The organism is Bradyrhizobium sp. UFLA05-112 (assembly GCF_053572325.1).
Genome location: NZ_JBANBK010000076.1, coordinates 1 through 42,730 on the forward strand (window position 1 = coordinate 1; position 42,730 = coordinate 42,730).

Genomic DNA, 42,730 nt, shown 5'->3' on the forward strand with positions numbered 1-42,730 from the left:
CAGCAGCAGTGGGCGTCGTCGCCGCCGCCGCAGCAGCAACTCCGAACTGTCAACTGCAGCCTGTTGTCGAACCGCACGTATCGCACTTCATGCAGGTGCCATTCCGCACCAGCGTGAAGTTGCCGCACTCGCTGCACATCTCACCTTCGTAACCCTTTGCCTTCGCTTCCGCGCGGCGTTCGGCCTTGGTGGGGACGACCGTCTGCGCGGTGCCGGCCTTGCTCCACTGGAGCTGCTCGAGCTTCTCTGTTGGAGAGAGGTCGTGGCTGGCTTCCTGCTTCAGGGCGACGGCGCCTTCGATCGTGTCGCCGGCGCGGGCGGATGCGCCGTGCAGCGCGGTGACGCGGTGGCCGCCGGCGGGGGCGCTGTCGTTGCCGGAGGAGACCGCGGCCGAGCCGCCGCGCATCACGACCAGGTTGTCGGTGCGCGAGCGGGTGAGGCCGCGCGAGACCAGCTTGGTCGCGTGGTGGCCGCCCTCGTCGTCCGGCTCCTTGCCTTCCTCGACGCCCTTGCCGAGCGCGTCAAAGCCCGTCTCGCTGGGATCGACGTGGGCGAGGTCGAAGCGGCTGAGGTAGCTCACCGCCAGCTCGCGGAAGACGTAGTCGAGGATCGAGGTCGCGTACTTGATGCTGTCGTTGCCCTGCACGGGGCCCGCCGGCTCGAAGCGGGTGAAGGTGAAGGCGTCGACATATTCGTCGAGCGGCACGCCGTATTGCAGGCCGAGCGACACGGCGATGGCGAAGTTGTTGATGAAGGAGCGGAGCGCCGCGCCTTCCTTGTGCATGTCGATGAAGATCTCGCCGAGACGGCCGTCGTCATACTCGCCGGTGCGCAAGTACACCTTGTGGCCGCCGACGACCGCCTTCTGGGTGTAGCCCTTGCGGCGATCCGGCATCTTCTCGCGCTCGCGCATCACGATGATGCGCTCGACGAGCTTTTCGACGATCTTCTCGGAGACCTGGGCGGCACGCGCCGCCATCGGCTTCTCGTAGATCTGCTCGACCGCATCATCCTCGTCCTCATCATCGCTGATGAGCTGCGAGTTGAGCGGCTGGGAGAGTTTTGAGCCGTCGCGATAGAGCGCGTTGGCTTTCAGGGCGAGTTTCCACGACAGCATGTAGGCGGACTTGCAGTCCTCCACCGTGGCGTCGTTCGGCATGTTGATGGTCTTGGAGATCGCACCCGAGATGAAGGGCTGGCTCGCGGCCATCATGCGGATGTGGCTCTCGACCGACAGATAGCGCTTGCCGATCTTGCCGCAGGGGTTGGCGCAGTCGAACACCGGATAGTGCTCGGCCTTCAGGTGCGGGGCACCTTCCACCGTCATCGCGCCGCAGATGTGGACGTTGGCCGCCTCGATCTCGCGCTTGGTGAAGCCGACGGCCTGGAGCAGATCGAAGCCGGGGGCTGCGATCGCCTCGGCACCGATGCCGAGCTGCTCGCGGATGAAGTCCTCGCCAAAAGTCCACTTGTTGAAGGCGAACTTGATGTCGAAGGCGGTCGGCAGGGCCTTTTCGACCTTGGCGATCGCCTCATCAGTGAAGCCTTTGGCCTTCAGCGTCGAGGCGTTGATGCCGGGGGCGTTGGAGAGCGAACCGTGGCCGACGGCATAGGCTTCGATCTCCGCGATCTCGCTCTCGCGATAGCCGAGCGCGCGCAGCGCTGCGGGGACCGCGCGGTTGATGATCTTGAAGTAGCCGCCGCCGGCGAGCTTCTTGAACTTCACCAGCGCGAAGTCGGGCTCGATGCCGGTGGTGTCGCAATCCATGACGAGGCCGATCGTGCCGGTCGGCGCGATCACCGTGGTCTGGGCGTTGCGATAGCCGTGCTGCTCGCCGAGCTCGAGCGCCGCATCCCAGGCTGCCTGCGCATGCGCGACCAGGTCGGCTTGCGGGCAGGAGGCGTGGTCGAGCGGCACCGGATTGACCGAGAGCGCCTCGTAGCCGGAGCTCTGGCCGTGCGCGGCGCGGCGGTGGTTGCGGATGACGCGCAGCATGTGCGCGGCATTCTTCTTGTAGCCGGGGAAGGTGCCGAGTTCGGCCGCCATCTCCGCCGACGTCTTGTAGGTGACGCCGGTCATGACGGCAGTCAGCGCGCCGCAGAGCGCGCGGCCTTCCTTGCTGTCATACGGCAGGCCCATGGTCATCAGCAGGCCGCCGATATTGGCGTAGCCGAGGCCGAGCGTGCGGAACTCGTAGGAGAGCTCGGCGATCGCGCGGGAGGGGAACTGCGCCATCATCACGGAGATTTCGAGCACGAGCGTCCAGAGCCGGCAGAGATGCTCGTAGCCATCGACGTCAAAGTGCTTGGTCGTCGTGTTGTAGAACGTCAGCAAATTGGCGGAGGCGAGGTTGCACGCCGTGTCGTCCAGGAACATGTATTCCGAGCACGGATTGGACGCGCGGATGTCGCCGGACGCCTTGCAGGTGTGCCAGTCGTTCATCGTGGTGTTGAAGTGCAGGCCCGGATCGGCCGACGCCCAGGCGGCGTAGCCGATCTTCTCCCAGAGGTCGCGGGCACGCAGCGTCTTCGTCACCTTCTTGTTGGTGCGGCCAATGAGGCTCCAGTCGCCGTCGGTCTCCACCGCGCGGAGGAAGTCGTCCTTCAGCGAGACCGAGTTGTTAGAGTTCTGGCCGGAAACCGTGAGGTAGGCTTCCGAATCCCAGTCGGTGTCGTAGGTGTCGAACTGGATGTCCTTGTAGCCCTGCTTGGCGAACTGGATCACCCGCTTGATGTAGTTGTCGGGCACGAGGCTCTTGCGCGCGAGCTTGATTTCGCGACGCAGGGCAGGGTTCTTCTCGGGATCGAAGCAATCATCGCCCGAGCCTTCGCAGTTGACGCAGGCCTTCAGCACCGCCTTGAGGTGCTTCTGGTTGATCTTGGATCCGGTGACGAGGGCGGCGACCTTCTGCTCCTCCTTCACCTTCCAGTCGATATAGGTCTCGATGTCGGGGTGATCGACGTCGACCACGACCATCTTGGCCGCGCGGCGCGTGGTGCCGCCGCTCTTGATCGCGCCCGCCGCGCGGTCGCCGATCTTGAGGAAGCTCATCAGGCCCGACGAGCGGCCGCCGCCGGACAGCTTTTCGCCTTCACCGCGCAGGCGCGAGAAGTTCGAGCCGGTGCCGGAGCCGTATTTGAACAGGCGCGCCTCGCGCACCCAGAGGTCCATGATGCCGCCCTCGTTGACGAGGTCGTCACCGACGCCCTGGATGAAGCAGGCGTGCGGCTGCGGATGCTCGTAGGCCGACTTCGACTTGGTCAGCTTGCCGGTGAAGGGGTCGACGTAATAGTGGCCCTGGCCGGGGCCGTCGATGCCATAGGCCCAGTGCAGGCCGGTGTTGAACCATTGCGGCGAGTTCGGCGCGACCATCTGCATGGCGAGCATGTAGCGGAGCTCGTCATAGAAGGCCTGGGCGTCGTCGTCGGAGGAGAAGTACTTGCCCTTCCAGCCCCAGTAGGTCCAGCAGCCGGCGAGGCGGTCGAACACCTGCTTGGCGCTGAGCTCGCTGACATAGCGCTCTTTCTCAGGCAGGAGGCTAAGCGCCTCGGTATCGGGCACGGAGCGCCATAGGAAGGAGGGGACGGATTCCTCCTCGACCTTCTTCAGGCGCGCGGCAACGCCGGCCTTGCGGAAATATTTCTGGGCCAGCACGTCGGAGGCGACCTGCGACCACTCGGTCGGCACTTCGACGTTATCAAGCTTGAACACGACCGAGCCGTCGGGATTGCGGATCTCCGACGTGGTCAGGCGGAATTCGATCCCGGCGTAAGGGGATTGTCCTGCAGTGGTGTGGCGCCGCTCAATTCTCATAGTTTGCCCCGTCCTTTTTTGACCGGATCCGCCTTCGTTCGGGCGTCCCGGGTAGTTGTTTTCACGCGACTCCTCCCGGCCGTTTCGGCTTTAAGGCTTCGCAAGCTCAGCCGGTGGATCCGGCCCAGTTTCTCCCGACGAAATCATCCGCCGGCATGTCCACCCGCACCCGCCCCCAAGGGGATGCGCGCGACATGCGTTCAACGCCACCACACTACGCTTGCTCCGGGCCTGTTTCGGCCCGTTCGAGCGCCCCTTGAGAGTCGACAAATCAAGGGCAGACAAGCCCTTCACCCGCTGCCCCCTTCGGCTGGCGGAGTGGTCATTTGCGAGGACCCTTTGGGGAGTGACCGGCGGGACGCAAACACACTCGCGCCGAACGGACCCAAAGCTAGGACTCTCCGTTGCGCACGTCAAGAACTAGTGCGAGTTCCTGAATCAAATACTAAATATGGTGGAAAGACGGGGATAACAGGGGTGGGAACCGCGCCTGTTGTGGAGGCAAGTATCAGTGAGTCCTGAGAGATTCCCAACCGAAAAAATTTGTGTTTGGGGATGCCTGAGGGGCTTCGTCCCGCTGTTCACAGGCTCGTTTATTTTTGCCCCCGGGGCATTGCGTCAGTAGGACTCACGTAGTGCTACGGAACGTACAGGCAGCCATGCTCGCTTGGGTGGTGGTGGAGGGGACCGATAGGCGACAAGGTGGGCCGTTTCTGCCGGGCTACCACATGCATGATTCGACACGACGGGGAATGCGGACGCGCATCGCCCCGGCCGGCCTGATGTTCCTTGCCATCACGTCGGTGGGCTGGGGCTTCAACTGGCCGGTGACCAAGTTTCTGCTCTCCGAACTGCCGCCGCTGACGCTTCGCGGCGTCACCGGTGTGCTCGGCGCGCTGCTGCTCGCAGCCCTTGCCGTGATCCGCCGCGACAGCCTGAGGATCGCGCCCGGAATATGGCCGCGGCTTCTGGTCGCGGCTCTCCTCAACGTCACCGGCTGGATGGTGCTGATGGGGCTGGCGCTGTTGTGGCTGCCGGCGAGCGAGGCGGCGCTGATCGCCTACACCATGCCGGTCTGGGCCTCGCTCTTTGCCTGGCCGGTGCTGGGGGAACGGCCGACGCTCCTGCGCACCATCGCGCTGGTGATGGCCTTTGCAGGTCTCGCCTCGATCATGGGCGGCAACGGCGTCTCCGCAAGCGCGGCGAAGTTGCCGGGCATCATCATGGCGCTCGGCGGCTCGATCGGTTTTGCGGTCGGCACGGTGGTCTCAAAGAAATACCCGATCCATCTGCCGCCTATCACGGCCGCCGCCTGGCAGATCGGTCTCGGCTGCCTGCCGGTCGCGATCGTGGGCGTTGTGCTGGAGACGACGCATCTATCGCGGGTGACGCCGGTCGGCTGGGGCTTGCTGGTCTATTCGGTCGTCGGCCAGTTCTGCATCGCCTATGTCAGCTGGTTCGCCGCCCTGTCGCGGCTGCCGGCCTCGGTTGCCGCGATCGGCACCATGGCCGTGCCCGTCATCGGCGTCGTGACCTCGGCGCTCGCGCTGCACGAGCCGCTGGGAGTGGGGCAGATCGCCGCGCTGGCCTTCACCCTCGCCGGCGTCGTGCTGGCGACGCGTTAGCTCACGTCCTCCTTCCCCAGTATGTAGGATGGGTAGAGCGAAGCGAAACCCATCAACTTTCTTCTCTCAAGTTCTTTCGCCGAATTGTGGACCGTCCTCGTCGCGGGAAACGCCTCCGGCCCAGTCTTCCGGGTAAATGCCGAGCTTGACGAAGCGATGGAACGACGACGGAGCCCAATCTGACACCCGACCGACCAACCCATGCTTCACGGGATTGATGTGAACATAGTCGATGTGTCTCGCCAGATCCGCCTCGTTCCGGATGGTGTGCTCCCAATAGCGGCGCTGCCACAGACCGCGCTCGCCCCTCCCGGCACGGCTTGCTGAAATCCGCTCGACCCGCGCGAGGTTGCGAGAGAAAGCTGACTTGATCAATCGCCATCGTGTCGCGAAATCCGCATCACCTTCGGGCATGCTCCAGACAGTAATGAAGATGGTCAGGCAGCACAACGATTGCATCGATCGTGAACGGGTACCTTTGACGCGTCTCTCGGAATGCCGCGCGCAGCAACTCGATATGGGTCGTCAACAACGAGAGCTTCCGTTCCACCAGATTGACGGTGAAGAAGAAGGTCCCGCCGGGGATGAAGTTGCGGCGATACGAGGTCATTCCCGAAGGATAGCACAACTGTTGGGCGACGGGTTTCGCTTCGCTCTACCCATCCTACAATGCTAGCCCACCGGCTCCTTGCCGAGCGCCAGGCGGATCATCTCGGCGAGCTGATTGCGGCGGTAAGGTTTGGTCAGCAGCAGCACGCCTTCGTCGAGCTTGCCCTGGTGGACGATCGCGTTGTCGGTATAGCCGGAGGTGTAGAGTACCTTGACACCCGGCCGGCGTTTGTCGACCTCCAGCGCAAGCACGCGTCCGCTCATGCCGCCGGGGATGACGACGTCGGTGAACAGGAGATCGAACGGCTCGCCGCGCTCGACGAGCGCGAGCGCAGTGCGGCTGTCGGGGGCGGCGATGGTCTTGTAGCCGAGGCTTTGTAGCTGTGCGGTGACGAAGTTGCGCACGAGATTGTCGTCCTCCACGACCAGGATGGTTTCGGCGCCGCCGGTCGCCGCCGGCGCCGCGGTGGTCGCCGTCTCGCTCGCGCCTTCGCCGGGCGGCAGATAGAGCTTGATCGTCGTGCCGTGGCCCGCCTCGCTGTAGATCTTGATGTGGCCGCCGGACTGCTTGACGAAGCCGTAGACCATCGACAGTCCGAGGCCTGAGCCCTTGCCGATCTCCTTGGTGGTGAAGAACGGCTCAAAGGCCTTTTCCTGCACATCCAGCGGCATGCCGCTGCCGGTGTCGCTGACCGCGAGCATCACATAGGCGCCGGGCGTGACGTCCGGGTTGGCCTGCGCGTAGGCCTCGTCCAGCGTCACCCGACGCGTCTCCAGCAACAGCTTGCCGCCGTCGGGCATGGCGTCGCGCGCGTTGATCGCCATGTTCAGGACCGCGTTGGTCAGCCGGGACGGATCGATGTGCGAGGTCATCGGCCCCTGTTCGAGCGCGGTCTCGATCTGGATCTGCTCGCCGAGGGCGGGACGCAGCAGCTTTGCGCTGTCTGATACCGCCGCGTTGACGTCGACGTTGCGTGGCTCCAGCGGCTGCTTGCGGGCAAAGGCGAGCAGGTGCTGGATCAGCTCGGCGCAACGCTGCGCGGCATCGTCGATCAGCCGCGCCACGCGCTGCAGCTCAGGTTGCTCCTTGAGGCTGCCGACCAGCGTCTCGGTATTGCCCGAGATCACCGTGAGCATGTTGTTGAAGTCGTGTGCGACGCCGCCGGTCAGCTTGCCGATGGCGTCTAGCTTCTGCGACTGATGCAGCTGCCGCTCGGTCTCGCGCGAGATGGTCGCATCGTGATAGACCAGCACCGCGCCGGAGATCACGCCTTGCGCAGTGCGCATCGGCCGCCCGCTGATGAGGAGATGGCGGACGGGATTGCCGCTGTGCGGGCGGACGATCATCTCCATCTCTTCGAACTCGTCGCCGCGCAGCACGCGCGCCGATGGCAGCTCCTCAGGGATGAGCGGCGTCACGCCGTCGCCTTGGAACACGTCCGACATCGTGCGCAGGCTGGTCAGGTTCATCCCGGCGCGATGCAGCAGCATGCGCTCTGCGGCGGGATTCGACAGAAGGACGTTGCTGTCCCTGTCGATGACGAGCACCGCTTCCGCCATGCTGTGGAAGGTGCTTTGCAGCACGTTCACGGAGATGCGGAGCTCGTCATGGGCGGTGACGAGGTGCTCGGTTCGCTCGGCGACCGCCGCCTCCAGCGCCTCGTTGGCAGCCCTGGTCTCATGCAGCGTGCTTTGCAGGGCGACACTGCTGCGCCGGGTCTCGCGCAACAGCAGCGCGACCAGCAGCAGGATCAGCACCGCGCCGGCGACGTCGATACCGAGCAGGACAATGCCGGTGCGGCGCGACTCCGCCGCGCGGGCGGCCAGCCGCCGCTCTTCCTCCGCGGTCAGCCGGTCGAGATTTGCGGTCACCGTCTCCATCAGGCCGCGGCCTTCCGCCTTGCCCTGGAGCGCGGTGATGCCGTCCCCGTCGTTCGCTGCGCGCAACCGCATCGCTTCGGCCGCGATGTCGAGCCGGCGCAGAACCAGCGCTTCGGTGCTCTCAAGCAGCGCGACCTGATCGGGATTGTCGCGCAGCGCGCGCTTGAGATCGGCGAGGGCAGGCGCGATCGCCCCGCGCGTCGCCTGGAATTCGTCGTTGAAGGCCTGGCTGCGATAGAGCTCATAGCCGCGCGCCGCGCTTTCGGCGCGACGGACGAGCAGGCGCAGCTCCGAGATCTTCTTGAGCGCCCCCACGGTGTGGTTGGCCCATGACGTGTCGAACCGCGACTTGACGTCGAGTCCGATCGAGGCCGCGGTGATGATCAGGAGGATCGCAAGTCCGGCACCGAGAATGACGCGCTGCGAAGCAATCAAGGGAATTTGTTGTCCTTCACCGGAGCGGCCTCGTCGAGGCATTCCTTGATTGCAGTCAGCAGCGTCTCCGGCGTGAACGGCTTGCGCAGGCAGCGCGTTGCGCCGAGCTCGAGCGCCATGCGGAGAAAATCGGGCGAGGGCGATGCGGACGAGGCAAACGCGTAGCCGGACATCGCGATCAGAGGGATCGTCGGGGCACGCTCATGGAAGATGCGAATCGACTCGAAGCCGCGCATATGCGGCATGAAAATGTCGACCAGCATCGCGTCGAAGGTCTGCTGCTCCAGCGCAGCCAGCCCGGTCTCACCGCCGTCAGTCAACGTGACGTCGAAGCCCTGGCGTTGGAGGAGGACCTCGATGGTCGCGCCGACCATCGGATCGTCATCAACCACGAGAATGCGCGGCATGACTCTGCCTAACCAATCGAAGTCCCCACAGTCTTTGCTGATATAGGCGAATCGTGGATCGGGTCAATTTTGGATTGGATCAGGACAGATATGCACGGTGAGGTGCATAAAACCCGCGATGTATGGCGTTCGTGTGAAAGCCTGCGCAGCGCGAGATGACACGTCAAAAAGGCGCCGCGCGATCACGGCGCCTTTTCGATCAGATTGGAGCGATGCAACTAACCGTCGCTAGGGGCAGGGATGTCGCAGACCGTCATAGCCGAGATAAGTCCCTGACGCGGGGTCATAGGACCTGTAGCGCTGGGCACAATAGGCTGCGGAATCGCCGCCGGTGTCGGGCACAACGGCAACGCTCGGGCCGGAGTCATAATAGTAATCGTCGCCGTAATAGTAGGGATCATTGTAGTACGGGCCGCCGGAGTAAGCGTACGACCCCAGGGTCCCGATCGCGGCGCCAGCAGCTACGCCGGGCCAGAAGCCGCCACCGCGATGGTGCCAGCCGCCACCACGCCAGTTGCCGCCGTTCCAGTTGCCGGACGGCGCGCCGGCTGCGACACGACCGCCTCCGCTGAAGGCCGGCGCGGAGACGCCAGGACGAACGGCCGTGGAGGCTGCGAAATTGCCGCCGCCACCGCGGAATGCGCCACCGCCGCTAAATCCGCCACCACCCATGCGGGCTCCGCCACCGCCGCCACCGCCTCCGATGGCGGCGTGCCCGCCACCGCCACCGCCGACAGCCTGAGCGCGGGATTGGGCAAGGCTGGCGGTCGGTGCGGCCAGCGGGAGAACCAGTGCCAGCGCCGCCGTGGCGGTCAAAACTCTGAGATTGTTCATATTCGGCTCCTTTTCCCCAAATCCAACCACTCAAGCAGGCAGTGGTTCCAGGGCGCCCGCGGAGGTTTGCGTGGGGAGCGCAGGATTCCAATCCGCGTCTGTACCCAGCATGAACGGATCGCGTCCTCGTTGCGGCGGATCAGCGCATTCCAGATGGTTCATCCGCGGAGCGGCAACTGGACAAGTTCGCTTCCGGATGGCATCAGGACCGCACGAAGCAGGGCCCTTGCCGCATGAAACAATTCTTCCTCAAGCTCTTCACCTGGTGGAACGGCCAGACCTTTGGCACACAGCTCTGGACCTGGCGGTTCGGCGAGCTGGTGGGCGAGGACGAGCAGGGCAATCGCTACTACCGGACCCGCGGCGGGGTGATCGATCCGACGCTCGGTTTCGAGCGGCGCTGGGTGATCTATAACGGCTATGCCGAAGCGAGCCGCGTGCCGCCGGCCTGGCATGGCTGGATGCATCACGTGGTCGATGTGCCGCCGACCGAGCTCGACTACAAGCCGCGCGAGTGGGAAAAGCCCCATCAGCCGAACCTGACCGGCACGCCCAAGGCCTATCGGCCCTCGGGTTCGACGCTTGCGAGCGGCAAGCGCCCCAAGGCGACGGGCGACTATCAGCCCTGGACGCCTGGCTAGACCGGCAAATTCCGCAAATCATCGGCGTTGGATGCATTCGCATCCGGCTATCGTCGCTGTGAACAACGGGAACAGCGGGGACGCAGCATGCGCGGCCGTTGCTCTACCGCGAGCGATGCGGCTCAATGAACCATCTTACGGAGATGGGAGACCATCGCGCACGGTTCGGGCAACAGTTCGCGACTGTCCCGAAATGCAGCGGCTGCCGAACAGGACTCGATCGGGAGATAGGCCCCCCGGTCTGGAAGCTCCGAAATCGCCCGTTTGAATGTGCAGCTGTCGTAAGACAGGAAAGGCCGCCCGGGAAACCAGGCGGCCTTTTTCTGTTTGTCGGTCGCGTGTCCTCACATCACCCTGGCCGCAGCCTGCTTGGCGGCTTCAATGCGGCGCGCCTGCGAGGGCGCGATGCGTTCCTTCATCAGTGCGAGCACTTCGGCGGGCGCGGTCTCCGGCGAACCCGCATTGAAGGGCGGTGCCGGATTGTATTCGAGGCGGAGCTGAATCGCTTCGGCCATGGTGCGGTCGACCAGGATCGAGACCAGTGTCAGCGCGAAATCGATTCCGGCGGTGACGCCGCCGCCGGTAATCCGGTTGCGGTCGATGCAGACGCGCGTCCGTGTCGGTGTCGCGCCGAACAGCGCCAGCACCTCCATCGCGCTCCAATGGGTGACGGCGCGATAGCCCTTCAAGAGGCCGGCTGCGCCGAGCACCAGCGATCCCGTGCACACCGAGGTGATGTATTTAGCGCCCTCGGCCTGGCTGCGCAGGAAATCGAGCACCTCCTCGTCATTGACGAGCGCATCGGTGCCGAAGCCGCCGGGTACGCAGATCACGTCGAGCTGCGGACAATCGGCGAAGGTCGTGGTCGGCGTCAGCGTCAGCACGGAATCGCTCGGAACAGGCTCGATCCGCTTCCAGATCAGGTGCACCTCGGCGCCGGGTACGGAGGAAAACACCTGCACGGGTCCGGTGAGGTCGAGCTGGGTGACGCGTGGAAAAACCAGACATCCGATTCTGAGCGGTGACGACATGAGAGCCTCCAGACAATCAGCTTGACGGGCCAACGATGCCATGATGCTCTCCTGTCAGAAATGGCATAATTCCCTCATTTTCGGACATAGCGCGGGGTTTGGCCCATGATCGGCGTCCTGATCTTTCCCGATTTCCAGTTGCTCGATGCAGCGGGCCCGATCTCGGTGTTCGAGATCGCTGCGCGCTATTCGAAGATGGTGCCTGTCATCCGGGTGCTAGCGCTGCACGCCGGGCCCGTGCGCAGCTCGTCCGGCGTCGAGATCATGGCGCGCGATTTCAAAACGGCGAATGCGGTCACGACATTGATCATCGCGGGCGGCGAGGGCGTGGCAGGCGCGGCGCGCTGTCCGGCAACGTTAGGCTTCGTGCAGCGGCTGGCCAAGCGCGGCGTGCGCGTCGCCAGCGTCTGCTCCGGTGCCTATGTGCTGGCGGAGGCGGGCCTGCTTGACGGCAAGCGCGCGACCACGCATTGGGGCCGCACCCGCGATTTCGTCGCGCGCTATCCCAAGGTGAAGCTCGAGCCCGACCAGATCTTCACCCGCGACGGCAATGTTTGGACCTCGGCCGGCATCTCAGCCGGCATCGATCTCGCGCTGGCGATGGTGACCGAGGATCACGGCGAGGCGGTCGCACAGGACACCGCGCGCCAGCTCGTGCTGTACCATCGCCGCAGCGGCGGACAGTCGCAATTCTCCTCGCTGCTCGAATTGAAGACGCCGAACGGCCGCTTCGGACCGCTGCTCGCCTGGGCGCGCGAGAACCTCGATACGCCCTTGACCGTCGAGGATCTCGCCGAGCACGCCAACATGAGCGCCCGGCACTTTGCGCGCGCCTTTGCCGCGGAGACCGGCGCGACGCCGTCAAAGGCGATCGAGCGCTTGCGCGTCGAGGTGGCGCGCGAGCGTGTCCAGTCGTCCAGCGAAGCGATCGAGCTCGTGGCGCAGTCGACCGGCTTCCGCGATCCTGAAAGGATGCGCCGCGCCTTCATCCGCGCCTTTGGCCAGCCGCCGCAATCGTTGCGGCGCGCGGCGCGGGCGAGTTAGCGTGTCGTTTCCGCGGTCGCGGTGCCCGCGGTTGCTTGTGACTGCGCCGTCAAACGTCGCGCGATCGGCGTCAGCATCTGTGGCGCGACGTAGTAGGGAAACTGGGTGAGCGCGAAATAGAGCCAGGTCGTGCCGGGCAGGGTTGCCGCCGTCGCCGCCAGCATCAGCCCAATATTGCGCTGCGATACCATCAGGCCAAGTGCGAGCGCCTGTTCGTAACCGATGCGGCGGAACAGCAGCGTCGTGACGATCAAGAGCGCAAAGAAGATGGCGAAGGCGAGCAGCGCAATGCCGATCGACAGCAGGGGATCGGCCAGGAAGTCGGCGATCACGTTGCCCATCACGGCCGCGACGAAGACCAGCAGGATGATGATGTTGACGCCGTCGATCGGCCGGCGCTGACGCTGGATCGCGTCCGCGCCGAACAGCCAGCGGATCACGGTCGCCGTCGTGAGCGATCCCGCAAGGATCGCGAGCAGTTTTGCACCGAGCGCGAGCGGCGAGATGCTGAGCGTTCCGCCAAGGAAGAGTGCGGCGAACAGTGACGCCGTGAACGGCACCAGCGCGGTGGAGGTCACGAGCGTGACCAGCAACAGCGTGGCATCGAGGCCCATCAGCGCCGCGATCGCGGGCGAGGCCATCATCGGCGAAGCGATGGCCTGGAGCATCAGGGCGAGGAACAGCTCGGGCGAGCGGGCATCGAATCCGGACAGATGCGCAGCGAGGCCAAAGATCAGGGGAACGCCGATCGTCGTCCAGGCGGTTGCCGCGACGATCAGACCCGGCCGGCGCAGATGGGCGCGCAGCGCAGCAAGGTCGACGCGCATGAAGGAGATGACGAGCAGGAGGAAGATCGCCTCGGTCACGTAAGGCCGCAGCACTGCCCCCAGTGGCGGGATTGCGATCCCGAACAGCACCAGCGCCGCCACGGCGCGGGTGCCCTGGTCGCCGAGCCATGCGAGCCATCGCACGGGAGCGGCCAAGGTGCGTTGCAGGCTGAGGGGCATTTTGACTTCCAGGGGAGTGTCACCTCGCGCGAAGAGGTTGAGGCGATCTGTGGAGCGCAACTCTTGAGGCACTGGCCTTGTTGTTCAAAGTAACAAGTGGTTGCGGTGTATTGCACGCGCTGTAGCCTGATGGAGCGTAGCGTCATCCGGGGACGGGACCAATGACGACAGCCCCGCATTTCGCTTCGCTCCATGCGGGCTACGACATCGTCTTCAGCCCAACTTCTTCAACCATGCGCCGATCTCCGCGGCTGCAACATCGGCCTGCGGCAACAGCTTGCCCATGGTGAAGAAGCCATGGAATTGGCCGGGGAAGTGGCGACAGGCGACGGGCACGCCGGCCTGCCTCAAGCGCTCTGCATAGTCGTGGCCTTCATCGCGCAAGGGATCTGCGCCGGCGGTCAGCACATAGGCCGGCGGCAGGCCATTGAGCGCGGTGGCGCGGGCCGGCGAGGCGCGCCAGTCGTGCGCGTCGGCGGCGCCGTTCAGATAATGGCCTTTGAACCAGCGGACGACGGAATGGCTGAGGAGCAGGCTGGTCTCGGGCTCGCTGTGCGAGGCGTGGGTCATCGCGAAATCGACGGCGGGATAGATCAGCACCTGGCCTGCGAGACTCAAGCCGTTGCCATCGCGGGCAGCGATGGCGACCACGGCGGCGAGATTGCCGCCGGCGCTGTCGCCGCCGACGCAGAGGCGCGATGCATCGATGCCAAGCGTGCTGGCGTTCGCGGCGATCCAATGGGTCGCTTCGATGGCGTCGTCGACCGCGGCGGGAAACTTGTGCTCGGGCGCCAGGCGATAGTCGACCGAGATCACGATCAGCTCGCCCTCGACGGCGAGCTTGCGGGCTGCGACGTCATGGGTGTCGAGGTCGCCGATCACCCAGCCCCCGCCATGGAAGAACACCAGAGCCGGCGATAGACCGCCACGTCGGCGCAGCCTCATTGGCACGTAGAGGCGGGCAGGGATCGTGCCGTGCGGCGCCGGGATCGCAAGGGCTTCGACGCGTGCCAGCTCGGGCGGCTCGGGATTGGTTGCAAAGCCCGCTCGGGAATAATCCGCGCGAGCTTCCGACGCGGTCAGCGTTTCATAAGGTGGACGGGCGGCCTGAAGAAACGCCTGGTAGACGGCGGCGGCGTCGGAATCGAGGACGATTGGCATGGGAGACCTTGCGAGGAATTTGCTGATGTCGCTGCCGGGCTCGCCTGTTGGGGCCCCCGGAATGAGAGGGAAGCCGCCGTCTGTCGGGGCCCGCCGGAGATGGGCCGCCGCTGCAACTATCCCACCTGACGGGTGGTCTGGCCAGCCAAGGGACCGGGAAGGGACCGGGAAGGGGCCGGCGGGCGTGGGGGAAACCGCCCTTTCCCCGCCGTATTCGGCGTGTTAACCGGATGGTCTGCGAGCGGCCGTAACCCCTGTACAATGCTCGATAAACCCGATTCGCTGTTGAAGCCGCGCGAGATGTCTCGAAACCTGATCCTGACCGGCCTTGCGGCGCTCTTTGCCGCCACAGCGATGACCGTCTCGCCTCCGGCGCAGGCGCAGATCGGCACCATCTTCTCTGATCCGCCGCCGCTGCGGCCGCCCGGCAGCATTCCGCGCGGCAACCAGCCGCAGCAGCAGATGCCTGACGATGACGAGGAGGTGCCGGAGCTGCCGCCGCAGGGCCGCGTGCTGCCGACGCCGAACCGACCCGCCCCCCGCCAAGGAAATATCGCGCCCAATGCTCTGCCCGGTCCGGTGGAGACGCAGCCTTTGGCCCCGCCGCCGGGAAGTACCGTGCTGCCGCAGAACCAGCAGCCCTCCATCGCGGTTGCGCCGCCCAATCCTCAAAGCCCACCGCCGCAGCCGGGCGCCAATCCGACGCTGCCGGGCTTGCCGCCCGGGCAGCGACAGCCCAAGGGAACACCGCAAAACGGCGTTCCGCAGACGCCGGCCAGCCTTCAGCCGGGCGATGAGGTCGTTACCGAGCCGCCGGCGCAGAAGATCGTGAACAAGAAGGCGACCTTCTCGGGCCTCGACAAGATCACCGGCCGCATCATCAATTTCGACGAGGAGATCGGGGAGACCGTGCAGTTCGGCGCGCTGCGGGTCAAAACCGACGCCTGCTACACGCGGCCGGCAACCGAAGCCGCCAATACCGATGCCTTCGTCGAGGTCGACGAGATCACGCTGCAAGGCGAGGTGAAGCGGATTTTTTCGGGCTGGATGTTTGCGGCGAGCCCGGGCCTGCACGGCGTCGAGCACCCGATCTACGACATCTGGCTGACCGACTGCAAAGAGCCGCAGCAGACGATCGCGACCGCAGCGCCGGATCCGGCGAGCAAGCCGGCCACGCCACCGCCGCCGCCGGCACAGAAGAAGGCCGCGCCCAAGCAGGCCGTGCAGCAGCAGCGTCCCCCGCAGCCTCCGCCGGTGCAGCAGCCGCAGCCGGCACCGCCGCCTCCGCCGCCACAGCAGCCGAGCCTCTTCCCGTTCCCGGGCTTCGGCCGGAATTAGCTTCTCGTTGCGATGATCTCGAGCGCGCTCGCCCCCGGGATCGCGTCTCCAGGCAATTTCAGGAAGTCGGCGGACTCGCCTGCGAGCGCCTTGTCGAGCAGGGCGGTGTAACGGCGCCTGGAAATCTCGACCGCACCGAAGCTGCGCAGATGCTCGGTGACATATTGCGTGTCGAGCAGCTCGAAGCCGCCGTAGATGAGGCGCGCCACCAGATGCACCAGTGCGACCTTCGAGGCATCGCGCGCGGTGTGAAACATGCTTTCGCCGAAGAAGGCGCGCCCCAGGCTCACGCCATAGAGGCCACCGACGAGGTCGTCGCCCTGCCAGGCCTCGACGCTGTGGCAGTGGCCGAGCTCGTGCAGGCCGCCATAGAGGTCGCGGATGCGCTTGTTGATCCAGGTGTCCTCGCGGCCGGCCTGCGGCGCCGCGCAGCCGGCGATCGTCGCCTTGAAGGCAGTGTTGACGGTGACGCGAAACACATCCGAGCGCACGGTGCGCGCAAGGCGCGAGGCGACGCGAAATCCCTCGAGCGGGATCACGCCGCGCATCTCCGGCTCGACCCAGAACAGCGTCGGATCGTCCGCGCTCTCGGCCATCGGAAAGATGCCGCAGGCATAGGCACGCAGCAGCACGGCGGGGGTGATTTCAGACGAGGCGGAGTCGCGCGAAGTCATGCGCGGCACATTAGCAGGATCGTGGCAGCCTTGCGATGGGGTCCGATGCGGGGCCTCGCACGTCAGCTCGCGGCGGCGTTGTTCGTCGTCGTCGATGGCGCGGGCAGGCGGCGGAACTTGAGCAGGATCTTCGTCCCAGTGTGATCCGGATCGCGTTCGACGGAGGCGTCGAGCTTGGAAGCCATCGCCGCAACGATGCGCTGGCCCATCCCGGTCGAGCGCGGATCGGCCTTGGCGTTGTCACCAACGCCATCATCGGCGATCGACAGTACGAGATCCTCGCCCTGCGAGGTCAGCTCGACGTGAATGGGGCCGGCGCCGTCCGGATAGGCGTATTTCACCGCGTTCATGACCAGCTCGTTGACGATGATGCCGACCGCCACTGCGCGGTCCGGATCGATCTCGATCGGCTCCGCCTTCAGCGTCAGGCGCGACATCCGGTTGCCCTCGGCCGAGCGGCGGAGGTCCTCGAGCAGCGAGTCCAAATACTGGTTCAGGACGACGCTCTTCAGATCCTGCGAGGTGTAGAGGCGGCGGTGCACCTGCGCGACCGCGGCGACGCGGCCCATCGCATTGGTCAGGGCGGCCTTGACCTCCTCCTGCGCAGCCGAGCTTGCCTGCAGATGCAGCAGCGAAGCGATGATCTGGAGCGAGTTGCCGACGCGGTGATTGACCTCGCGCAGCAGCATTTCGCGTTCGGCGGCCAGCGCCGCGTAGCGGTCGCGCGAGGCGTGGATTTCGGCTTCCGCCTCCTCGCGCGCCTTCTGGAGCGCAGCTTGGCGCAGGGCGCCATCGGCAGCGACATGCAGCAGCGGGATGAAGTCGCCCGTGACGTCCTTGACGAGGTAGTCGGCTGCGCCCGCCTTCAGCGCTGTGACGGCGATGCTGGAATCCTGCGACGCCGTGACGAAGACGACCGGCGGGGCGTTCGGGATCGCCATGATCCGTTCGAGTGTCTCAAGACCGTCGAGGCCCGGCATGTACTGGTCGAGCGCCACGACGTCGATGCCGCCATCGACGTTTCCTTGCCGGATGCGCGCGAGGCCTTCCTCGCCGCTTGTGGCAAGGATCACCTTGTAGCCGCGGCGCGTCAGACCGCGCTCGACGAGGCGCGCCAGCGCGTCATCGTCGTCGATATAGAGCAGCGTCGGCGTTGTCCGGTTCATGTTGCTGCTGGGGGCACCTGGATGACGGAGAAGAATAGCCCGAGCTGCCGGATCGCGTTGGCAAAATTCTCGTAATTGACCGGTTTTGTGATGTAGACGTTACAGCCGAGCTCGTAGCAGCGCTTGATCTCCTGGGAGTCGTCGGTGGTGGTCAGCACCACTACGGGAGAGGCCTTCAGGTACTTGTTCTCCTTGATCCGCTTCAGGATCTCGATCCCGGTCGTGTCGGGCAGGTTGAGATCGAGCAGGATCAGCAGCGCATTGCCCTTCTGGACGAGGCCGGAGCCGTCAGCGCCGAACAGAAAGCGGATGGCGTCCGTGCCGTTGGCAAAAGGCACGATCGGGTTGTTCACCCCGGAGCGGCGGATATTGCGTTCGATGAGGCGGGCGTGCCCCTCGTCGTCCTCGATCATTATGATGGTGACGGGCTGTGTCATTGTTCTGCGTTCCGCTTGCTCGCGTTCCACTTGATCGGCAGCGTGATCGTAAATGTGCTGCCGACGTTGAGTTCGGAGGAGACCGACATCGTACCGCCGAGCCGGCGCACCAGCGCGCGGACGTGGGCAAGGCCGATGCCCTGGCCCGGCTTGTCCTGGAGGCCGGCGCGGCGGAACAGATCGAAGATGCGGTGGTGATCCTTCGGATCGATGCCGCGGCCATTGTCGGAGATATCGAAGATCGCATAGCCGAGCTTGGTGCGGCCGCGCAGCGCGATCTCGCCGGGCACGCCGCTCTTGAGATACTTGATGGCGTTGTCGATCAGGTTGGAGAAGATCTGCTCCAGCGCTAGCCGGTCGCTCACGATGTCGGGCAGCTCGCCGACGCGGATTTCGGCCTGCGCTTCGGCTGACTGATGTGCCACCGTCGCGACGATCGCCTCGATCAGCTCGCGCGTGTCGATCCTGACCGGCTCGAATTCGCGCCGGCCCTCGCGGGTGAGGTTGAGGATCGCCGAGATCAGGCGATCCATCTTGGCGATCGAGGATTTGATGAAGCCGAGCGCCTCGGAAAAATCCTGCGAGAGCTGTTTGTCCGACCCTTCCAGCGGGATTTCCGCGGCATCCTTCATCGCCAGCGGCGGCCCGTCCGCCGGGACGTGGGTGAGGCTGCCGATGCGCCGGAAGAGGTCGCTTCCCAACTCCTCGAGCTCGCTGGTGAAGCCCATGATGTTGACCAGCGGCGAGCGCAGGTCGTGGCTCACGATATAGGCGAAGCGCTGGATCTCGTTGTTGGCTTCGCGCAAGTCTGCCGTCCGTTCATCGACGGTGGCCTCAAGATTGACGTTGGAATCGCGCAGGCGCGTCTCGGCCTCGTCGCGGAGGGCTGCCGAGCGCCGCACCAGCCAGATCGAGATCAAGGCGAGCACGACGACGAGACCGGAGCCGATGCCGGTCAACGACGCTGCCAGCGTCTGGCTGTTGTTGGCATTGGCCGAGCGCAGTGCAAATAATCGCTGCTCCTCGCGGAGCATGGCGTCCGCAGCGTCGCGGATCGTGCTCGTCGTGTTGCCGGCAGCCGCTTCACGGACGAGCGCCGAGGCACGTGCGAAGTCGCTCTGCTGGATATAATTCATCTCGCGCGTGAACTGGTCGAGCCTGGTTTCGACCGCTGGCCGCAGCTTGCGGACGTTGTCGGCCTGCGCGGGATTGTCCTTGGTCAGCTCCGCGAGCCTCGTGAGATGCGGCAGGACCGCCGCCACCGCGGCCTGGTGGTCGGTCCAGAATTCCGGCCCCCGCGTGAGGAGAAATCCGCTCGCACTGCTCTCGGCGCGACGAACTTCCAGGAGCAGCGTGTGGATCTGGTTCTCGACCTCGATGGTGTGAATGACCGAGGCGTTGTCGTCGCGTGCCTTGTTGACGAGGTAGACCGAGCCGGCGCTGATCACCGTCAGCACCAAGAGTCCCGCCGCGAACAGCAGGATCTGCCAAAGTGCGCGCCGCCGTCTCAGGTCAGGCGCCACGCCAATTCCAGTTCCGACCTTAAGAATTTCCACTCCCCCGTGCAGAAAACCCGCCGATAACGCTGCAAGCGGCGTCCGGTTCCATGGCGAGGGAAGGATGGTCGCCGCTAGTTGCCGGACTGGCCGGCCAGGTACTGTTCCAACCAGTGGATATGATAGTCGCCGTCGATGATCGCGTCTTCGCGCACCAGCGCGCGGAACAGGGGCAGCGTCGTCTCGATGCCGTCAACCACCATCTCGTCCAGCGCCCGGCGCAGCCGCATCAGGCATTCGGTGCGGGTCTTGCCGTGCACGATCAGTTTGCCGACGAGGGAATCGTAATAGGGCGGGATCGTGTAGCCCTGATAGACCGCGGAATCGATCCGCACGCCCAGACCGCCAGGCGGATGGTACTGCAGGATCCGGCCGGGCGAGGGCCGAAAGGTCTGCGGGTTCTCCGCATTGATGCGGCACTCGATCGCGTGCCCGATGATCTGGATCTCTTCCTGCTTCGCCGGCAGGTCGCCGCCGGCGGCAATGCGGATCTGCTCCAGCACGAGGTCGATGTCGGTGATGCTTTCGGTGACGGGATGTTCGACCTGGATGCGGGTGTTCATCTCGATGAAGTAGAACTCGCCGTCCTCATAGAGGAACTCGATGGTGCCGACGCCGAGATATTTCATCTCGCGCATGGCCTTGGCACAGGTTTCACCGATCTTGGCGCGGGCGGCTGCGGAGAGAACGGGCGAGGGGCCTTCCTCCCAGACCTTCTGATGACGGCGTTGCAGCGAGCAGTCGCGTTCGCCAAGGTGGATCGCGCCACCGCGGCCGTCGCCAAGGATCTGGATTTCGATGTGGCGCGGCTTCTGCAGGTATTTTTCCAGATAGACTGACGCGTCGCCGAAGGCGGATTTCGCCTCGTTGGCGGCCGTCGATAGCGCCAGCGCAAGCTCTGCCTCGCTATGCGCGACCTTCATGCCGCGGCCGCCGCCGCCGGCGGCAGCCTTCACCAGCACGGGGAAGCCGATCTCCTTCGCGATCGCCGTCGCGTTGTCGTTGGGACCGACGGCACCGTCGGAGCCGGGCACCACGGGGATGCCGAGCCGCTTGGCGGTCTTCTTGGCCTCGATCTTGTCGCCCATCAGGCGGATGTGCTCCGCCTTCGGGCCGATGAAGTGCAGATTGTGCTCGGAGAGGATTTCCGCAAAGCGCGCATTCTCCGACAGGAAGCCGTAGCCCGGATGCACCGCATCGGCGCCGGTGATCTCGCAGGCCGCGAGCAGCGCGGGAACGTTGAGATAGCTGTCCTTCGACTGCGGCGGCCCGATGCATACGCTCTCGTCGGAGAGGCGGACGTGCATCGCGTCCGCATCGGCGGTGGAGTGCACGGCGACGGTCGCGATCCCGAGCTCCTTGCAAGCCCGCAGGATACGAAGGGCGATCTCGCCGCGATTGGCTATGAGGATCTTGTCGAACATGGTGTCCTGCCGCGAATAGCGAGTGGCGAATGGCGAATAGGGAAGGCCAATGCCATTCGCTATTCGCTACTCCCCGTTCGCCTACTCAATAATCACAAGCGGTTCGCCGAACTCGACCGGCTGGCTGTCCTCGACCAGAATCTGCGTCACGGTTCCGGCGCGCGGCGAGGGGATTTGGTTCATGGTCTTCATCGCTTCGATGATGAGGAGCGTCTGACCGACCGAAACCTTGGAGCCGACCTCGATGAAAGGCTTTGCGCCCGGCTCCGGCGCCCAATAGGCGGTGCCGACCATCGGCGAGGTGACGGCGCCGGGATGTTTCGAGAGATCTGCTGGCGCTGTGGCCGCAGTCGCCGCTCCAAGTGCCGCGACGGGAGCCGCGATGACCGATGTCGGCAGGGCCGCGGCGACGCTGACGTTGCGCGCGACGCGCAGACGAAGTCCTGCACGCTCGATCTCGATCTCGGTGAGGCTCGTCTCGTCGAGCAGGGTCGCGAGCTCGCGGATGAGCGCGGAGTCCTCGCTGGAAAACTTTGCAGCTGCTTTATCGTCTGGCTGGCGCGCCATGATCTTGATTCCGAACCTCTGTTTGAAAAGGGGCGTCAGGCTTTGGGCTGGATGCCGAGCTTGGCGGCAAGGCCCTGGATCGCGAGACGGTAGCCCTCGATGCCGAAGCCGCACAGCGAAGCGAAGGCGGCGCGGGCGGTGTAGGAATGGTGACGGAAACTCTCGCGGGCGTGGATGTTGGTGACGTGCACCTCGACCGTCGGGATCTGCACCGCGAGCAGCGCATCGTGCAGCGCGATCGAGGTGTGCGAATAGCCGCCGGCGTTGATGATGATACCCTTCATCTTGCGGGCGTGCGCCTCGTGGATGAAGTCGATCAATTCGCCTTCGCGGTTGGACTGCCGGCAGTCGGCCTTGAGACCGAACTTCGCTGCGGTCTCCCGGCAGAGCGTCTCGACGTCGGCCAGCGTCGCGTGCCCGTATTTCTCCGGTTCGCGCGTCCCCAGCATGTTGAGGTTCGGCCCGTTGAGGACGAGGATCGTGTCGGTCGCAGGTTCAGCCATTCAAATCCCGTCAGGTGCTTTGGCGGAGGTGGCGGGGGTTATAGGTAACAAAGGGGCCTGAGGGAAGCCTTCAACGACCTCCCGCACGGCTTCAGATAGCTCATCCAGCCTGCAAAAAGCTGTGTGGAAGCTACGGAAATTGCTTGTTAACCAGCCCAAATCATGGCTGCCGGCCGACCGCAAAAAGGGCGGGCATCGCTGCCCGCCCTCGGGGGTGCCGGTTTGTCGGCCGTCAGGCGTTGAGAACCGCGATGATCTCATAGGTGGCGGGATCGATGATCACGATCTCTTCGCGGACCACGATGTACCTGTAGCTCCGCCACTCCGGATAGATCGTCGCCACCCGTGACGGCAGCACGTGCAGCTCGATGCCCTCACGCGGGATCCGCGTGCCGACCGAAACCGAGAAGTTGACGTTGCTGACGGGAGCCACGTGCTCCTCGTGGATCACGGATGTGATCTGCGTGCGTTGCTCGGTCGAGAGCTTGGCGCCCGCGCCGGCCTGGCCGGTGGTCTGTGTCTGGGTCGACGTGCCCTGGCGGTTCTCGCCTGTGGCCGTGCCGGACTTGGTTTGGGTCTCCGAGCTCATGCCCTTCGACCTGTCCTGCTGACCCTGAGCGCGTTCATCTGTGCGCTGGCCCTTCGTTGCACCCGACTTCTCCTCAGCCGTCGGATTCTTGTGCATCGTGCCAGAGGACTTCTCGTCTCTCATCGTACCCGAGGACTTCTCCTCGGCGCCGGACTTCATGGATCCGCCGGCCTGTCCAACGGTGCCTTTTTCCTTGCCCGTGGAATCCCTGTGCATGGCACCGGACTTCTCGTCCTTCATCGCCCCCGAGGACCTTTCTTCAGCGCCGGACTTCATAGATCCGCCGGCCTGTCCCACGGTGCCCTTTTCCCTGCTCATGGCACCGCCATGTTCAGCCGCGCCGGTGGAAGGTTGCGCGTTCTGTTGCATCTGCTGGGAGCCGCCGGACTCCTTGGTCCCGGTTCCCTGCGCATTCGCGAGACCAGTACCCGCGACGAGTGCCAGCGCGGCAACCGAGATCATAAAGCGATTAGTCATTGAACCTCTCCTCACGTGTTTTGTGCGTCATTGCCCGCGCCGACAACGAAAGGAGAAATGAGATGTTCCGAAACTTCAGTGGTTCCGCGGCTTTTGTTTGTTGAATGCGAGATGAATGGTCGCGCCAAGATCCTGACAACAAAAAAGGCCGGCAAAAGCCGGCCCTTTGTGGTGTTCGGATAATCGAAACCGGGAACTAGCAGGTCGCCTTGCCGCAGCGAGCGACGCCGATCTTTTCCTTCAGGCCATCGAGGCCGATGGCGCCGACCACGATCTGCTTGCCGATCACGTAGCTCGGCGTGCCGTTCATGCCCATCGCTTCGGCGAGTTTGAAGTTCTCCTCGATCGTAGCGCGCACTTCCGGATTGGCCATGTCCTTCTCGATCTTCGCGACGTCGAGACCGGCTTCCTTGGCGGCGGCAAGCGCGTGCGCCTTGTCGGCCTGGCCGCGGCCGCCGAGCAGCTTCTGGTGGAAGTCGAGATACTTCTTGCCGGTGGGATCCTGCATGCGGACGGCAACCGCAACCTGCGCCGCCTCGACCGAGCCCTGGCTCAGCACCGGAAACTCCTTGAGCACGACCTTCAGCTTGGGATCGGCCTTCATGAGGTCGAGCATGTCGGTCATCGCGCGCTTGCAGTAGCCGCAATTGTAGTCGAAGAACTCGACGAAAGTGACGTCGCCGTCCTTGTTGCCGAGCACGACCTGGCGCGGCGAGTTGAAGATCGCATCCGCATTCTGCGCGATGCTGGCTTCGTGCTTCTGCGCTTCGGCGGCTGCCTGGCGCTTGCTCAGCTCGGCCATCGCATCCTCGAGCACCTCGGGATGGCTGACGAGATAGTTCTTGATGATCGCCTCGATGTCGGAGCGCTGGGCGTCGGTGAAGCTGTCGGCCGCGGCGGGCGCGGCTCCGCCGAGCACGGCGAGGGCAAACAGCGCGGGGACGATCAGGCGCAGCGAAGGCATTGGCATATCCTCTGGTCGAAAGCAGGTTTCGGAAGACATCCCGGCCGATCTAACCTGGCCGCGCCGTGACGTCGTGGTGTCGGTGTCGTTCTAATCGTTTAAAGCGCGATGAGATTGGGATGAATCGTCATCGCGCTTCAGGTTATTGTTTGAGCATGATCTTTTCGGAAAAACGCTCCACACTTTTCCGGATCATGCTCTAATTGTTGCGTGGCGGTTTTGACGCCACGATGTCATCGGCCTTGACCCAACCGGGCGTGCCGATGGCGAAACGGGTTTTTGCGCGCGTCGCAAGCTCGCGTGCGGTCTTGTTGTCGCCGCGCAGGTAAGCTGCCTGCGCCGATGCCAGATCGGCCTCCGCATAGTCCCCCTTGCGACCATAGGCCATGGCGAGCTGCGTGTAGCCGATCGGCGCCTCCGGCTCCCGCGCCACCGCGGCACGGAGAATCCGGATCGCTTCGTCCGTGTAGGAGTTATTATCAGTTCCGACCAGAGCCTGCCCAAGTAACATCTCGATGAGCGGGGCGTTGCCGGAGAGCTGCACCGCCTTGTGCAGGGCAGGGATCGCTTCCGCCGGCTTGCCACTCTCGAGCAGTGCCTGGCCGCGCACCTCGTAGAAATACGGGTTGGTCGGCTGCGCCTGGATCAGCGCGTCGATCTGGGCCAGCGCGCTGCGCAGGTCGCCGTGCAGATAGGTGCTGATGGCGCGGGCATAGCGTGCGGGCAGGCTGTCGTTGGACAGCGGATAGCGGCGATAGACGGTCTCGGGCCGCTCCATGAAGGCGGAGACCTTGGCGCGCACCATGTCATGGCGCGCCTGGAGCGCCGGGTCGTCCTTCTTGTCCCAATAGGGGCTGGCGCGGGCGAACTGGGCGAGCGCCTCGACGCGCTCGGCCGGCATCGGATGCGACTGCAAATAGGGATCGGCGCCGCGCGCGGCGAACAGGCTCTCGCTGGTGAAGCGCTTGAAGGTCTCGTACATGCCCTTTGGCGACTGCTGGGTCGCGGTCAGGAACTTCACGCCGGCGCGGTCGGCGTTCTCCTCCTGCTGGCGCTGATAGGACAACAGCGAGCGGCGGATCATCTCCTGCGGTCCGGCGACTGCGGCCGCACCGGCGTTGGCGAGACCATTGTTCGCGTTGCCGCTGCGGGCGCCCGCGACCATGGCGCCAGCGCCGAGCAGCATGGCGATGATCATCTGAGTCTGGGCGTTGGCGAGCTGCTCGCGCAGCTTGGCGAGATGTCCGCCGGCCAGATGCCCGGTCTCGTGCGCGAGCACGCCGATCAGCTGGTTCGGCGTTTCCGACTGCATGATCGCGCCATAATTGACGAAGATGCGGCGGCCATCAGCGACGAACGCGTTGAACGATGCGTCGTTGAGGATCACCATCTGGATGTTCTGCTTCTCCAGACCCGCGGCGCGCAGGATGGGTCTGGTATATTCGCGCAGCAATTGCTCGGTCTCGGTGTCGCGCAGCACCGGCGGGCCTCTGGGACTCTCCTGCGCCTTGATCGCCGGGAGCGGCGCCAGCGCCATGGCCGCGGCGGTCACGATGGCGGTGAGAGCGGAGGCTTTCTTGCGCAAAGCGAGCTGGGGCAACATCGATCGGTCTTGAAATGCAGTCTTGTGATTGGTCTTGGTGATTGGCGTCGGACCGGATACGGGATATGCCCTAATGAGCCGCACAATGCGGCCAGTCTGGGGCGCCGGCGCCCCGTTCCCGGCCCCCGGGGGTTCCGGACCGGAAGCGAAATAGCAGATATTGATGGCCGATGCGATATTGAGGAACCGGCTGGAGCCCTGGCTGAGACCATCCCGCCGCAGTGACGTTCCCCCCTTCATGGTGATGGACGTGATGGCCGCGGCCGCGCGTATAGAGGCGGCGGGCGGCCACGTCATCCACATGGAGGTCGGCCAGCCTGCCGCGCCGGCCCCGAAGACCGCGATCGCGGCCGCCCACAGGGCGCTGGATACTGCGCGAATCGATTATACCTCCGCGCTCGGCATCCCCTCGTTGCGCGAGCGCATCGCGCGCCATTATCGCGACGCCTATGGCTGTGCGGTGAGCCCCGAGCGGATCGTCGTCACCACTGGGTCCTCCGGCGGCTTCATCCTGGCCTTCCTTGCCCTGTTCGAGCCAGGTGACCGCGTCGCGGTGACGGTGCCCGGCTATCCGCCATACCGTCATATCCTGACCGCGCTCGGCTGCGAGCCGGTGCCGATCGAGACCACCAGCCAGACCCGTCACGCCCTGACAGGCGAGGCGCTGCTGGCCGCCCATCGCAAGGCGCCGCTCAAGGGCGTGCTGGTCGCAAGTCCTGCCAATCCCACCGGGACCATGATGTCCAGGGAGGCGCTGTCCAGCCTGATCACGGCCGCCGAGGGCGCCGGCATCCGCTTCATCTCGGACGAGATCTATCACGGCCTCGACTACGCATTCCCCGCCGTTACCGCGGCAGCGCTGTCGGACCATGCACTCATCATCAATTCGTTCTCGAAATATTTTTGTATGACCGGCTGGCGGGTCGGCTGGATGGTCGTGCCGGACGTCCTGGTGCGGCCGGTCGAGCGGCTCCAGCAGAACCTGTCGATCTCGGTGCCGTCGCTGTCGCAGATCGCGGCCGAAGCAGCCTTCGACGGCGCTGCCGAGATGGAGGAGATCAAGCACGGTTATCAGGAAAACCGCCGCATCCTGATCGAGGGTCTGCCCAAGGCCGGCCTGACCAAGTTCCTGCCCGCCGATGGCGCATTCTACCTCTACGCCGACGTGTCGGATTTCACCTCCGACAGCTTTGAGTTCGCCCAGCAGATGCTGGAGCAGGCCCATGTCGCGGCCACGCCCGGTATCGATTTCGATCCCGTGCACGGCCGCTCCTTCATCCGCTTTTCCTACGCGAGATCGGCGGAGGAGATGCGCCAAGCAGTTGACCGGATCGCTCACTGGCTTAAATAGCCCGCCAGTTTTTTACGAGCCTTCCGGAGTTCAACGTGTCTGACAGATCGCCTGCCGCCGCACCGCATTTTCCCCTCGCCGCCATCGTCTGGCCGGTCCAAAGCGGCGAGGCCGCGGGCGCGCTGCGCGCGATCGTGCTGGTTGCGCTTGGAACGGCTTTGATGGCGCTGTCAGCCAAGGTCAACCTGCCGCTGCCATATGTGCCCATGACGCTGCAGACGCTGGTCGTGCTGATGATTGGCGTCGGCTATGGCTGGCGCCTCGGTAGCGCAACCATGATCGCGTACCTCGCGGAAGGCGCGATGGGCGTGCCGGTGTTCGCAGGCCCGGTCGGCGGCCTTGCTCCGCTCGTCGGCCCCACGGCCGGATATCTGTTCGGCTTCGTCGCTGTGGCCTTCGTCACGGGCTTTCTCGCCGAGCGGGGCTGGGATCGAAGCATGGCCTGGCTGTTCGCGGCCATGGCGATCGGCCACATCGTCATTTTGGCGATGGGCTTCGCCTGGCTTGCTTTCGGCCTCGGGCTTGGCACCGCCAAGGCCTGGCAGGTCGGCATCGTGCCGTTCATCGCGGCGTCGCTGATCAAGAATGCACTCGGGGCGACCTTGATGCCGGCTGCACGCCGGATCGTCGATCGCCGCCAATAGGCAGCCAGCGGCCGAGCAGTTCCATTTGACTCGGCCCTTCAAATTGATCTTGGCTAGAACCAAGAGAGTTAAGGGGAGGGAGCAATGACGACGACAACGATGACTGCGGGCGCGCCGGCGGCGAAGGCCGCCGCCAAGCCGTGGTACAAGGTTCTCTATATCCAGGTGCTGATCGCCATCTTCCTGGGCGCCATCGTCGGCTGGCTGTGGCCTTCGGTCGCGACCAACGACTGGATCAAGGCGATGGGCGACGGCTTCATCAAGCTGATCAAGATGGTGATCGCCCCGATCATCTTCTGTACGGTCGTCTCAGGCATCGCCCACATCCAGGACGCCAAGAAGGTCGGCCGCATCGGCGTCAAGGCGCTGGTCTATTTCGAGATCGTCTCGACTTTCGCGCTCCTGATCGGGCTCGTCGTCGGCAATCTGGTTCGTCCGGGTGCGGGATTCGGCAGCGCGGCGGCGAACGCACAGGCGGTTGCCAACTACGCCAAGCAGGCCGAGGGACAGAAGAGCGTCGACTTCATCCTCCACATCATCCCTGACACCGTGGTCGGCGCTTTCGCGCAAGGCGAGATCCTCCAGGTGCTGCTGTTCTCGGTGCTGTTCGGCTTCGCCATCATGGGGCTCGGCGAGCGCGGCCACGTAATCCGCTCCTTCATCGACGATGCCGCCCATGCCGTGTTCGGTGTCATCTCGATCGTGATGCGCGCAGCACCAATCGGCGCATTCGGCGCGATGGCCTATACCATCGGCAAGTTCGGCACCGGTGCGATCCTCAACCTGGTCGGGCTGATCGCGACCTTCTACGTCACCGCTGCACTGTTCGTGTTCATCGTGCTCGGCACGATCGCGCGCTTTGCGGGGTTCTCGATCTTCAAGTTCCTCGCCTACATCAAGGACGAGCTGCTGATCGTGCTCGGCACCTCGTCCTCGGAAAGCGCGCTGCCGTCCTTGATGGAGAAGCTGGAACGGCTCGGCTGCTCGAAATCCGTGGTCGGCCTCGTGGTGCCCACGGGTTACTCGTTCAACCTCGACGGCACCAATATCTACATGACGCTGGCGACGCTGTTCATCGCGCAGGCGCTCGGTGTCGATCTCACCTTGGGCCAGCAGATCACCATCCTCGTGGTGGCGATGCTGACCTCGAAGGGCGCCTCCGGCATCACCGGCGCCGGCTTCATCACGCTCGCCGCGACGCTCGCCGTGGTCGATCCGCGACTCGTGCCGGGCATGGCGATCGTGCTCGGCATCGACAAGTTCATGAGCGAATGTCGCGCCCTGACCAATCTCTGCGGCAACGGCGTCGCCTGCGTGATCGTCGCCTGGTGGGAGGGCGAGCTCGATCGTGACAAGCTCAACGCCAGGCTGAGCCAGCAGATCGATCCGACCGACATGGAGACGGCGCTCACGACGGACTGATTTGCAAACTCAACGCAAGGCGCATCGCGCCGCTACGTTTTGAAATAGCAGGGCTGGTCGAGATCCTCGATCAGCCCTTGCTGTTTGGGCGCCTTATCGACGATGGGCAGGCTCCCGCCAAACGCACCGAGTGACGGAATTTGCGCGCTCGCCCGTTGAACCCTCATCGCGATTTCGGGGTGAAGGGCGGGGTGGCATCGTGGGCGAGGCGGCGGTCGATCGGATTCTGTTGCAGGCGGTGGAGCATTACGAGGCGGGGCGGCCGGATCAGGCAGGCTTGTTGTGCGGCGAAGTCCTGAAGGCGCATCCCGACCATGTGCCGGCGCTGCATCTGTCCGCCGTGGTCGCTTTCGTGACCGATCGCGCGAGCGACGGGGCGAGCCTGCTGAGCCGTGTGTTCGGCCTCGATCCCGACCACGCGCCGGCCCTCGTCACGCTGGGCGATGCGCTTGCCGTAAAGGTGTGTATAAGAGACAGCATTTGACCCGTGCGCATTTCAATCGGGCCGTGGCGCTGGCGGGGCAGGGACGGCTCGCCGAGGCCGAGGAGGCCTATCGCGAGGTCATCGCAAGGGATCCAGCGCATCGTGGCGTCTGGCTCAATCTCGGCAATGTGCTTGCTGATCAGAAGAGGCTCGACGAGGCCGTGATGGCCTATCGTCGTGCCCTCGAAGCGGGCCCTGAGGATCCGGGCCTGCTTTGCAATCTCGGCGCTGCGCTCTACCGCAAGGGCGAGCTCGAGGAGGCGATCGTGCATTGTCGCCGCTCGACTCTGCTTGATCCGGACAATCTTGAGGCGATGCGGTTGCTCGGTCTCGTCCTGCACGAGGCCGGTCATCTGCATCAGGCGTCCGCGACCTACCAGCGGATCATCGCGCGCGATCCGGCCGATCACGTGATCATCAGCAATTCCGGCGCCTGCCTGTGCGAGCTCGGACTTTTCGATGAGGCCATCGCAGCTTGCGAGCGGGCGCTGGCAGTGAAGGCTGATCATGCGCCCGCTCACACCAATCTCGGGATCATCTTCGAGAAGCAGGGTCGGGTGGAAGCAGCCGTCGCCGCGCATCGCCGCGCCGTCGCCGCCGATCCCGCCTACGCAAAAGGCCATGCGAATCTCGCGGTGGCGCTGCGCAATGCCGGCGAGATAGACGGGGCGCTTGCCGCCTCCCGCCAGGCCATCGCGCTCGATCCGGAGCAGCCGCTCGCGCAATATAATCACGCGCATTTTCTGCTGATGAACGGTGACTTCGCCAGCGGCTTTGAAGCCTATCAATGGCGGCGCAGGTGCAAGACCCTGTCCGACGGCGATCCGACCTTCAGCGAGCCGGAATGGCAGGGCGAGCCGCTTGGCGGCCGCCGGCTTCTGCTGTTCGCTGAATACGGGCTCGGCGACGCCCTGCAGTTCGTGCGCTATCTGCCGATGGTGGCCGCACAGGGCGGCTCCGTCATCCTCCAGGTCCAGCCGGCGCTCGCTTCACTGCTGCGGACGATGGCTGACGTCACTGTGATCGCGCGCGGTGAGCCGCTGCCGCGATTCGACGTGCAACTGCCGCTGATGAGCTTGCCTCGCGTGTTCGGCACGATGCTCGACACGATTCCGGCGGACGTGCCCTATCTGCATCCGGATCCCGCACGACTGTCGCGATGGCGCGCTGCGCTGCAAGGCGTGAGCGCGTTGAAGGTCGGCGTGGTCTGGGCCGGCAATCCCAGGCACAAAGGCGACGCGCAGCGCTCTCTGTCGGCACAAGAGGTTCTGCCGCGCCTGATTACGCCAGGCGTGCAGCTCTACAGTCTTCAGAAGGAGCCGCGCGAGGCCGATGTCCCGGTGCTGGCGGCGCTTGGCACTGACATCATCGATCTTGCGCCAGCGCTTGGCGATTTTTCCGATACCGCAGCGGCTGTCGCAGCGCTCGATCTCGTGATCGCCGTGGACACCTCGGTTGCACATCTTGCCGGCGCGCTCGGCCGCCCGGTCTGGATGCTGCTGCCCTACGCGCTCGACTGGCGCTGGCTGCGCGACCGCGAGGACAGCCCATGGTATCCGACCATGCGGCTGTTCCGGCAGCGCAGGCCGCGTGAATGGAACGATCCGCTGATGCGGATGTCGGCCGCGCTGGCGGTCCTCGCCGCAAAACGCGCTGGCTAGAAACGCTCCGGCCGGTATGGCGCGGGATCGATCGACGGCGTCTCGCCGCTCATCATCTCCGCGAGCAGGCGTCCGGTCGCGGGACCGAGCGTAAAGCCCTGGTGGCCGTGGCCGAAATTCATCCAGAGACCGCGATGGCGCGGTGCGGGCCCAAGCACCGGCAACATGTCGGGCGTGCAGGGCCGCGTGCCGTACCACGGCTCGGGTTCGACGCGGCCGCCGAGATCGAGCAGCTCTCGGGCGGAGGCCTCCGCACTGGCGAGCTGCACCGGCGTTGCCGGCGCATCCGGCCCGGTCAGCTCGGCGCCAGTGGTAATGCGGATGCCCCTGGCCATCGGTCCCATGGCATAGCCTCTCGCCGTATCGACCAGTGGCAGATCGAGCGAAGCGCCGCCGCTATAGTGCATATGGTAGCCGCGCTTGCGCACCAGCGGTATGCGGTATCCGAATTTTTGCAGCAGATCGGGTGACCACGGTCCGAGCGTGACGACGACATTGGCCGCATCGATCGGTCCGTTGTCGGTTTGCACCGACCAGCCGGAGGATGTCTGGTGCAAGGTCTGCGCATCGCCGAGAAGGATATGGCCCCCGAGGCGCTGAAACAGCTCGGCATAGGAGGCGACCAAAGCGCCGGGATCCGAAACGGACCACGGCTCCAGCCAATGGATGGCACCCGGAAGATCATCGCGCAGGATCGGTTCAGCCTTCGCGAGCTCGCTACCGCTCAGGACACGAAACTTCACGCCGAAGTCGCGCTGGTTTTCCTCCGCGGTCTTGATCGCGAGCTCGAACGCGGCGGGATCGCGATGCAGCAGCCGGTAGCCGGCGCGGCGGATGAGGTTGTCGGCGTGAGCCTCGCGGATGAGGATATCGTGCTCGGACGTTGCATAGGCGATCAGGCGTGCCCACGCCTCGATCGCCTCGCGATGCCGCTTCGGCGCCGAGTGCCACCAATAGCGGAGCAAAGGCTCGACGTGGCGGTGCAGGGACGCGAGGCTATAGCGGACGTCGTTGGTGCGGCCGGTCGCGATCTTCAACAGCGTCGCAAAGTCGCGCGGCATCGGATAAGGGCGCACAGCCTCGGCCTGGATCATTCCGGCATTGCCGTAACTGGTCTCGCGGCCCGGCTCCCTGCGATCGACGAGCATGACCGACCAGCCGCGCCGCTGCAGATGCAGCGCCGCGCTGACGCCTATCATGCCGCCGCCAAGGACGATTGCACTTTGCATCGGCACGTTTCCCTTTAAGCCAGGCGCGGCGCGAGCCTTGGCTGCGCCGTGTTGATGGTCGCGGCGACGATGACCGACATCGCGGTCATCGCCACCAGGAAGCCGAAGGCCGCATCGAAGGATCCGGTTCCGGTCACGATGAAGCCAATCGCCGCGGGCGCTACGAAGCCTGCGCTCTGGCCGCCGAGATTGACCATGCCGACGCCCGATCCGATCTGGTCGTCGCGAAGCAGCTTTGTCGGAAGTGCAACCACCGAGGCCAGCACGAAGGATTTGAAGAAATAGACCAGCGACTGGTAGGTGATCAGCATTGCGATCGTTTCCGCCTTGTACATGGCGTAGAGGAAGATGCCGGTCAACGCGGAGCTGCCGATCAGGAGCCATTTTTCGCGCTCGGCGAAGAACCTCGTCATCACCCAGCCGCCGATCGCGGTCGCGATCGTCGCCATCACGAACGGGATCGGCGCCACGATGCCGACGGTCTTGAGATCGAGCCCGCGCTGCTGGAGCAAATAGAGCGGCATCCAGGAATCAAGGCCCTTGTTGACGCAGCTGAGGCCGAACCACACCACCATCAACTGCCAGATCAGCGGGTTCTTCATCAGCTCGCGCATCGGCGCGCGGTCCGCGGGCTTCGCCGTCGTCGCCGTGCTCGCCTGGGCCGCGCCCAGGCGTCCCAAATGCGGGACGTAGAGGAAATAGACCAGCGCGAACACGAGGCCGGCGATGCCGATCGTGTTGAAGGCGTGGCGCCAGCCGAGCCAGAGGATCAGCGGCGCCATGATCAGCGGCGCGATCATGCTGCCCGCATAGTTCGACGACAGCAGCAGCGCCGACATTTTTGGCCGGCTGTCCTTCTTGAACAGTTCGGCGATGGCGCGGATGCTTGCCGGCGGAAAGCCGCCCTCGGCGATGCCGAAGATGAAGCGGATCGCGATCAGCGACGTCAGCGACCAGGCAAGGCTCGTGAAGGCGGTGAACAGCGACCACATCACGATCGTGACGATCACCACATATTTCGAGCCGAAGCGGTCGGAGAGCCATCCGCCCGGCACCTGCATGAGGGCATAGCCGAGAAAGAACGCGCTGATGACGATGCCGAGATCGGCCGCCTGGAGATTGAAATCCTTGCCGATCTGCGCCAGCGCCAGCGAGATCGCCGCGCGGTCGATGTAGGAGATGCAGTAGGCGATATAGAGCAGGACGAACGCGACGACCCCGGTTTTCCGCTGCGACAATTCCGTCATGCTCATCTCCGTTTCGCCGGCGATCCGGTGGCGCTGCTAACTCTGCTGTGGGGTCATTCCCAGGTGAGGAAGCCGGGCGCGGCCGAGAGCGGCGGCGCCGCGGCGAGCCGTGCCAGATCGGGGATCGGCCGGCAGAGCTGCGGGACGCTCGCAAACGCGGCCTCGATGCTCGCGGCGACCGAGAGCACGATGGCATCGCCGCCGCGTGGGCCCACGATCTGAAGGCCGAAGGGCAGGCCTGCTTCATCGACGCCAAGCGGCAGGCTGAGCGCGGGATGGCCTGGAAGCGTCACGGCATAGGCGAGCGCGAGCCAGTGGAAATAGGATTTGGTCGGCTCGCCGTCGATCTCTGCCGGATAGAGCTCCGACCAGGGCCGCGGGCTCAGCGTGATGGTCGGGCTGATCAGCACGTCGCAAGTTTCGAAGAAGCTCTGATAGGCGCGATAGATCCGCGTCTGCGTGGTCGCCGCGCGCGCGTAGTCTTCAAGCGTGTAGCTCAGGCCTTCCTGGACATTGGCGCGCACGTTCGGCCCGAGCATCTCGGGACGCTCCTTGTAGTTCTTGCCGTGCATCGCGAGGAAAAGGCCTGCGCGCAGCACGGCGAAGGCGTCGTCAGCGCCCGAGCAATCCGGCGTCGCCTCGCGGCAATCGGCGAACAGCGGCGCAAGCTTGCTTACCCGATGGCGGAACACGCGGCGGATCGCCTGCTCGGTCGGCGCGAAGCCAAAGTCTTCGGTGAAGGCGACGCGCAGCTTGCCGAGTTCGGCAGGGCGCGGGCCGGTCCAACGCTCGGCGCGTCCGCGCAAGGGTTCGCCGGGCAGGGTGTAGGCAAGCGGATCACGGGGGTCGTCGCTCGCCATCACCGACAGCATCAGAGCGGTGTCGGCGACGTTGCACGCCATCGGCCCGTCGGTCGGCAGGTTCGACCAGCCGAAGGCGCGCTTTTCGCTCGCCACGAGACCGTAGGAGGGACGCATGCCGACGATGCCGGCAAAGCCCGCCGGATTGCGCAAGGAGCCGCCGGTGTCGGAGCCCGAGGCGAGCGGGGCCATGCCGCAGGCGAGCGCCACCGCCGAGCCGCCGGAGGAGCCGGCTGCCGATCGCAGGGGATCGAAGGGATTGCCGGTCGCGCCGAACACGGGATTGCGGGTGTTGCCGCCCGCCGCCCATTCCGGCGTGTTGGTCTTGCCGAAGATGATCGCCCCGGCCGCGCGCAGCCGCGCAACGGAAGCCTGGTCTGCGGCTGGAACGTGATCGCGCAACAAAGGGCTGCCATAGGTCGTGCGTAGCCCGGCGGTGTCCTGGGTATCCTTGATGAGGACCGGCAGGCCGTGCAGGGCGCCACGATCCTCGCCGCGCAGGATGGCGGCCTCGGCTTCCTTGGCGGCGGCGCGTGCGCCGGGCTCATCCAGCGTCACGACGGCGTTCACGGCGGGATTGGTGGTGGTGATGCGCGTCAGGCAGGCGTCGAGCAGCTCGACGGGCGAGATCGCCCGTGCGGCCAGCAGGCGGTGCAGCTCGACGGCACTGGAATCGCAAAGTCCGGACAATGCCAATCCCTTTCAAATTGTGAAAACGATTTAGCATATCGGAAAGCGGAGCCGGCGCACCAATTTTCGCCAGAACCGGTCGTTTCGTGAGCAAATGCCGGCAAAGCTGCCCTTTGAGCGTCCAAATGGATCTCTTCGACGTAAACTGAGCCAAAAACTTTAGGCGGATCGGCCAACAATTTTTCTTCTGCCGTGCTAGGATTGCTGCATGAGCGAGATCACGACGCCCGACGGTGCCAATTCCCAGCTCGGCCAATGCCTCAAGGCCGCCCGCCAGGCGCGCGGCCTGACGCTCAAGCAGGTAGCGGAGCGGACCGGTATGGCGCTCTCGACCCTGTCCAAGGTCGAGAACGGCCTGATGTCGCTGACCTACGACAAGCTGGTGCAGCTCACCTCAGGCCTGAAGATGGAAATCGCCGAGCTGTTCAACCCGGCGTCCCCCGTGCGTCCCGGGCAGGACCGGCCGGTCACCGCCCGGCGCAGCCTCAGCAGGGCCGGGCAGGGGCAGGTGATCACGACGAAATTCTACACCTACACCTATCAATGCACCGACCTGATCGGCAAACGCATGGTGCCGATCCTGGCCGAGGTTCGCGCGCGCTCGCTGGAGGAGTTCGGACCGCTGCTGCGCCATGCCGGCGAGGAGTACTTTCTGGTGACAAGCGGCCGCGTGGCCGTCCACACCGAGTTCTATGCGCCGGAGATCTTGGGCGAGGGCGACGGTATTTATCTCGACAGCACGATGGGCCACGCCTACCTCAACGCCGGCGATGCACTGGCTGCCAAGGGCGTCTGTCTCTGCACCAGCGAAGCTCCTGACCTTTACGACCAGCTCCGCCAGATCGCATCCCGCGACGTGCAGTCGCTCGACGACGACGAGCTGCCGCCACTTTAACTTCTACTGGGTGATAAACACTCTCCCCTTATCCTGAGGAGCCTGCGAAGCAGGCGTCTCGAAGGATGGCCGCGGACGAGAGCCGGGCCTTCATGGTTCGAGACGCGCGAAGACGCGCTCCTCACCATGAGGGTCTGCGATGCCATCGTTTCAAACGAAAAACGCCCGGCCAAGCCGGGCGTTTTTGTTTGCCTAAGCGTTCGGCCTATTCGCCGCCGCCGAAGCGACGAGACCACCAGCCGGCGCGACGCGGCTGCGGCGCCGGTGTTTCGACTGCCACCTCTGGCGCAGGTTCGGCTGCTGGAGCGGGGGGCGTAACCTCGGCGGGCGCTTGCGCGAGCTCGGCTGCGGGCTCGGGCTGGCTGCTGAAGAAGCTCACCTTCTCACGCACGGTCGAACGACGCCGCGCGGCCTTGTCGCTGTCGGACGCAGTTTCATCCGCGGCCGCCGGCTCGACGGGAGCCTGCACCTCGGCGGGTTCCTCAGGCTGCGGTGGCGATGGTTGAACGGTTGCCTCAGTCTGCGTGATCGACGGCGGCGCGTCGGGCGTGAAACTGTCGAAATCGGCAACCGCCTCCGTCGCCTCAGGCGGCGGATTGGCACTCAGCTCGTCGCTGATAGACCCCGCGAGACCGTCCTCACCACCGCCACGCCGGCGGCGACCGCCGCGACGTCCACGCCGGCGACGTCGGTCGCTGCCACCCTGCTCACCGCGGGCCTGGTCGAGCTGCTCCTCGATCTCTTCGCCTTCCTGCTCGCCGTCGGCTTCCTCGTCGGCCTCACCTGCAGCCATGGCCGGTTCGGGAACGGTGGGCGCGGTGTCCTCGCGAAGCTCGCCCTCGCGCTGGCCGCCACGGCCGCGACGACGCCGACGGCGCCGACGGCGCTGGCCGTCCTGCTCGGGCGCCGCGTCGCCTGCGGCTTGTTCCTCAGTGAGACCCTCGGTCTCGTCGGTCTCGACCTCGGATTCTGTCTCGAGATCGAAACCGTCCTCGTCGTCGTAGACTTCCTCAACCGCTTGCGGCGGGCTTGCCGCGGCCTGTGCCGCGAGCAGCGCCTTGGCGGCTTCCAGCGTATGCACCTGCTCGCCGCGGTCGATGACATAGGCCTGCGGCCCGCTGACGGACGAGTCGGCGATGATCGACAGCGTGACCTTGAAGCTGTTCTCCAGGTCGCGCAGATGACCGCGCTTGTGGTTCAGCACATAGAGCGCCACGTCGGTACGGGTGCGGACCACCAGATTGTGGGTCGCGCCCTTCATCAAAATCTCTTCCAGCCCGCGCAGGAGCTGGAGCGCGACGGAGGAGACCGAGCGTACGTGACCGGTGCCGCCGCAATGCGGGCAGGGATCGGTCGAGCTCTCGAGCACGCTGGCGCGGATGCGCTGGCGCGACATCTCCAACAGGCCGAAATGCGAGATGCGGCCGACCTGGATGCGCGCGCGGTCCTGCCGGAGGCAATCGGACAGCTTGCGCTCGACCGCACGGTTGTTGCGCTTCTCGTCCATGTCGATGAAGTCGATGACGATCAGGCCGGCGAGGTCACGCAGGCGGAGCTGGCGCGCAACCTCTTCGGCCGCTTCCAGATTGGTCTTGAGCGCGGTGTCCTCGATGTGGTGTTCGCGCGTTGAGCGGCCCGAGTTGACGTCGATCGAAACCAGCGCCTCGGTCTGGTTGATCACGACATAACCGCCGGAGCGCAACTGCACGGTTGGCGAGAACATCGCGTCGAGCTGACTTTCGACACCCATGCGCGAGAACAGCGGCTGGCCGTCGCGATACTGCCTCACCGCGCTGACATTGGCCGGCATCAGCATCTTCATGAAGTCGCGCGCTTCGCGGTAGCCGCCTTCGCCTGCAACCTGGATCTCGTCGATCTCCTTGTTGTAGAGGTCGCGCAGCGAGCGTTTGATCAGCGAGCCTTCCTCGTAGACGAGGGTCGGCGCCTGCGACTTCAGCGTCAGGTCGCGCACCGTCTCCCACATCCGGATCAGGTATTCGAAGTCGCGCTTGATCTCCGGCTTGGTGCGGGAGGCGCCAGCCGTGCGCAGGATGATGCCCATGCCCTCGGGCACGTCGAGGTCCTGCACGACCTCCTTGAGACGAGAACGATCCTGCGCGCTCGTGATCTTGCGGCTGATGCCACCGCCACGCGCGGTGTTCGGCATCAACACGGCATAGCGGCCGGCGAGCGACAGATAGGTCGTGAGCGCGGCGCCCTTGTTGCCGCGCTCTTCCTTGACGACCTGCACCAGCATCACCTGGCGGCGCTTGATGACTTCCTGGATCTTGTACTGGCGGCGCGGGCGGAAGGTGCGCTCCGGCACTTCCTCCAGCACGTCGTCGCCGCCGACGGACTCGACGACTTCCTCTTCGGCCTCTTCACCGTCCTCGCCATCCTCGGCGTCGTCTTCGGTGGCAGCCCCGGAATGCGGCAGTTCTGCGCTTTCATCGGCGGCGTACACGGCGTCGACGGGTTCGATCGCGGCGGTGATGGCATCGGCCAGCGCCTCGGCATGGAGCTCGGGCGCCGGTGCTTCGGACGCGGCGGCCTCCTGCGGCTCGGCTACCTCGGGCGCGACAACGGGTTCGGCTCCGACTGCCGCAGCGGGCGCGGGCGCCTCGTCTTCGTGGTCGTGATGGTCGTGCCCATGATCGTGCTCGCCATCACCATGATGATGGTGATCATGTTCATGTTCATGTTCATGTTCATGTTCGTGATCCTCGTGCCCATGTTCATCATGATCGTGATCATGGTCATCGTGAGTTTCGAACGCGTCGTGATGCTCCGCTTCGGCTTGCAGATGCTCGCCCTCGTGCGCTGCGCCCTCGGCGTTCTCCGGCAGCACCTCGAGCGGCTGGGCGGCGGGATCAGCGCCGGCCTCGAGGCCCTCGACGATGTCGCTCTGGACGCGCTCGCCATGGCCGCGACGACGGGCATTGCGGTGGCGCGAGCGGCGGCGGTTGTGGGAACGGTTCTCGTTCTCCTCCTCGGCCTCGCGATGAGCCTGCTCCTCGGCCTCGATCAGCGCCTGCCGATCGGCAACCGGGATCTGGTAGTAGTCGGGATGGATTTCGCTGAAGGCAAGGAAGCCGTGGCGGTTGCCGCCATATTCGACGAAGGCGGCCTGGAGGGACGGTTCGACCCGTGTGACCTTGGCGAGATAGATATTGCCGCGCAGTTGCTTGCGTTGCGCGGTCTCGAAATCAAACTCTTCGACGCGATTGCCGCGGACCACGACGACCCGGGTCTCTTCCGGGTGGGTGGCATCGATCAACATCTTGTTGGGCATGTCTTAACTCTTGGCGGCGGCGGGCGCGATTCACCGTGGGCGCGATGAGCGCTGCCGGGTGATGCGACGGTCCACCTGATTCGGGGGTGAGGGGAAGGCCAAAACACCCGCGCTCGCGCCGCGTCGAACCGGAAGCCGAGAGGACAACACGGCGCGCGGAAGTTTCACTCCGCAATGTCGCGAATTGTCTCTCAGTTTTGGTCGGCACAGTCTGGCGCATCAAGCGTCGGCCCGTATGAAACATTGGACGGCGAGCGCGCCGCCCCTTAATCAGTTGCTGCTGGCCAGGGTGTGGCGCGAAAGCGCTCGCCCCCTTAGGAACACCGCCGGTCCTTGGGATTAAGGAGCCGGGTTACGGGCTACGCCGCCTGTCAAAGCCGTCCCTGGAAATGGTGGTAACCTGGGACCGGCGCCACCGGAGCCTTGACCCGTCCAACCTCGCTGCCGCGCGCCGCGCTGGCCGTGAAGGAGGGGGGAAAACGCTGGAATTCTCAAACCTTGAGAGTTCCGGCGCTGCACCGGGAGGCTGAGAGCGACGCAACCGGAAATATTGGCCGTCAGCAGTCCGTACATACGAGGAATGCGCCTTTGGTGCAAGGGAGCGTCAGGCGAGCGTCGCGCGTTGGTCACACCCGGCGAGATTTGGTCATTTCGTCATTAGAGATGGATTAACCCTGCGGTTCTATTGCGTTAGAAGAGCCGCTCGGAGGCACGGAATCGGTGGCGAGCCGCGCAAATCATCTGATTTTGCTGGGATGTGCGCTGTTGTGCGCTGCAGCATTGCCGTGCTCTGATTCCAGGCCCGTCGTGGCGGCGGAAAGCCAGCCGCAAGCTACCGTTTCGGCGTCGAATTTCCCGGTTGTCTCAGCGGCGCGTCTGGCCGGGGACACCAGGCAGACCCGCCTTGTTCTCGATCTCGACCAGGCCATCACGTTCCGGGCCTTCACCCTGGCGGATCCGTACCGGGTGGTGGTCGATGTTCCCCAGATCAATTTCCAGCTTCCTGCCGGCACCGGTGCGGCCGGGCGCGGGCTCGTCAAGGCGTTCCGTTATGGCCTCGTGATGCCGGGCGGCTCGCGAATCGTGCTCGACCTCGCAGGCCCTGCCAAGATCGCCAATTCCTACGTGCTCGAGGCCGCAAATGGCCAGCCGGCCCGACTGGTGCTGGAGCTGGAGGAGGTCGATCGCGCTGCTTTCGTGCAGTCGGTAGCGCCCGAAAGCCGGGCCGCTCTGCATCCGGCGACGTCTGATGCTCCCCCGGCGCCAGCGGCGATGGCGCCGCCAGAGCCGGCCCAACAAAAACCCGCGGCGCCGACGGATTCGCGTCCCGTGGTGGTGATCGATCCCGGGCATGGCGGCATCGACAACGGCACCCAGTCGAGCGGCGAAGCCGAGAAGAACCTGGTGCTGGCCTTTGGGCTCGCACTGCGCGACCGACTGGAGAAGAGCGGCAAGTACCGGGTGGTCATGACCCGGGATGACGACACCTTCATCCCGCTCAACGACCGCGTCAAAGTCGCCCGCTCCATCAATGCTGCGCTGTTCGTCTCGATCCACGCCGACGCACTGCCGCGTGCGGAAGGCGACGCCCAGGGCGCCACCATCTACACGCTGTCGGACAAGGCCTCCGACGCCCAGGCCGAGCGGCTGGCGGAAGCCGAAAACAAGGCCGACGCCATCGGTGGCGTCAACCTGTCCGACGAGCCCGCTGAGGTCGCGGACATCCTGATCGACCTTGCCCAGCGGGAAACCCGCACCTTTTCAAACCGCTTCGCCCGCCTCTTGATGGGCGAGATGAAGACGACGGTGCGGATGCACAAGCATCCCCTGAAATCGGCTGGCTTCCGGGTGCTGAAGGCGCCCGACGTGCCCTCGGTGCTGGTCGAACTTGGCTACGTCTCGAATAAAGGGGACCTCGAGCATCTGGTCTCGGAGAGCTGGCGCTCCCGGACTGTGACCTCGATGGCCCAGGCGATAGATGCCTTTTTGGCCAAGCGGCTCGCGACCGCCGGGCCCGCCAATTGATATAAAGGGAGTTTTGGCTGACCCGCAAAGCCCTAGTTTGGCCACAGCGGGCGCTTTATAAAATCTGCGGATGGGGGGCAGGAATCGACAACCCCCTCGGCAAGCGTGATAGGGCTACAGGCCCAGCGAAGTCTCTTAAGTGGTGTAATCTGGTACGCCGGTGAATTCGCAGCTTAAGGAAGGCGCCCTTTGCCGGCGCCGTTGGTTGTTCAAGGTTTGAACGGATAAACAGATAATGCGCTTGCTGATACGGTTCATGGGCTTCCTGTTCGCCGCGGGAACCGTGGTCTTCCTGGTGGGCGTCGGGGCCATGGCAGGCCTGATCTGGCATTTCTCCAAGGATTTGCCGGACTACTCTCAGCTTCAGGATTATGAGCCGCCGGTAATGACCCGCGTGCACGCGGTCGACGGTTCGCTGCTCGGCGAATACGCCAAGGAGCGCCGGCTGTATTTGCCGATCCAGGCGGTGCCGAAACTCGTGATCAACGCGTTCCTCGCCGCCGAGGACAAGAATTTCTACGAGCATGGCGGCATCGACTACACGGGCATGGCACGCGCCGGATTGCTCTACTTGCAGAACTACGGCTCCAACCGTCGTCCGCAAGGCGCCTCCACGATCACCCAGCAGGTCGCCAAGAACTTCCTCCTGACCAATGAGGTGTCCTTCGCCCGCAAGATCAAGGAAGCCTTGCTGGCGATGCGGATCGAGAAGACCTACTCCAAGGACAAGATCCTGGAGCTCTATCTGAACGAAATCTATCTCGGCCTCGGTGCGTACGGCATTGCCGCGGCCTCGCTCGTCTATTTCGACAAGTCGGTGAACGAGCTGACAATCTCTGAAGCGGCTTATCTCGCGGCGTTGCCGAAGATGCCGGCGACGCTGCATCCGGTGCGCAACCGCGACCGCGCGATCGAACGCCGCAACTACGTGATCGACCGCCTCCAGGAGAACGGCTGGATCAAGCAGGCTGACGCCGAGAAGGCGCGCAAGGAGCCGCTGGTCGTCACCAACCGCTCCAACGGCGCCCACACCTTCGCCGGCGAATATTTCGCTGAGGAGGTTCGCCGCGACATCTTCGAGCGCTATGGCGAGAAGAAGCTCTACGAGGGCGGCCTCTCGGTGCGCACGACGCTCGATCCGAA

Annotated in this window: 32 protein-coding genes and 2 pseudogenes; 12 read left to right on the forward strand and 22 right to left on the reverse strand. The window is 64.9% G+C overall.

Going from position 1 to position 42,730, the window contains the following annotated elements:
• Positions 1 to 49 precede the first annotated feature (49 nt).
• Positions 50 to 3,814, reverse strand: coding sequence for a vitamin B12-dependent ribonucleotide reductase (locus SO180_RS32510; RefSeq protein ID WP_449382908.1), 3,765 nt, complete (start codon positions 3,812 to 3,814; stop codon positions 50 to 52).
• Positions 3,815 to 4,542: 728 nt separating this feature from the next.
• Here SO180_RS32510 and SO180_RS32515 point away from each other — a divergent pair.
• On the forward strand, positions 4,543 to 5,439 hold the full coding sequence (locus SO180_RS32515; RefSeq protein WP_449382909.1) for a DMT family transporter: 897 nt from the start codon (positions 4,543 to 4,545) through the stop codon (positions 5,437 to 5,439).
• Positions 5,440 to 5,505: 66 nt separating this feature from the next.
• Here SO180_RS32515 and SO180_RS32520 read toward each other — a convergent pair.
• The 4 genes and pseudogenes from SO180_RS32520 to SO180_RS32535 all read right to left on the reverse strand — a co-directional run bounded on the left by SO180_RS32520 (position 5,506) and on the right by SO180_RS32535 (position 9,605).
• Positions 5,506 to 6,049 (reverse strand): annotated as a pseudogene (locus tag SO180_RS32520) (REP-associated tyrosine transposase).
• A 62-nt stretch (positions 6,050 to 6,111) separates the two neighbouring features.
• Entirely contained in the window at positions 6,112 to 8,364 is a 2,253-nt protein-coding gene (locus tag SO180_RS32525; RefSeq protein ID WP_449382910.1) for a CHASE3 domain-containing protein, read from the reverse strand.
• Positions 8,361 to 8,771, reverse strand: a complete 411-nt coding sequence (locus tag SO180_RS32530; protein ID WP_449382911.1) for a response regulator — start codon at positions 8,769 to 8,771, stop codon at positions 8,361 to 8,363. Before SO180_RS32530 ends, SO180_RS32525 begins: the two co-directional genes overlap by 4 nt.
• 228 nt (positions 8,772 to 8,999) lie before the next feature.
• Positions 9,000 to 9,605, reverse strand: coding sequence for a BA14K family protein (locus SO180_RS32535; protein ID WP_449382912.1), 606 nt, complete (start codon positions 9,603 to 9,605; stop codon positions 9,000 to 9,002).
• A gap of 233 nt (positions 9,606 to 9,838) precedes the next feature.
• On the opposite strand from SO180_RS32535, the gene SO180_RS32540 reads away from it, so the two are divergent.
• Complete coding sequence (locus SO180_RS32540) at positions 9,839 to 10,246, forward strand: NADH:ubiquinone oxidoreductase subunit NDUFA12 (RefSeq protein WP_449382913.1); 408 nt, start codon at positions 9,839 to 9,841, stop codon at positions 10,244 to 10,246.
• A gap of 344 nt (positions 10,247 to 10,590) precedes the next feature.
• Here SO180_RS32540 and SO180_RS32545 read toward each other — a convergent pair whose 3' ends face one another.
• Positions 10,591 to 11,277 (reverse strand): DJ-1/PfpI family protein, encoded by a 687-nt coding sequence (locus SO180_RS32545; protein ID WP_449382914.1) that lies wholly within the window; start codon positions 11,275 to 11,277, stop codon positions 10,591 to 10,593.
• Positions 11,278 to 11,382: 105 nt separating this feature from the next.
• On the opposite strand from SO180_RS32545, the gene SO180_RS32550 reads away from it, so the two are divergent.
• A complete protein-coding gene (locus SO180_RS32550; protein ID WP_449382915.1) occupies positions 11,383 to 12,321 on the forward strand; it encodes a GlxA family transcriptional regulator in 939 nt (312 codons plus the stop codon).
• Here the strand turns inward: SO180_RS32550 and SO180_RS32555 are convergent.
• Both SO180_RS32555 and SO180_RS32560 read right to left on the reverse strand, forming a co-directional pair.
• Positions 12,318 to 13,328 (reverse strand): Na+-dependent transporter, encoded by a 1,011-nt coding sequence (locus SO180_RS32555; protein ID WP_449382916.1) that lies wholly within the window; start codon positions 13,326 to 13,328, stop codon positions 12,318 to 12,320. The two genes, SO180_RS32550 and SO180_RS32555, sit on opposite strands and share 4 nt — an antisense overlap.
• 213 nt (positions 13,329 to 13,541) lie before the next feature.
• The gene (locus tag SO180_RS32560) at positions 13,542 to 14,489 is read right to left on the reverse strand and encodes an alpha/beta hydrolase (RefSeq protein ID WP_449382917.1); all 948 of its coding nucleotides are present in this window, start codon (positions 14,487 to 14,489) and stop codon (positions 13,542 to 13,544) included.
• 261 nt (positions 14,490 to 14,750) lie between these two features.
• Here SO180_RS32560 and SO180_RS32565 point away from each other — a divergent pair, with 261 nt between their 5' ends.
• A complete protein-coding gene (locus SO180_RS32565) occupies positions 14,751 to 15,827 on the forward strand; it encodes a DUF2155 domain-containing protein (protein ID WP_449382918.1) in 1,077 nt (358 codons plus the stop codon).
• On the opposite strand, the gene aat is transcribed toward SO180_RS32565, so the two are convergent.
• The 10 genes from aat to SO180_RS32615 all read right to left on the reverse strand — a co-directional run bounded on the left by aat (position 15,824) and on the right by SO180_RS32615 (position 25,787).
• Positions 15,824 to 16,501, reverse strand: a complete 678-nt coding sequence (gene aat / locus SO180_RS32570) for a leucyl/phenylalanyl-tRNA--protein transferase (RefSeq protein WP_449382919.1) — start codon at positions 16,499 to 16,501, stop codon at positions 15,824 to 15,826. The genes SO180_RS32565 and aat overlap by 4 nt on opposite strands.
• A 62-nt stretch (positions 16,502 to 16,563) precedes the next feature.
• Positions 16,564 to 17,667 carry a sensor histidine kinase gene (locus SO180_RS32575; RefSeq protein WP_449382920.1) on the reverse strand — a complete coding sequence of 368 codons (1,104 nt, stop codon included), beginning with the start codon at positions 17,665 to 17,667 and terminating at the stop codon, positions 16,564 to 16,566.
• Positions 17,664 to 18,104, reverse strand: coding sequence for a response regulator (locus SO180_RS32580; RefSeq protein ID WP_449382921.1), 441 nt, complete (start codon positions 18,102 to 18,104; stop codon positions 17,664 to 17,666). Before SO180_RS32580 ends, SO180_RS32575 begins: the two co-directional genes overlap by 4 nt.
• Positions 18,101 to 19,627 carry a sensor histidine kinase gene (locus SO180_RS32585; protein ID WP_449382922.1) on the reverse strand — a complete coding sequence of 509 codons (1,527 nt, stop codon included), beginning with the start codon at positions 19,625 to 19,627 and terminating at the stop codon, positions 18,101 to 18,103. The genes SO180_RS32580 and SO180_RS32585 overlap by 4 nt, the downstream gene beginning before the upstream one ends.
• 107 nt (positions 19,628 to 19,734) lie before the next feature.
• Positions 19,735 to 21,084, reverse strand: coding sequence for an acetyl-CoA carboxylase biotin carboxylase subunit (gene accC, locus SO180_RS32590; RefSeq protein ID WP_449382923.1), 1,350 nt, complete (start codon positions 21,082 to 21,084; stop codon positions 19,735 to 19,737).
• Between the two features lie 81 nt (positions 21,085 to 21,165).
• Positions 21,166 to 21,651 carry an acetyl-CoA carboxylase biotin carboxyl carrier protein gene (gene accB / locus SO180_RS32595; RefSeq protein WP_449382924.1) on the reverse strand — a complete coding sequence of 162 codons (486 nt, stop codon included), beginning with the start codon at positions 21,649 to 21,651 and terminating at the stop codon, positions 21,166 to 21,168.
• A gap of 35 nt (positions 21,652 to 21,686) precedes the next feature.
• Complete coding sequence (gene aroQ / locus SO180_RS32600) at positions 21,687 to 22,154, reverse strand: type II 3-dehydroquinate dehydratase (RefSeq protein WP_449382925.1); 468 nt, start codon at positions 22,152 to 22,154, stop codon at positions 21,687 to 21,689.
• A gap of 232 nt (positions 22,155 to 22,386) precedes the next feature.
• The gene (locus SO180_RS32605) at positions 22,387 to 23,220 is read right to left on the reverse strand and encodes a DUF1236 domain-containing protein (RefSeq protein WP_449382926.1); all 834 of its coding nucleotides are present in this window, start codon (positions 23,218 to 23,220) and stop codon (positions 22,387 to 22,389) included.
• A gap of 196 nt (positions 23,221 to 23,416) precedes the next feature.
• Complete coding sequence (locus tag SO180_RS32610) at positions 23,417 to 24,184, reverse strand: DsbA family protein (protein ID WP_449382927.1); 768 nt, start codon at positions 24,182 to 24,184, stop codon at positions 23,417 to 23,419.
• Between the two features lie 199 nt (positions 24,185 to 24,383).
• Entirely contained in the window at positions 24,384 to 25,787 is a 1,404-nt protein-coding gene (locus tag SO180_RS32615; RefSeq protein WP_449382928.1) for a M48 family metalloprotease, read from the reverse strand.
• Between the two features lie 163 nt (positions 25,788 to 25,950).
• Between SO180_RS32615 and SO180_RS32620 the strand changes: the two genes are divergently transcribed.
• The 4 genes and pseudogenes from SO180_RS32620 (at position 25,951) to SO180_RS32635 (ending at position 31,349) form a co-directional block, all read left to right on the forward strand.
• On the forward strand, positions 25,951 to 27,138 hold the full coding sequence (locus tag SO180_RS32620) for a pyridoxal phosphate-dependent aminotransferase (RefSeq protein WP_449382929.1): 1,188 nt from the start codon (positions 25,951 to 25,953) through the stop codon (positions 27,136 to 27,138).
• An 83-nt stretch (positions 27,139 to 27,221) separates the two neighbouring features.
• On the forward strand, positions 27,222 to 27,782 hold the full coding sequence (locus tag SO180_RS32625) for a biotin transporter BioY (RefSeq protein ID WP_449382939.1): 561 nt from the start codon (positions 27,222 to 27,224) through the stop codon (positions 27,780 to 27,782).
• An 84-nt stretch (positions 27,783 to 27,866) separates the two neighbouring features.
• Entirely contained in the window at positions 27,867 to 29,204 is a 1,338-nt protein-coding gene (locus tag SO180_RS32630; protein WP_449382930.1) for a dicarboxylate/amino acid:cation symporter, read from the forward strand.
• A gap of 199 nt (positions 29,205 to 29,403) precedes the next feature.
• Positions 29,404 to 31,349, forward strand: a pseudogene (locus tag SO180_RS32635) (tetratricopeptide repeat protein).
• On the opposite strand, the gene SO180_RS32640 reads toward SO180_RS32635, so the two are convergent.
• Genes SO180_RS32640 through SO180_RS32650 form a run of 3 tightly spaced genes read right to left on the reverse strand, consistent with a single transcriptional unit; the run spans position 31,346 to position 35,375 of the window.
• Positions 31,346 to 32,578: an NAD(P)/FAD-dependent oxidoreductase gene (locus SO180_RS32640; protein ID WP_449382931.1), complete on the reverse strand. Its 1,233-nt coding sequence runs from the start codon at positions 32,576 to 32,578 to the stop codon at positions 31,346 to 31,348. The pseudogene SO180_RS32635 and the gene SO180_RS32640 overlap by 4 nt on opposite strands.
• Positions 32,579 to 32,592: 14 nt before the next feature.
• Positions 32,593 to 33,825 carry an MFS transporter gene (locus tag SO180_RS32645; protein WP_449382932.1) on the reverse strand — a complete coding sequence of 411 codons (1,233 nt, stop codon included), beginning with the start codon at positions 33,823 to 33,825 and terminating at the stop codon, positions 32,593 to 32,595.
• 53 nt (positions 33,826 to 33,878) lie between these two features.
• Entirely contained in the window at positions 33,879 to 35,375 is a 1,497-nt protein-coding gene (locus SO180_RS32650) for an amidase (RefSeq protein WP_449382933.1), read from the reverse strand.
• 208 nt (positions 35,376 to 35,583) lie between these two features.
• Here SO180_RS32650 and SO180_RS32655 point away from each other — a divergent pair, with 208 nt between their 5' ends.
• Complete coding sequence (locus SO180_RS32655; protein WP_449382934.1) at positions 35,584 to 36,270, forward strand: helix-turn-helix domain-containing protein; 687 nt, start codon at positions 35,584 to 35,586, stop codon at positions 36,268 to 36,270.
• A 205-nt stretch (positions 36,271 to 36,475) separates the two neighbouring features.
• On the opposite strand, the gene SO180_RS32660 is transcribed toward SO180_RS32655, so the two are convergent.
• The gene (locus SO180_RS32660; protein ID WP_449382935.1) at positions 36,476 to 38,734 is read right to left on the reverse strand and encodes an Rne/Rng family ribonuclease; all 2,259 of its coding nucleotides are present in this window, start codon (positions 38,732 to 38,734) and stop codon (positions 36,476 to 36,478) included.
• Between SO180_RS32660 and SO180_RS32665 the strand changes: the two genes are divergently transcribed.
• The 3 genes from SO180_RS32665 to SO180_RS32675 form a co-directional block, all read left to right on the forward strand.
• A complete protein-coding gene (locus SO180_RS32665) occupies positions 38,699 to 39,610 on the forward strand; it encodes a hypothetical protein (protein WP_449382936.1) in 912 nt (303 codons plus the stop codon). The genes SO180_RS32660 and SO180_RS32665 overlap by 36 nt on opposite strands.
• 672 nt (positions 39,611 to 40,282) lie before the next feature.
• Positions 40,283 to 41,587: an N-acetylmuramoyl-L-alanine amidase gene (locus SO180_RS32670; RefSeq protein WP_449382937.1), complete on the forward strand. Its 1,305-nt coding sequence runs from the start codon at positions 40,283 to 40,285 to the stop codon at positions 41,585 to 41,587.
• Between the two features lie 235 nt (positions 41,588 to 41,822).
• A partial coding sequence (locus tag SO180_RS32675; protein ID WP_449382938.1) for a transglycosylase domain-containing protein occupies positions 41,823 to 42,730 on the forward strand: 908 nt, incomplete at its 3' end.

Coding starts and splice junctions, on each gene's coding strand:
- SO180_RS32630 (WP_449382930.1), top strand. CDS start 27,867: ATGACGACGACAACGATGACTGCGGGCGCGCCGGCGGCGAAGGCCGCC.
- SO180_RS32575 (WP_449382920.1), bottom strand. CDS start 17,667: ATGAACCGGACAACGCCGACGCTGCTCTATATCGACGACGATGACGCG.
- accB (WP_449382924.1), bottom strand. CDS start 21,651: ATGGCGCGCCAGCCAGACGATAAAGCAGCTGCAAAGTTTTCCAGCGAG.
- SO180_RS32530 (WP_449382911.1), bottom strand. CDS start 8,771: ATGCCGCGCATTCTCGTGGTTGATGACGATCCGATGGTCGGCGCGACC.
- SO180_RS32665 (WP_449382936.1), top strand. CDS start 38,699: ATGCGGCAGTTCTGCGCTTTCATCGGCGGCGTACACGGCGTCGACGGG.
- SO180_RS32645 (WP_449382932.1), bottom strand. CDS start 33,825: ATGACGGAATTGTCGCAGCGGAAAACCGGGGTCGTCGCGTTCGTCCTG.
- SO180_RS32560 (WP_449382917.1), bottom strand. CDS start 14,489: ATGCCAATCGTCCTCGATTCCGACGCCGCCGCCGTCTACCAGGCGTTT.
- SO180_RS32620 (WP_449382929.1), top strand. CDS start 25,951: ATGGCCGATGCGATATTGAGGAACCGGCTGGAGCCCTGGCTGAGACCA.
- SO180_RS32545 (WP_449382914.1), bottom strand. CDS start 11,277: ATGTCGTCACCGCTCAGAATCGGATGTCTGGTTTTTCCACGCGTCACC.
- SO180_RS32605 (WP_449382926.1), bottom strand. CDS start 23,220: ATGACTAATCGCTTTATGATCTCGGTTGCCGCGCTGGCACTCGTCGCG.
- SO180_RS32515 (WP_449382909.1), top strand. CDS start 4,543: ATGCATGATTCGACACGACGGGGAATGCGGACGCGCATCGCCCCGGCC.
- SO180_RS32540 (WP_449382913.1), top strand. CDS start 9,839: ATGAAACAATTCTTCCTCAAGCTCTTCACCTGGTGGAACGGCCAGACC.
- SO180_RS32565 (WP_449382918.1), top strand. CDS start 14,751: ATGCTCGATAAACCCGATTCGCTGTTGAAGCCGCGCGAGATGTCTCGA.
- SO180_RS32550 (WP_449382915.1), top strand. CDS start 11,383: ATGATCGGCGTCCTGATCTTTCCCGATTTCCAGTTGCTCGATGCAGCG.
- SO180_RS32615 (WP_449382928.1), bottom strand. CDS start 25,787: ATGTTGCCCCAGCTCGCTTTGCGCAAGAAAGCCTCCGCTCTCACCGCC.
- SO180_RS32510 (WP_449382908.1), bottom strand. CDS start 3,814: ATGAGAATTGAGCGGCGCCACACCACTGCAGGACAATCCCCTTACGCC.
- SO180_RS32580 (WP_449382921.1), bottom strand. CDS start 18,104: ATGACACAGCCCGTCACCATCATAATGATCGAGGACGACGAGGGGCAC.
- aroQ (WP_449382925.1), bottom strand. CDS start 22,154: ATGGCTGAACCTGCGACCGACACGATCCTCGTCCTCAACGGGCCGAAC.
- SO180_RS32535 (WP_449382912.1), bottom strand. CDS start 9,605: ATGAACAATCTCAGAGTTTTGACCGCCACGGCGGCGCTGGCACTGGTT.
- SO180_RS32655 (WP_449382934.1), top strand. CDS start 35,584: ATGAGCGAGATCACGACGCCCGACGGTGCCAATTCCCAGCTCGGCCAA.
- SO180_RS32555 (WP_449382916.1), bottom strand. CDS start 13,328: ATGCCCCTCAGCCTGCAACGCACCTTGGCCGCTCCCGTGCGATGGCTC.
- SO180_RS32640 (WP_449382931.1), bottom strand. CDS start 32,578: ATGCAAAGTGCAATCGTCCTTGGCGGCGGCATGATAGGCGTCAGCGCG.
- accC (WP_449382923.1), bottom strand. CDS start 21,084: ATGTTCGACAAGATCCTCATAGCCAATCGCGGCGAGATCGCCCTTCGT.
- SO180_RS32610 (WP_449382927.1), bottom strand. CDS start 24,184: ATGCCTTCGCTGCGCCTGATCGTCCCCGCGCTGTTTGCCCTCGCCGTG.
- aat (WP_449382919.1), bottom strand. CDS start 16,501: ATGACTTCGCGCGACTCCGCCTCGTCTGAAATCACCCCCGCCGTGCTG.